This is a genomic window from Arthrobacter sp. TmT3-37 (assembly GCF_054510835.1).
On the sequence record NZ_JBTNDU010000013.1, the window covers coordinates 1 to 57040 of the forward strand.

Genomic DNA, 57040 nt, shown 5'->3' on the forward strand with positions numbered 1-57040 from the left:
TCCCTCCTCCCTCTTCCTCTCCCCCCCCCCCCCCCCCCCCCCCCCCCCCCGCCCGCGGGCCGCGCGCGAGCAGAGGCTCGACCCGGAACGGGATGAGCTCGCCCATGGCGAGGGACGTGTCGCAGCGCTCCACGCCGTCGCATGCGAGGATCTTGCCGTTGATGCGGAAGAGGTCCTCGGCGTCGACGGCGACCACCCGGACCAGGATGTCGGCCTGGCCCGTCAGGCCGAAGGCCTCGATGACCTCGGGTACGGCGGCGATGCTGTGAGTGATCGCCGCCAGCTTCTGCTGCTGCACGTGGACATGGATGAAGGCGGTCAACGGGTAGCCGAGCGAGACCGTGTTGATGCGCCGCTCGAAGGACAGGAAGACCGACTTCTTCTCGAGCTGCGCCATCCTCGCCTGCACCGTGTTCCTGGACAGTCCCAGCTTCTGCGCGAGGGCGACGACGGTGCGCCGGGGGTCCCTGGCGAGGGCCTGCAGCAGGCGCGTGTCGGTGAGGTCGAGGGGTTGCATAGTGCGCAACGCTAACACGGCGGTATGCCGCGGAATAGTGCACTCTGCTCAGTCGATGAGGAAACAGTTGTGCCACCTGTGCGCTGTGAGTAGGGTCACAATCACTCCGGGTAAAGGCGCCCGGAGCTCTTTCCCGGCGGCCCGATCGGCCGCAGGAGGGAGTGCCTGCGAGTGAAGGTTGCGTGCAATGACCCAGGACGGCGACCAGCGAGGACAGGGAATTCCCGGCGGCGACGACGCCGGGTCGGCGAGCGGGACGGTCTTCCCGGGCCCCGCCCGCGCAGGCGGGGACGACCTCGTCCAGCTCATCGACGCCTCCGGGGTCCGGCACCCGCACGGGCACTACGACGACCTCGTCGCCGACGTCGACGGCGCCGCCCTGCAGAAGCTCTACGAGGACATGGTGGTGGTGCGTCGCATCGACGCCGAGGCTACCGCGCTGCAGCGTCAGGGCGAGCTCGCACTCTGGCCCCCGCTGCTCGGCCAGGAGGCGGCCCAGATCGGTTCCGGCCGTGCCCTGCGCGCCGACGACTTCGTCTTCTCCAGCTACCGCGAGAACGCCGTGGCCTACTGCCGCGGCGTGGACCTCGCCGACATCCTGCGGGTCTGGCGCGGCAACGCCTCCTCCGGCTGGGACCCGTACACCATCAACATGGCCACCCCGCAGGTCATCATCGGGGCGCAGACGCTCCACGCCACCGGCTACGCGATGGGCATCATCAACGACGGCGCCGACGCCGTCGCGGTGACCTACTTCGGCGACGGCGCGACGAGCCAGGGCGACGTCAACGAGGCCATGGTCTTCGCTGCGAGCTACCAGGCCCCCGTGGTGTTCTTCTGCCAGAACAACCACTGGGCCATCTCCGAGCCGGTGGGGTTGCAGGCGCACGTGCCGATCGCACGCCGTGCTCCCGGCTTCGGCATCCCCTCGGTGCGCGTCGACGGCAACGACGTGCTCGCCTGCCTCGCCGTGACCCGCGAGGCCCTCGCCCGCGCACGCTCGGGCGGCGGGCCCACGTTCATCGAGGCCGTGACCTACCGGATGGGCCCCCACACGACGGCCGACGACCCCACCCGCTACCGCGACGCCAACGAGCTCGAGGACTGGGCGGCCCGTGACCCACTGGCCCGACTCGCCACCCTGCTCGACTCGCTCGGGCTGCTCGAGGCCGACTACTCCGACTCCGTGAAGGCGAAGGCCGACGCCGTCGCCGCGGAACTGCGCGAGGGATGCCTGTCGATGGCCGAACCGGTGCCGTCGGACGTCTTCCGGCACGTGTACAGCGCGCCGAACGCGGAGCTCGACCGCCAGCAGGACCACTACGAGCGCTACCTCGCCTCCTTCGCCCAGGCACCCCAGGAAGGACCCCGCTGATGTCCACCATGACTTTCGGCCGCGCGATCAACGCCGGCCTGCGCCGCGCCATGGACGAGGATCCCAAGGTGGTCCTGATCGGTGAGGACATCGGGAAGCTCGGCGGGGTCTTCCGCATCACCGACGGCCTGCAGAAGGACTTCGGGCCGCACCGCGTCCTCGACAGCCCGCTCGCGGAGGCGGGGATCATGGGCACGGCCGTCGGCATGGCCTACCGCGGGTACCGCCCGGTGGTGGAGATCCAGTTCGACGGCTTCATCTACCCGGCCTTCGACCAGATCGTTTGCCAGGTGGCCAAGCTGCACTACCGCACGCAGGGCGCCGTGAGGATGCCCATCACCATCCGGGTTCCCTTCGGCGGCGGCATCGGTTCCCCGGAGCACCACTCGGAGTCTCCCGAGGCCTACTTCACCCACACCTCGGGCCTGCGCGTCGTGAGCGTCTCGAACCCGCAGGACGCCTACACGATGATCCAGCAGGCGATCGCCAGCGACGATCCGGTGCTCTACTTCGAACCCAAGCGGCGCTACCACGTCAAGGGCGAGGTCGACGAGGCGGTCGACCCGACGGTCTCGGACATGGGTGCCGCCCGCGTGGTGACCGAGGGGACGGACGTCACCCTGGTGACCTACGGGCCGCTCGTGCCCACCGCCCGCGATGCCGCCATCGCGGCGGCCGACGACGGCCTCTCCCTCGAGGTGATCGACCTGCGCTCCCTCGCCCCGATCGATTTCGCGACGGTCGAGTCCTCCGTCCGGAAGACCGGCCGGCTCGTCGTCACGCACGAGGCCGCCCGGTCCGGCGGGCTCGGCGCGGAGATCGCCGCGAGCATCACGGAGCGCTGCTTCGACTACCTCGAGCACGCCCCCGTCCGCGTCACCGGATTCGACATCCCGTACCCGTACTCCAAGCTCGAGTTCCACCACCTGCCCGACCTCGACCGGATCCTGGACGGCGTGGACCGTGTGATGCGGCGGCCGAACTCGCTGAGCGGACTGGATGTCGAAGGAGCGGCACAGTGACCGCGACATCCACCACCGCGTCGTCCACTGCCGCCCCGGTCCTGGCCGTTCCGCCCACGACCCGGCCGGCCGGGACCACGACCGGCGGGACGACGTCCGCCCGGGTCCGGGAGTTCCGGCTGCCCGACCTCGGCGAGGGACTCACCGAGTCGGAGATCGTCCAGTGGCACGTCACCGTGGGTGACACGGTGGAGCTGAACCAGATCATCGCCGACGTCGAGACCGCCAAGGCGGTCGTCGAGCTGCCCTCGCCGTACGCCGGCGTCGTCGTGCACCTGCACGCGGCCGCGGGCAGCGTCGTCGACGTCGGAGCGCCGATCGTCTCCTTCGAGGTGCCCGAGACCGACGGCGCGAAGCCCGCGCAGGCGTCGGAGCCGACGGCTCCGTCAGTGCCACGGTCGACCCCGCCACCGTCGGACCCCGCGGACGTGCCCGACGACGTGCCTGCCCGGCGCGAACCGAACCTCGTGGGCTACGGGGCGGCTGTCGAGAAGGGCGGGCGCCCGCAGCGGCGGAGCCGCATCCTCCCGACCGCGGGTCCGGGGCCGACGCAGGTCCCCGCCGCATCGGCTCCGTCGGGCCCGGAGATCCCGTCGCGGCTCCGGCATGGCCCGATTGCGCCCGCAGCCGTGCCCGCGCCCGCAGCCGTGCCCGCGCCCGCAGCCGTGCCCGCGCCCGCAGCCGTGCCCGCGCCCGCCGCCGTGCCCGTGCCCGCCGCCGCGCCCGCGCCCGCGGCCGGGGAAGCACGACGGAGCGGGGACCGGCCCCGCTCCACGCCGCCGGTCCGCAAGCTCGCGCGTGACCTCGGCATCGCCCTCGACGCCCTGAGAGGCTCCGGGCCCGGCGGCCTCATCACGCGGGCCGACGTCCTGTCCGCGCTCGCAGGGACCACGGAGAGCCCTGCCGCAGCGGTGGGGACGCCGGCAACGCCGGCAGGCCCCCTGCCGGCGGCAGGCACGGCCCGCACGGCGAGGGCGGGGGAGACGCGGACCCTGATCCGGGGCATGCGGAAGCACACTGCGGCAGCGATGGTGGCCAGCGCCTTCACGGCGCCCCACGTGACCGAGTTCCTCACGATCGACGTCACGCCCACGATGGACCTGCTCGCGGACCTCAGGGCGAGCCGGGCCTTCGAGGCGACGAAGGTGACGCCGCTGACGATCGTGACGAAGGCCGTGTGCATCGCGATCGCGCGGAACCCCACCCTCAACTCGTCCTGGGACGAGGAGGCGCAGGAGATCGTCCAGTACGCGGACGTGAACCTCGGCATCGCGGCGGCGACCCCGCGTGGGCTGCTCGTGCCGAACATCAAGGCCGCGCAGGACCTGTCCCTGGCGGACCTCGCGAAGGCCCTCAATGCGCTGGCGGAGACCGCGCGCGCGGGGAAGACCCCGCCGGCCGATCTCGCGGGTGGGACCATCTCCATCACCAATATCGGTGTCTTCGGCATCGACGCCGGCACGCCGATCCTGAATCCCGGCGAGGCGGCGATCCTCGCCCTGGGCGCGGTCCGCAGCATGCCGTGGGAATACCAGGGCACGATCGCCCTGCGGTCCGTCCTGACCCTCAGCCTGTCCTTCGACCACCGGCTCGTCGACGGTGAGCAGGGCTCACGGTTCCTGGCCGATGTCGGGACCATCCTCCGCAACCCGGCGATGGTCCTGACGATGGTCTAGCGGCACCCGAGGACGCGGTCCGCCTGCGGCAGGGCTGCGTCTCCCGGGGAGTTACGCCAGTTCGAGGATGAGTTCGCGGACCACGGCGCCGCGGGACGGGGCGAAGCCCTGCGTCTCGCCGACCTGCTGGAAACCCCACCGTTCGAGGATGCGGATGGAGCTCACGTTGTCCGCCACGGCGCGGGCGCGGATGGGGCGCTGGGTCATCTCGTCGAGGAACTGCCCCACGGCGGCCGTCGTGATGCCCTGTCCCCAGCGGGAGCGGTCGATCCAGTAGCTGATCTCGGGCACGTCGCCGTCCCGGTAGGCGAGGATGCTGCCCACGACCTCGCCGTCGGACAGGATGGTGCGCACCGTGATCCTGCTGTCGTTCAGGATGTCCTGCCAGTGATGGTCGAAGACGCCGCGGTCCGACGGGTTCTTGGCCCCGAAGGCCGCCACGTGGTTGGCGCTGGGGTCCAGCTGGTGCGAGAAGAACTCGTCGAGGTCGGTGGCTTCAACGGGACGTAGCGTGATCACAGCGGTACTTTCAGTCGGTGGAGTGGCCGGGCGGGCGGCGCGGCCGGTACTTCTCGTGGCTTCAGCGTACTAGGCACCCCGGAGTGCCCGGAGGCGCGCACCCCCGCCGCCGTCACACGGTCAGGGCGGCCCATGCCATGTCCTGGAGCAGGTCCCGCAGATCGCCGAGCTCCCGGGTCGAGCGGGTGCCGTGCGCGGTGTGCGGCGTCGAGTTGATGAGTCCGAACACCGCATGGACCTTGCGCCGCAGCAGCGAGCGGTCCGCCGCCGGCAGGAGACCGGCCAGTTCGTCCACCCAGACCTGCACGTAGTTGCGCTGCAGGGCCCGCACGTTCCGTTCGTCGTCGTGCGGGAGGGAGCCGAGATCGCGATCCTGCACGCGGATCACGTTCGCATTGGCCAGCGCGAAGTCGACCTGGAACCGGATCAGGCCCCGCAGCGCCGCCTCGGGCGAGGACGCCCCCTCGGCGACGGTACGCCCGCCCTCCAGGAGGTCCTCGCTGACCCCGGTGAGGAGCGCGGAGAGGACCGAGGGCTTGCCGGTGAAGTGCCGGTAGACGGCGGGCCCGCTCACGCCGGCGGCAGCGCCGAGGTCCTCGATGGACACCCCGTTGTACCCGCGGTCCGCGAACAGCTGTGCCGCGGCGACGAGCAGGGCCGCGCGACGGGACGCCTTCGCGACGCTTCGACCCGTCACGCGGTCTTCGGTGGGCAGTGCCTCCATGCAGGTCCTTCGGGTCCGCCGGTGAGTGATGGACCCATTCTGATGGACATCCAGGTTAATGACCACTAACCTGAATCCGGTTAGCGTCTGCTAACTGAAGCATGCTCGAGGAAGTAGTCGATGGAGACTCTGACATCGCAGGTGGATCCGCTCTCGCCGGCGTTCACGGCGAACGCCGCGGCGCAGGCCGAACTCGTCGGCGACCTGCGGCGGCGCCTCGCGGCCGCGGCCCTCGGCGGGCCCGAGCGCTCCCGCGTGCGGCACGTCGCCCGCGGCAAGCTCCTCCCGCGGGAGCGCATCGACCAGCTCCTCGACGACGGCAGTCCGCTCCTCGAGATCGCGCCGCTGGCGGCGAACGGGATGTACGACGATGAGTGCCCGGGTGCGGGCGTGATCGCCGGCATCGGCCTCGTACACGGCCGCCACGTGCTGGTGATCTCGAACGACGCCACCGTCAAGGGCGGCACGTACTACCCGATGACCGTCAAGAAGCATCTCCGCGCGCAGGAGATCGCCCTCGAGAACAATCTGCCCTGCGTGTACCTCGTGGACTCCGGCGGCGCGTTCCTGCCCCGGCAGGACGACGTCTTCCCCGACCGCAACCACTTCGGCCGTATCTTCTACAACCAGGCCACCATGTCGGCCCGGAAGATCCCGCAGATCGCCGCCGTGCTGGGGAGCTGCACCGCCGGTGGCGCCTACGTCCCGGCCATGAGCGACGAGACCGTGATCGTGCGCAACCAGGGCACCATCTTCCTGGGCGGCCCGCCGCTGGTGAAGGCCGCCATCGGCGAGGTCGTCACGGCGGAGGAGCTCGGGGGCGGGGACGTCCACTCCCGCGTCTCCGGGGTCACCGACCATCTCGCGGAGAACGACCAGCACGCGCTGGAGATCGTGCGCGACATCATCGCGACGCTGCCCCCGGCCGCAAAGCCGCCCGTTCCCGCCGTCGTGCACGCCGCGGAGCCGCTGGAGCCGGTGGTGCCGCAGGACGAGCTGTACGGTGCCGTGCCGACGGACGTGAACGCGTCCTACGATGCCCGCGAGATCATCGCCCGGATCGTCGACGGCTCGCTCTTCCACGAGTTCAAACGCGAGTACGGCACCACCCTCGTCACGGGCTTCGCGACCATCTCCGGCCACCGCGTCGGGATCGTCGCCAACAACGGGGTGCTCTTCAGCGAGTCCGCCCTCAAGGGCGCCCATTTCATCGAGCTCTGCGACCAGCGCGGAGTCCCCCTGGTGTTCCTGCAGAACCTCTCCGGCTTCATGGTGGGCAAGGACTACGAGGCCGGCGGCATCGCGAAGAACGGGGCCAAGATGGTCACCGCCGTCGCGACCTGCCGCGTCCCCAAGCTGACGGTCGTCGTCGGCGGGTCCTTCGGGGCCGGCAACTACTCGATGTGCGGTCGCGCCTTCTCCCCGCGCTTCCTGTGGATGTGGCCGGCGGCCCGCATCTCCGTGATGGGCGGCAACCAGGCGTCGTCGGTCCTGGCGACCGTCAAGCGCGACCAGCTCGAGGCGCGCGGCGAGGACTGGTCATCGGAGGACGAGGAGGCGTTCCGCGCACCCATCCGCGACCAGTACGAAGCCCAGGGCAACCCCTACTACTCGACGGCGCGGCTCTGGGACGACGGCGTGATCGACCCCGCGGACACCCGCACCGTCCTCGGCCTCGCACTCGACGTCTGCGCCAACGCGCCCCTGCCCGACACCTCCTTCGGCCTCTTCCGGATGTGACCCGATGACCTCCAGCCCCCTCTCCAGCCCCGCCGGTGCCCGTTCCAGGACCGCCCGGTGGCCCTTCGACACCGTCCTCGTCGCGAACCGCGGCGAGATCGCGAGCCGGGTCCTCCGCTCCGTCCGCGCGCTCGGCCTCCGGTCGGTCGCCGTCTACAGCGACGCCGATGCCGGCGCCCGGCACGTCCTCGAAGCGGACTCCGCCGTCCGGATCGGCCCGGCCGCACCGTCCGAGAGCTACCTGTCCATCCCCGCCGTCATCGAGGCCTGCCGCCGCACGGGGGCGGGCGCTGTGCACCCCGGGTACGGGTTCCTCAGCGAGAACGCTGCCTTCGCCGACGCGCTGCGGGACGCCGGGATCGTCTTCATCGGGCCGTCCGTCCACGCCCTGGACGTCATGGGCGACAAGATCCGTTCGAAGAACCACGTTGCCGCCTCCGGTGTCCCCGTGGTCCCCGGCATCGCCGAACCGGGACTCTCCGACGACGACCTGCTGCGCGCAGCGGACGACGTCGGCTTCCCGCTGCTCATCAAGCCGTCCGCAGGCGGCGGCGGCAAGGGCATGCATGCCGTCCACCGGCCGGAGGACCTCTCCGAGGTCCTCGTCACGGCGCGTCGCGTCGCGGCCCGCGCGTTCGGCGACGACACGCTGTTCCTGGAACGCCTGATCGAGCGGCCCCGTCATATCGAGGTGCAGGTCCTGGCCGACAGCACCGGCACCGTGATCCATCTCGGCGAGCGCGAGTGCTCGCTGCAGCGCCGGCACCAGAAGGTCATCGAGGAGGCGCCGTCGGCCCTGCTCGACGAGGCCACGCGGCGACGGATCGGCGAGGCCGCGTGCGCCGCGGCCCGCAGCGTCGACTACGCGGGAGCCGGGACCGTCGAGTTCCTCGTCTCCGACGCCGCGCCCGACGAGTTCTTCTTCATGGAGATGAACACGCGCCTGCAGGTCGAGCATCCCGTCACGGAACTGGTGACCGGCATCGACCTCGTGGAGTGGCAGATCCGCATCGCCGCGGGTGAGGCGCTGCCGTTCACGCAGGACGACGTCGTGCTGACAGGTCATGCCGTCGAGGCCCGCGTGTACGCCGAGAACCCCGAGGCCGGGTTCCTCCCCTCCACCGGCCGCATCCTGGAGCTCGCCGAGCCCGCAGGGGAGGGCATCCGGGTGGACAGCTCGCTCCTGCCCGGCGGGACCGTCTCCTCGTCCTACGACCCGATGCTCGCCAAGGTCATCGCCTGGGGTGCCGATCGCGGTGAGGCCCTCGACCGGCTGGACGCGGCGCTCGCCGCCACCGTGGTGCTGGGGGTCCACACCAATATCGAATACCTCCGGCTGCTCGTGGGCGACGACGACGTGCGGGCCGCGCGGCTCGACACCACGATGATCGAACGCAAGCTCCCGGAGCTGGCCTTCCGCCATGTCGCCCCCGAGGACCTCGCACTCGCCGCCGTCCTGCTCCTCGAGGCCGAACCGGCTCCGGCCGGCGGCTCACCCTGGCACCGGGGCGACGGCTTCCGGCTCGGGACACCCCGACCACGCGTCGTGACCCTCGAGATGGACGGCGCCACCGCGACGGTCCGGCTGCAGCGCACGGGCGGGGGATGGACCGGAACGGTCGACGGCACCGACGGCACCGACGGCCCGGCTGCCGCGAGCTTCACGGTTCGCGTCGACGGCGGGGGAGTGACCATCGACGGCCTCCGCTCCCGCCGGCGCTACGCGGTCGACGGTGACACCGTCTGGCTGGGGGATGCCGGCTGGTCCGCCCGCGTGCGCCGTCCGAGCCGCCGCGAACTGCTCGACGCCGCCCTGTCCCGTATCACCCGGGAGGAGGGCGCGGCCGACCCGCTGGTCCGCAGCCCCATGCCGGGCACCGTGGTGTCGGTGTCCGTCGAGGACGGCGCGACCGTCGAGGCGGGCGATGTCCTCGTCGCCGTCGAGGCCATGAAGATGGAGCACCAGCTCACCGCCGCCCTGTCCGGCGTCGTCCGCCTCTCGCTGAAACCCGGCGACCTCGTGCGGGCACACCAGATCCTCGCCACCATCGAGTCCGCCCCCGAGGGCGGCCCGGCACCTATCCCCACGGAAGGGAACGCAGCATGAATTTCGAACTGAGCGAGGAGTACCAGGACCTCGTCGACACCGTCCGCGAGTTCGCCGACGAGGTCGTGGCCCCGGTCTCCGCCAAGCACGACGCCGAGCACAGCTTCCCCTACGAGGTGGTCAAGCAGATGGGGGACATGGGCCTGTTCGGCCTGCCGTTCCCCGAGGAGTACGGAGGCATGGGCGGCGACTACTTCGCGCTGTGCCTGGCACTGGAGCAGCTGGCCCGCGTGGACCAGTCGGTGGCCATCACCCTCGAGGCGGGGGTGTCCCTCGGCGCCATGCCCGTCTACCGCTTCGGCACCGAGGAGCAGAAGCAGCAGTGGCTGCCCTCCCTCGCGTCGGGTACCGCCCTCGGCGGGTTCGGCCTCACCGAGTCGGAGGCCGGCTCCGACGCCTCCGGGACGAAGACGACGGCGAAGCTCGAGGACGGCGCGAACGGATCGGAGTGGGTGATCAACGGCACCAAGGAGTTCATCACGAACTCGGGCACCGACATCACGTCGCTGGTGACCGTCACCGCCGTGACCGGTACCTCCGAGCGGCCGGACGGCACGGTGAAGAAGGAGATCTCCACCCTCCTCGTCCCCTCGGACACGCCGGGCTTCACGGCCGAGAAGGCCTACAACAAGGTGGGCTGGAACGCCTCCGACACCCATCCGCTCACCCTCCGTGACGTCCGGGTCCCGGAGGCGAACCTGTTGGGTACGCGCGGCCGCGGGTACGCCAACTTCCTGCAGATCCTCGACGAGGGGCGGATCGCCATCGCGGCGCTCGCGACCGGCGCGGCGCAGGGTTGCGTGGAACAGTCCATCAAGTACGCGGGCGAGCGCATGGCCTTCGGCAGCACCATCGGCGCCTACCAGTCCATCCAGTTCAAGATCGCCCGGATGCAGGTCCGGGCCCACACGGCGCGGCTGGCCTACTACGACGCGGCATCGCGCATGCTCGCGGGCAAGCCGTTCAAGACGCAGGCCTCGATCGCGAAGCTGGTGGCCGGCGAAGCCGCCATGGACAACGCGCGCGACGCGACACAGATCTTCGGCGGCTACGGTTTCATCAACGAGTTCGTGGTGTCCAGGCACTACCGTGACTCGAAGATCCTCGAGATCGGCGAGGGGACCACGGAGGTCCAGCTCATGCTGATCGCGAGGGAACTCGGCCTGTAGGCCCGCCGCAGGGCCAGGACGGACAGGCGCCGGAACAGCGAAGGAGAAGCAGTGATCAACAAAGTGGTTGGCAGTGCGGCGGAGGCCGTGGCGGACATCCCCGACGGAGCATCCCTCGCCGTCGGCGGGTTCGGCCTGTGCGGGATCCCGGTGACCCTGATCGACGCCCTGCACCGGCAGGGGACCTCGGAGCTCGAGACGGTGAGCAACAACTGCGGCGTGGACGACTGGGGGCTCGGCATCCTGCTGTCCGATCACCGGATCCGCCGGACCGTCAGCTCCTACGTCGGCGAGAACAAGGAGTTCGCGCGCCAGTACCTCTCGGGTGAGCTCGAGGTCGAGCTCACCCCGCAGGGCACCCTCGCCGAGAAGCTCCGGGCCGGCGGCGCGGGCATCCCGGCCTTCTTCACCACGGCGGGCGTCGGCACCCAGGTCAGCGAGGGCGGCTTGCCCCAGCGGTACGACGGCGACGGCAGCGTCGCCGTGGCGTCGAAGGCCAAGGAGGTGCGGTCCTTCGACGGCGTCGACTACGTGCTCGAGGAGTCGCTGCGGCCCGACTTCGCGCTGGTCCACGCCTGGAAGGGCGACCGCCACGGCAACCTCGTCTTCCACGCCACCGCGATGAACTTCAATCCGCTCTGTGCGCAGGCCGGCCGGATCACGATCGCCGAGGTCGAGGAACTCGTGGAACCCGGGGAGCTCGACCCGGCGCAGGTCCACACGCCCGGCATCTTCGTCCAGCGCGTGGTGGTGGCGCGCGACGTCGAGAAGCGCGTCGAGAAGCGGACCGTCTCGATCGGCGGCGCGCCCGACCCCGGCGCCGGCCTGAACGCACCCGAAGGAGCATGAGCATGGCACTCACCCGCAACGAACTCGCCGCCAGGGTGGCGCAGGAGCTGGAGAACGGGCAGTACGTCAACCTCGGCATCGGGATGCCCACGCTGATCCCGAACTACATCCCCGCCGGGGTCGAGGTGGTGCTGCACTCCGAGAACGGCATCCTCGGCGTCGGTCCCTATCCCGCCGAGGACGCCGTCGATCCGGACCTCATCAATGCCGGCAAGGAGACCGTCACCGCCAATCCGGGCGCTGCGTTCTTCGACTCGGCCGCGTCCTTCGGCATGATCCGCGGCGGCCATGTGGACGTCGCGGTCCTCGGTGCCATGGAGGTCGCGCAGAACGGCGACCTCGCGAACTGGATGGTGCCCGGCAAGATGGTCAAGGGCATGGGCGGCGCCATGGACCTCGTGTTCGGGGCGAAGCGCGTGATCGTCATGATGGAGCACGTGGACCGGGCAGGGCGGCCGAAGATCGTCGAAGCCTGTTCCCTGCCCCTGACGGGGAAGGGCTGCGTGACCCGGATCGTCACCGACCTCGCCGTGATCGACGTCGAACCCGACGGACTCGTGCTGCGCGAGACCGCTCCCGGCGTGAGCACGGACGACGTCGTCGCCGCCACCGGCGCCCCGCTGCGGATCGAGCTCGGGGAAGCGGCCGCGTGAGCGGCGACACGCCACCTGCCCGGTCCGTGATCGAGCAGCGCGGCCTCTACCTCGACGAGCTCGAGGTCGGGACGGTCTACGCCCACCGCCCCGGCCGGACGCTGACCGAGGCCGACAACGTCCTGTTCACGACGCTGACCATGAACACGCAGGCCCTGCACCTCGACGCGGCCTGGTCCGCGGGGCAGCCCTTCGGTGAGCGTCTCGTCAATTCGATGCTGACCCTCGCGACGCTCGTCGGACAGTCGGTGTCCCAGCTCACGCAGGGCACCATCGTGGCGCAGCTGGGGCTCACCGACGTCGCCTTCCCGAAGCCGCTGTTCCACGGCGACACCCTGTACACGGAGACCGAGATCACCGGTGTCCGCCCGTCGTCCTCGCGCCCCGGGCAGGGCATCGTGTCCATGGTCCACACCGGGCGCAACCAGCACGGCGATGTCGTCGCGTCGGCAACGCGCTCCGTCCTGATGTGGTCCTCGACGGCGCAGCGGGCAGTGACGCGATGAGCGGGATCGTCCTGGGACCGGCACTGCTCTTCTGCCCGGCGGACCGCCCGGAGCGGTACGGCAAGGCGGCCGACCGCTCCGACACCGTCATCCTCGACCTGGAGGACGCCGTGGCGCCCGGAGCCAAGGACGCGGCACGGACGGCACTCGCCGAGACCCCGCTCGCCCCGGAGCGCACCGTGGTGCGGCTCAACGCGGTGGGGACAGCCGACTTCGCACTCGACTGCGCCGCCGTCCGAGGCACCCCCTACCGCACCGTCATGCTCGCCAAGACGGAGTCGCCCGAGCACGTCGCCGCGGCCCGTGCGGCCCTGGGGGACGTCGAGGTCATCGCCCTGGTCGAGACGGCGCGGGGCGTGGTCCACGCGGCCGCCATCGCCGCGGCCGACGGCGTCACCGCCCTCATGTGGGGCGCCGAGGACCTCGTGGCATCCCTCGGCGGCACCTCGAGCCGCACCGCCGGCGGCACCTACCGGGCCGTGGCGCTCCAAGCGCGCTCGCAGGTGCTCCTCGCCGCAGGAGCCGCGGGAGTCGGCTGTATCGACGCCGTCTACGTGGATATCGCCGACCTCGGGGGCCTCGCCGCCGAGGCCGAGGATGCGGCCGCTTCCGGCTTCTCCGCGAAGGCCTGCATCCATCCCGGCCAGGTGGCCGCGGTCCGTACGGCCTTCGCTCCCGGCGACGCCGAGGTCGAGCGCGCCCGCGCGCTGCTCGCCGCCGCCGAGAGGGAACGGGGCGTCTTCGCCTACGAGGGGCGCATGGTGGACGAGCCGATCCTCCGGCATGCCCGCAGCGTCGTGGGCAGGGCGTCGGGTCGGTAGGGGCGGGCCTCGCCGGACGCCGCCGCGGTGTCGACGACAGGGGAGTCGGACGCGCGTACGGCAGTGCCGGTGCCGGCGAACAGCGCTGGCAGATGTCGTCGTCCCGCGAGGATCGAGGCCCGCTTGACCCGCTCCAGGCGCCGCTCTTTGCGGCTTCGCTTCTCAGAAGGGCGGTAGGAGCCCGGGGTCCGGGACCCGCTCCGCGCGCATCGCTGTCCCGAGGTCGTGCACGGTGCGGGCGATCGCCGACGAATCCGTCGTGGCGGGCGGTGGTTCGGGCGGCGTCGTGTAGGTGCGACCACCCGGCGACAACCAGCTCAGCCCGCTATCGGGATCGGGAGTCGGTGTCCATCCCGTCCGGTGCTTCAGCATGTGGTGTCGCCTGCAGACGGGATAGAGGTTGTCCGCACCGGTCGATCCTCCGTCTGCCCAGGACACCAGATGGTCCAGATCGCAGCGGCCGGCGGGACGGCCGCAGCCGTAGAAGCTGCAGGTCTTCTGGCGGAGCTGCACCCAGGTCCGCAGGTCCTCGCTCGGGCGGTACCGGGTCCGGTCCAGGCCGAGCACCGCACCCGTGTACGGGTGGGTGAGCAGGCGCATCCACGAGGTGGCGTCCCCGGCGAGCCGGCGGGCGGCGTCGGCAGGGATCGGACCATAACCTTCGAGTTCGGCAGGTTCGTCGGTGAGCCCCATCAGCGCGAACACCGGAACGGTCACGACGATCCTCGCTGCTGGGGAGCGCGTGCCCGAGGGCCCACCGGCGCCGAGCAGCATGTCGGCCAGGACGTCGGCGCGCAGTTGGGGCAGCGTCCGCGGCTCATCGCCGCTGCGCAGGGTCCGGGCCACCGCATCCACCGTGGTGTGCAGGGCCAGTGCCTGCTCCGCGGGGAGATAGGCGCTGAACCACGCCATCCCGTCACGGTCCGGTTCGAAGACGACGCACCGATCCGGTTCCGCCTTCACCCGGCGGGCGGTCAACGACCCGGGGTGGAGCTTCTCCCGCAGCCGACGGCACCGCGCCGTCAGCCTCGGCCGGTTCAGGTCTTCCGCCACCGTCAGGATCTCCGCCTCGAACGCCAGGACGGCCTCGTCGGGGAGTGTGCGGGACTGCTCGACGATGACCGACGCCCGCGAGGCACAGATCCCGCCCTTCTCCAGGGCCGCCAGGGTGGCCGTCAACGGTCCGGTCAGCGTGAGCGACTCCGAGACGAGCCGGGCGGCCGAGCCCTCGGACAGCTTGAGCAGGGCTGCGGTCTCCACAACCGTCTCCGTGAACGCGAGGGACGACGACCGGCCCGACCAGGTCCGGTGCCCGCGATCGCTGAACGTGTGGACCCTCGTGATCAACCGGGCCCGCTGGGCGGCCGCCCACGATGCGAGGCGTTCGGCCGCGCGCAGCAGCTCGAGCGTGTCATCGAGACGGGAGGGGGCCGCGATCATCGGCGCGTCCTGCAGGCGGGCCACCAGTCCGGACGGCGACGCCTCCTCGATGAGAGTTCGCCGATGACCGTCGGTTCCTTCGTCCTCGGTGCCGAGGTCTTCCAGCGGACCGAGGATCTCGTCGACCGCATCCGCGGGCCATCCCCAGGTCGCCTCGTCGTAGGCGTCCCCGAGATCGAGCGTCGACGCTCCGATGGACATGACTCATTCCATCACTCGGCACCGACATTCCGGCTGCTCGACACAGACCCGGAACAGGTGCCCCATGGTTGGTGCCGACCGGCCATCGAGGTACCGGCAGGGACCCGGCCGCCGGGTGGAAGCGGCGCGTCGTCGCGGTCCGGGATCCCTCCCCGCCGCCCGGTCGCATCCGGACGATCCCCGCCCACAGCGTCCGCGGACCCTGGCTGATGGACAGCTCCGGACTGCGGGATACTGGGGCCATGGATTTCAGCAACCCCACCCGGCAGTACCGGCGCGTCTCCATCCTCGGCTCCACGGGCTCCATCGGGACCCAGGCGCTCGAGGTGATCGCCGCGGCTCCCGACCGTTTCGGCGTCGCGGGCCTCAGCGCCGGCGGGCGGAACCTGGAACTCCTCGCCCGCCAGGCCGTGGCCGTCCGGGCTCCCGCCGTCGGCGTCGCGTCCGCGTCGGAGTCCGACCTCGAGCGCGCGATCGCGCAGGCCGCCGACGCCGCCGGTGTCCGGGGTTACGCACCGATGCTGTTCTCCGGCGACGACGCCGCGGCGAAGGTTGCTGCCTGGCCCGACGCCGACGTCGTCCTCAACGGCATCACCGGCTCGATCGGCCTCGAGCCCACCCTCGCCGCGCTCGCCGCCGGGCACCTGCTCGCCCTGGCCAACAAGGAGTCGCTGATCGCCGGGGGAGCGCTCGTGCGCGCGGCGGCCGCTCCCGGACAACTCGTCCCCGTGGACTCCGAGCACTCGGCCATCGCACAGGCCCTGCGCGGCGGCACGGCCGACGAGGTGGACCGACTGGTCCTGACGGCGTCGGGCGGCCCGTTCCGCGGCAGGACCCGCGCCCAGCTGCAGCACGTCACGCCCGCGGAGGCCGTCGCCCACCCCACGTGGGACATGGGACGCGTCATCAGCACGAACTCCGCCTCGATGGTCAACAAGGCCCTCGAGGTGATCGAGGCCCACCTCCTCTTCGACATCCCGCTCGAGCGGATCGACGTCGTCGTGCACCCGCAGTCCGTGATCCACTCGATGGTCCAGTTCGTCGACGGCTCCACGCTGGCGCAGGCGTCACCGCCGGACATGCGCCTCCCCATCGCCCTCGGCATCGGCTGGCCGTTCCGCGTGCCGGGATCAGCCCGCGCATGCGACTGGAGCCGGTCCGCCGAGTGGACCTTCGAACCGCTGGACGAGGAGGCCTTCCCGGCCATCGCCCTGGCGAAGCGTGCGGCCGCCGAGGGCGGCACGCGCATGGCCGTGTACAACGCCGCGAACGAGGAGGCCGTCGAGGCCTTTCACAGGGGAGCCATAGGTTTCCCTGAGATCGTGGACACCGTGTCCGCCGTCGTCGACGAGCAGCGTGCGCGGGAGGTCGCCGGCGGCGAGCCCACCCTCGACGCCGTCCTCGAGGCGGAGCGCTGGGCACGCACGAGTGCCCGGTCCCGTTGCGGCCTCGTGGAGTCGCCGGCGCCCGGAGGGGCGGCCGGTCCGGAAGGCCAGAAGGAAGAGCTGTGACCGTTCTCTTGTTCATCGTCGGAGTGCTCGTCGTCGTCATCGGCATCGCGGCGTCGATCGCCCTGCATGAAGTGGGGCACCTGGTGCCCGCGAAGCTGTTCCGCGTCCGCGTCACCCAGTACATGGTGGGCTTCGGTCCCACCATCTGGTCCAGGCGACGCGGGGAGACCGAGTACGGGCTGAAGGCAATCCCGGCCGGCGGCTACGTCTCGATGGTGGGCATGTTCCCTCCCGCGACCACGGAGGCCGGTGCGGTGCGCCAGTCCAGCACCGGCGTCTTCCAGCAGCTCACCAACGACGCCCGGCAGGCCGCGGCCGAGCAGTTGCAGCCGGGGGACGAGGACCGGGTCTTCTACAAGCTGCCCATCTGGAAACGGATCATCATCATGCTCGGCGGGCCGCTGATGAACCTCCTGATCGGGACCGTGCTCTTCGCCGTCCTCATCATGGGGTTCGGCAGTGCGCAGGCCACCACCACGCTGTCCGAGGTGTACCGGTGCGTGGTCCCCGCCAGTCAGCAGGCGGCCACGGGACAGACCGACTGTGCGCCCGAGGATCCCGCCGCCCCCGCCTTCGAGGCGGGACTCCAGCCGGGCGACCGCGTGGTCGCCTTCGACGGCCGGGAGGTCACCGACTGGGACGAGCTGTCGGGCTGGATCAGGGACGCGGCCGGCCGCGAGGTCGGCATCACCTACGTGCGCGACGGCGAGAGCGTCGAGTCCGTCATCACGCCCCTGCTGACGGAACGGCCGGTCGCCGCGGAGGACGGCACGGCGATGGTCGACGACGACGGCGAGGCCGTGACCCAGGAGGTGGGCTTCATCGGCGTCGGTTCGACGCAGGAACTCGTCCCGCAGCCCGCGACCGAGGTGCTCCCGGCTGTCGGGGACTCGCTGGCCCGGGTCGCCGGAGTGGTGCTGAACCTGCCGCAGCGCGTGGTGGAGGTGGGTCAGGCAGCGTTCTCGGACGCGCCGCGTGATCCCGAGGGGCCCATCAGCGTCGTCGGCGTCGGAAGGATCGCGGGCGAGATCTCGGCGATGGAGGAAGTGCCGGTCGAATCCCGCGCGGCGACGCTGATCGGGCTCGTCGCGGGCGTGAACCTCGCCCTGTTCGTGTTCAACCTGATCCCGCTCCTGCCGCTCGACGGCGGGCACGTCGCCGGAGCGCTGTGGGAGGGGCTGCGCCGGGGTGTCGCGCGGGTGTTCGGGCGTCCCGATCCGGGGCCGTTCGACATGGCCAGGCTCCTGCCCCTCACCTACGCGGTGGCGATCCTGCTGATGGGGATGGGTGTCCTGTTGATCTATGCCGATATCGTCAAACCGGTCGACCTGTTCGGCTGATCGGTTGTAATTCGAATTTCAACCCCATACGGTTGATGAATGTTCGTCCTGACCATCGATCAGACCGGAAGCCGAGCCACCACGGACCGGGTGCCGGAACTGCTCCACCTCCTGCAGCCCGTCCACGCCGTGCTGCCCTGGGAGCGATCGGTCGGGGACGAGGCGCAGGGGGTCATCGCGGGCGCGGACGATGTCGTCGAGGCCGTGATGCTCTGCCTGCGAGCCGGCGGCTGGTACGTGGGCATCGGGATCGGGACCGTCGAGCGTCCCTTCCCCGCCTCCCCACGGGAGGGCCGCGGCTCCGCGTTCGTCGCAGCGCGGAAGGCCGTGGACCGCGCGAAGAAGACGGGGGACCGCGCACCCCTCGCCGTCGAGGGCCCGGACGGGGCCGGCGAGGCGGAGGGCGTGCTCGCGCTCCTCGGCCGGCACGTGATGGGCCGCTCGGACGCCGAATGGCGGATCCTCGATCTCCTGCACCCGGGGGAGCGCGGCACGCAGACCGCCGTCGCGCGGACGCTCGGCATCAGTCCCCAGGCGGTGAGCAAGGCCGCCGCCCGTGCCGCGTGGCACGAGGAGCAGGCCGTCCGCCCCGCAGCCGCGCGGCTCCTGACCTGGGCCGACGGCCGCGTCGCCTGACGGCCCGGTCCGCGTCCCCGCATCCGTTGGGGGGTGCCGTGGGGTAGACATGGATCAAGGAAGAAGGAGGTCCGGTGGACGCACTCTGGATCGCGGTGGCACTGCTCGCGGCGGGTGGCCTCGGCCTGCCCGTGACCATGCTCGTCCTGCGGCTGGCCCGTTCCGTGGACACCGCGGAACGGCGCCGCGAGGAACCGCCCGAGCCCGCGGACCAGCCCCAGCTGGACCTCCCCGAGCCACCCGCGGAACCGCCGAGGGCACCCGTGGACGCCCTGCCGCCGGGAGTCCTCCGCGGCGGACTCGTCATCGGCGTCCTCGAGCGGCTCGCGGTCACCGTCGCCATCCTCGGTGGCCAGCCGGTCGCCATCGCCTACGTCGTCACGGTCAAGGCGCTCGGTCGCTATGCCGAGCTGAAGGAGACCCCCGCCGCGTCGGAGCGGTTCATCATCGGCACGCTGTCCTCCCTGCTCTGGGCGGCAGGGGTCGCGACGATCGTCAAGGTCTACCTCCTGGAAGTCCCGTAGGGTGAGGCCCATGAGTATCTTCGCCGTCGAGTACGTGTACAACCCCGACCACGACGACCTCCGGGCGGAGCACCGTCCGGAGCACCGGCAGTGGCTCGAGAGCCTCGTGCAGCAGGGCCGCGTCCTGGCCTCCGGACCGTTCGCCGATGGCAGCGGCGCCCTCCTCGTCTTCGCCGCCGAGACCGAGGCGGACCTCAACCAGCTCGTGAGCGAAGACCCCTTCGCCCGGGTCGGTGCCATCTCGGCCGTCAAGGCCACCGGGTGGAACCCGGTCATCGGAGCATTCCGCGACCTCGTGTGACCTGCATCGCCACACGCCGGGAGACCGCCGGGCCGGGTGGATAATGAAATCAAGAATCTCGAAGACGTGCGGTCACGGCCGCCAGCATGGAGGATGTTTTGACCTCGGTCAGCCTAGGAATGCCAGCAGCACCGCCCCCCGTCCTCGCACCCCGGCGCAAGACCCGCCAGATCAAGGTCGGATCGGTGGGCGTCGGATCCGATTCGCCGATCAGCATCCAGTCCATGACCACCACGCCGACCACGGACATCAACGCGACGCTGCAGCAGATCGCGGAGCTCACGGCGACCGGGTGCGACATCGTCCGTGTGGCCTGCCCGTCGGCCGATGACGCCGCAGCCCTGCCGATCATCGCGAAGAAGTCCCAGATCCCCGTCATCGCGGACATCCACTTCCAGCCGAAGTACGTCTTCGCCGCGATCGACGCCGGGTGCGCCGCAGTGCGCGTCAACCCCGGCAACATCCGGAAGTTCGACGACCAGGTGAAGCAGATCGCCGACGCGGCGAAGGCCGCCGGGACCTCGATCCGCATCGGCGTCAACGCCGGCTCACTGGATCCCCGCCTGATGCAGAAGTACGGCAAGGCCACACCCGAGGCGCTCGTCGAGTCCGCTGTCTGGGAAGCCTCCCTGTTCGAGGAACACGACTTCCACGACTTCAAGATCTCGGTCAAGCACAACGATCCCGTGATCATGGTGCGCGCCTACGAACTGCTCGCCGAGCGCGGCGACTGGCCCCTGCACCTCGGCGTGACCGAGGCGGGGCCCTCCTTCCAGGGCACCATCAAGTCGGCCACGGCCTTCGGGGCGCTCCTGTCCAAGGGCATCGGCGACACCATCCGCGTCTCCCTCTCGGCACCGCCGGTCGAGGAGATCAAGGTGGGCAACCAGATCCTGCAGTCGCTCAACCTGCGTCCCCGCAAGCTCGAGATCGTCTCCTGCCCGTCCTGCGGCAGGGCCCAGGTGGACGTCTACACCCTGGCCGAGGAGGTCACCGCCGGCCTCGAGGGCATGGAGGTCCCGCTGCGCGTGGCCGTCATGGGCTGCGTCGTCAACGGACCCGGCGAGGCCCGCGAGGCCGACCTGGGTGTGGCCTCCGGAAACGGCAAGGGCCAGATCTTCGTGAGGGGCGAAGTCATCAAGACTGTCCCCGAGGACCAGATCGTTGAGACACTCATCGAGGAAGCGATGCGGCTCGCAGAGGAGATGGGTGAGGCTGATGGCGAAACTGCTGGCTCGGGTGGCCCCATGGTTACCGTTAGCTAGGCCACAGCCCGACCCCGAGGGCCCCTGGTCGTTCCGCGTCCTCGGCGAGGCGGACACCCGGGATCTCTGGGCCCTCGTCGCCGCCGATCCGGTGGCCAACGTCTTCGTGGCCTCCCACCTCGAGTCCATGGGGACGGCCGCGCCGTCGTTCTCCGGCGGTGAGATCATCGGCATGTTCCGGCACGACGAGCTCCGCGCTGCGTGCTGGGCGGGCGTCAACCTCGTGCCCATCGGCGTGACGGACGAGACCGGCGCGATCTTCGGGGACCACCTCGGCCGGTCGGGCCGGACCTTCTCCTCGGTCTTCGGACTCTCCGAGGGCGTGATGGACCTGTGGTCCACGCTCGAGGACTACAGCGCCGAGCCCTTCGACATCCGCCCCACGCAGCCGCTCATGGCCATCGACACGGACCCGCTCATCGCGCCCGCCCCCGATCTCCGCTTCACGCGTCCCGACGAACTCGACCGGCTCCTGCCCGCCTGCGCCGCGATGTTCGAGGAGGAGGTGGGGTACTCGCCGTTCATCGGCGGGTCCGAGCACTACCGGCGCCGCGTGGCGTCCCTGATCAGCCGCAAGCACTCGCTCGCAGCGTTCGACGACGACGGCACGGTGGTCTTCAAGGCCGAACTGGGTACGGTGTCCTCGCAGGCCGTCCAGGTGCAGGGCGTCTGGGTGAACCCGGACCACCGCGGCAGGGGGCTCAGCGCCGCCTACATGGCCGCCGTCGTCGTCGCCGCCCGCTCCCTCGCGCCGACCGTCAGCCTCTACGTGAACTCCTACAACGCCCGGGCCATCGCCGCGTACAAGCGCGTGGGCTTCGAGCAGGTGGACACCTTCGCGACGATCCTCTTCTGAGCAGGACCCTGCCGGCGGTGATCCCGACCCGCCCGCCCGACCCGCTAGATTGGTAGCTGTTGTCTCCCGCCGGACGGCGGGGACGTGACTGGCAGTGCACGACCGAATACGAACGGACACCCGCGTGGTCTTACGACTCTCGACCCTTTTCCTGCGCACCCTGCGTGAAGATCCAGCCGACGCCGAAGTCGCGAGCCACCGCCTCCTGGTGCGGGCGGGCTACATCCGGCGTGCCGCCCCCGGGATCTACAGCTGGCTGCCGCTGGGCCTGAAGGTCCTCGCACGGGTCGAGGCGATCGTCCGCGAGGAGATGGAGGCGATCGGCGCGCAGGAGGTCCACTTCCCGGCGCTGCTGCCCAAGGAACCCTACGAGGCCACGAACCGCTGGACCGAGTACGGGGACGGCATCTTCCGCCTCAAGGACCGCAAGGACGCGGACTACCTGCTGGCACCGACGCACGAGGAGATGTTCACGCTGCTCGTGAAGGACCTGTACACCTCGTACAAGGACCTCCCCGTCAGCCTGTTCCAGATCCAAACCAAGTACCGCGACGAGGCGCGGCCGAGGGCAGGCCTCCTCCGTGGCCGCGAGTTCATCATGAAGGACTCCTACTCCTTCGACGTCGACGACGAGGGGCTGGAGGCGAGCTACCAGCTCCACCGCGCGGCGTACCTCAGGATCTTCGAGCGGCTCGGCCTGGACGTCGTGCCCGTCACGGCGACCGCCGGAGCCATGGGCGGTTCCAAGAGCGAGGAGTTCCTCCACCCGACCCCCATCGGCGAGGACACCTTCGTCCGGTCGGCCGGCGGGTACACCGCCAACGTCGAGGCGGTCACGACGGTCGTCCCCGACGCCATCGACTACACCGACGCGCCCGCAGCCGAGGTCAGGGACACCCCCGACACCCCGACGATCGACACGCTCGTGGACCACGCGAACGGCGCCGCACCCCGCGCGGACCGGGCCTGGACCGCGGCGGACACTTTGAAGAACGTCGTGCTGGCGGCCGTGCTGCCCACCGGCGAGCGCCGGATCCTGGTCGTCGGCGTGCCCGGCGACCGCACGGTGGACCTCAAGCGCATCGAGGCAACCATCGCCGGCCACCTCGAGACCGGCGGTGAGGTGGCCGTCGAGGCCGCCGGCGAGGAGGACCTCAGGAAGCACCCGGGCCTGGTCAAGGGCTACATCGGCCCCGGCCTGGCCCTGGATGCCGCCGTCCTCGGCGCCGATGCCGCCACGGGCCTGACGTACCTCGTGGATCCGCGGGTCGTTCCCGGCACCTCGTGGGTCACGGGGGCGAACGAGCACGGCCGGCACGTCTTCGGGCTCGTCGCGGGCCGCGACTTCAGCTGGGACGGCGTCATCGAGGCCGTCGAGGTGCGCGAGGGCGACGAGGCTCCCGACGGCTCCGGGCCGCTGATCGCGGCGCGCGGCATCGAGATGGGCCACATCTTCCAGCTCGGACGCAAGTACGCGGAGGCGCTCGGGCTGAAGGTCCTCGACCGGAACGGCAAGCTCGCCACGGTCACCATGGGCTCCTACGGCGTCGGGGTCACGCGTGCCATCGCGGCCCTCGCCGAGGCCAACCACGACGATCGCGGGATCATCTGGCCCCGCAACGTGGCTCCCGCCGACGTGCACATCGTCGCCACGGGCAAGGGCACCGAGGTGTTCGAGGCCGCCGAGAAGCTGGCCGCCGACCTCGAGTCCGCCGGCCTCACCGTGATCTACGACGACCGCCCCAAGGTCTCGCCGGGCGTGAAGTTCGGCGACGCCGAACTCATCGGCGTGCCCACGATCGTCGTCGTCGGCCGTGGCCTCGCCGACGGCGTGCTCGAGGTCAAGGACCGCCGCACGGGGGAGGCGCAGAACGTGGCCGTCGACGACGCCGCCGCGCTGCTGCTCGCGCTCACCGCCGCCTAGGCCGTGGCGGGCTCGGGACTCGAGGAACTGCACCTCGCAACCATCCTGCTGGTGCTCGTCGCCGGGTTCGCCGCGGGCTGGGTGGACGCCGTCGTCGGCGGTGGCGGGCTCCTGCAGCTGCCGGCGCTCCTGCTGGTTCCCGGGATCACGCCCGTGGAGGCCCTGGCCACCAACAAGTTGGGGTCGATCTTCGGGACGACGACGAGCGCGATCACCTACTACCGCCGGGCGCATCCCGACCTGCGGACGGCGCTCCCGATGGCCGCGATAGCCCTCGTCGGCAGCTTCGGCGGGGCGATCCTGGCGGCATCCCTGCCGTCGTCGGTCTTCAAGCCGATCATCGTGGTGGCACTCGTCGCGGTGGCGGTGTTCACGGCCCTCAAGCCGTCCGTCGGGACACTGACCGAGCTGCGGCACCAGGGTGCGCGGCACTACGGCACGGCCGGCGCGATCGGGCTGGTCATCGGCTTCTACGACGGGCTGATCGGCCCCGGGACCGGGTCCTTCCTGATCATCGCGATGGTCACGCTGCTGGGCTACAACTTCCTCGGCGCCAGCGCGAAGGCGAAGATCGTGAACATGGCCACCAACTTCGGCGCGCTCATGTTCTTCCTGCCCAACGGGTCCATCCTGTGGGGGTTGGGACTCCTGCTCGGCGCGGCGAACATGGCCGGCGGCTACACCGGGTCCCGCATGGCGATCAGCCAGGGCAGCAGGTTCATCCGGATCGTGTTCCTCGTCGTCGTCGGCGCCCTGATCATCAAGCTCGGCTCCGACGTGTGGGTGGAGAACATCCGTCCTCTGCTCGCCCGGGCATGACGCCGACGGGAGCGGTCACCGACCGGACGCCCTAGAGCGTCGGCAGCTCGCGGACCGGCGGCAGCCCGTCCAGGGTTCGGCCCAGGACGGAGCTCGCCACCCACAGCGATCGCTGCGCGTCGCCGGTCTGCCCGTGGCCGATGTAGGACAGCGCATTGCGGACCTCCCGGACCACGGTCCATCCGACGGCGAGTCCGGTGTCGAGTCCGGCGGCCGCGGACAGCGCGGCGCAGTGTGCACGGAGGTGCCCCGCGGGGTCTGCGGCATCGAGTTCCGGGAGCCGGTTCCACAGCATCGGCGCCACGGCGTACTCGGCATCGCCGATCACCGGCTTCGGGTCGATCGCCGTGACGTCCCGCAGCCGCGCCGGCGAGGACGGCAGGAGGTTGGCGTAGTGCAGATCCGAGTGCACCAGCACGTCGTTCTCCGACCGCCGTCCCACGATGCCCCGGGACTGGCACACCTCGAGCGCGGCCTCCATCAGCCAGCGCGGGAACGGCTCGTCCAGCTCGTGCCAGCTGGCGGGCAGGGTGTCCGTCCACTGCTCGGCATCGGATGCCAGATGCGGGAACGCGGCCCACGGTGCGCTGTCGCCGGCCCGTATCGACAGGCGGCGCAGGACGCGGCCCCACGGCTCGGCGGTCTCGTCGAGCGGGACGTCGTGGAGCGAGTGGTCGCCGTCGAGGCGTGCAAGGAGCAGCGCGTAGTCGGGCCGGGACGCCGCCAGCAGGCGCACGGCGCCGTCGCCGTCCCACAGGTCCAGCGCGTCCGGCTCCGAGCGTGCCTCGTCGTGGGGGATGGTGAGCTTCAGGACGGCGTCCACCGGCTCGTGGCCGCCCCGCTGCACCACGGGCACGACGACGGCGCACTGGCCGGACCAGGCGGGTCGTCCGGGCTGCAGGTCGAGGTCGAGGTCCCAGGCGTGGAGCCTGTCGGCCAGCAGCCCGTGCCATCCGCGCATCCACCGGGCGCCGCCATCGATGGTCCGGGCGCTCCGGACGAGTCGCGGCGGCAGGTCGGGCAGGACGTCCGAAGCGGGCCGACCGGAAGCACCGGTTCCCGTGCCGCCGGGGACACCGGTCGCATCGGGGCCAGGCCGTCCGGGTTGCCGGTCTCCTGCCGCCTCGTCGGGGTGCCTAGCCATCGGTCGGCCCTCCCGGAGCGGGAGTGCCGCCGGGTGCGGACGGCGCCCCGGGTGCCCCCGGCGCGTCCGGAGCCGGGTCGCCGGTGGTCCCGGCCGCTTCGGCCTGCAGGCCGGGCAGCGGTGCGAGGGGGGCGCCCGCCTCGGTGCTGCGTTGTACCGCGGCGTTCAGGGACGTGACGGCCCAGGCCCGTTCGGCGGTGCTGACCGTGGCGACGAGGCCCGCGTAGAACTCGGTGTGGTCCTGTTCGAGGTCGCGCAGGGCGGCGGCCGTATCGGCGCGGAAGGCCGGTCCGACGGCGTGGCCTGCCGGCGCCGGGGCCGCGGGTTCGCACAGTGCGGCGAGCCGCTCGGCGGCGGTGTCGGCGGCCGCCCGGTGGGTCGCCGAGAGGGCGAGTGCAGGAGCAGGATCGGGCAGCAGTGCGGCCGCGACCTCGTAGCCGTACCGGGCCTGCTCCTCCGCCCGGGTCGCGCCGAGCAGGGCCTGGCGGTCGGCATCCGGGCCCAGGGGAGTGCCGGCGCACTCCTCCGGCGTCGCCGGGCCCGCCGTGGTCGGGCCGGAAGCCCCATCCCCGGAAGCCGCGCCTTCGGAGGTCGCCGGTACGGACGCCGGCGTGCCGGACCGGGCGGGGTCGGCGGACGCGCCCTGCTCCGGGTCGAGGTCCTCGGCGGTCAGCGCCTCGGCCGCCGGCAACTCTGTCCCGACGCCGAGCACCCCGCCGAGGAGCACCGCCTGGCGCCACTGGTTGGCGCCCGCCGACGCGAGCACCCGGGCGGGGCCCGGCTCGGCATCGACCGCGTCCGACAGGCTGCGCAGCGAGCTGTCGCGCAGCATCGCCAGGAGGCGGACCGGATCTGCGGGAGCCGCAGTGGGCGAGGGCGCCGGCGCAGCAGCTGCCGACGCAGGGGGAGGTGGATCCGTCGGCGCGTCCGCACCGGCCGGAGCACGTGCGGGGGACCGCGGCAGGGACACGGCGGCAGCCTGCTCCTCGAGGTCCGACGCGATCGCCGACAGCCGCTCCGCAAGGGCGGGATCCGCCGCCGCTGCGGCACGCGCATCCGCTGCGAGACCGCGGTACCGCCCCTCGGCGTCGAGCTGGGCCTGTTCGGACGGCGAGTACACGCGCGCCGGCGGCTCGGCGGAGCCGAGGAGGAGCCAGGCGCCGACCGCCAGGAGCACCACGACGAACAGACCGACGAGCCACGCGGACCACCGGATGGCCGTGCCGGCGGCAGTGGCGAGGCGGCCTCCACGCTCCTGCTGCCCGCCCGCATGCGCCCGGTTGATCACAGTGTCCGATGATGCCACGGCGGTCCCGGTTTCTCCCTGCCATACACCCGGCGTCGCCGAATGTCGGTACTCTTGGAGGACAACATCATCGAGTGGGAGGCAGCCATGGCGGTCCGGTCCGGGAACGAAAACCATGCCTCGACCCGCAAGTCGGCCCTCGAGGCCGCACTGCAGGCCGAAGCGCTACGCCTGCGGACCAGGCTGCAGCCCGTCGTCGAACAGCACGACCTCTACCTCGAGGACGTCGACATCAAGGTCGCCGGTTCCCACCGCACCGTCCACGTGGTCGTGGACCTGCCCGAGGACGCCTCCGGGAGTGTCGGGCTCGATGTGATCTCGGCCATCTCGACCGACCTCTCCGCCGCCATGGACAGTGACCCCGAGGACGACGACCGTCCGTACAGCCTCGAGATCTCCTCGCCCGGCGTGTCCCGGCCCCTCACGGAACCACGGCACTGGCGCCGCAACGTGGGCCGCATGGTCGAGGTCAAACCGGTGAGCGGCGATGTCGTCCTCGGCCGGCTGCTGGACGTCACCGCCACCGGGATACGGCTGATCCCGCAGCTGCCCGTCAAGAAGGGCATGAAGCCGAAGCAGGGCGATCCACTCGCCCTCGAGTTTTCCAAGATCCGCAAGGGGACCGTCCAGGTCGAATTCGCGCATCCTGAGGATGAACACCACGAGAACAGCGATGGGGGCGATCCGGGCATCTCCGGCGCCGTGCACCACGCGTAAGGAGACCCACATGGACATTGATATGAGCGCGCTGAGGCTCCTCGAGCGCGAACGCGAGATCCCGCTGGACAAGCTGATCCCCACCATCGAGCAGGCCCTGCTCATCGCGTACCACCGCACGCCAGGCGCGCACGAGACGGCGCGCGCCGAGCTGGACCGCCGCAACGGACACGTCACCATCTGGGCCACGGAGAAGGACGACGACGGCGAGACCGTCGGCGAGTTCGACGACACGCCCGGGGGCTTCGGCCGGATCGCCGCGAGCACCGCGCGCCAGATCATCCTGCAGCGCCTGCGCGACGCCGAGGACGACAACATCCTCGGTGAGTTCCGCGGCAAGGAAGGCGAACTGGTCGCCGGCATGATCCAGCAGGGCACCAATCCGCACATGATCCAGGTCAACCTGGGATCGGTGGAGGCCGTCCTGCCGCCGCCGGAGCAGGTGCCGGGGGAGAAGTACCTGCACGGCACCCGCCTGCGGGCCTTCGTCGTCGACGTCCACCGCGGGATGAAGGGCCCCTCCATCACCCTGTCCCGCTCGCACCCGGGCCTCGTCCGGAAGCTCTTCGAGCTCGAGGTCCCCGAGATCGCGGACAAGACGGTCGAGATCGTGGCCCTCGCCCGCGAGGCCGGCCACCGCACCAAGATCGCCGTGAAGGCCAACGTGCCGGGCGTGAACGCGAAGGGTGCCTGCATCGGCGAGATGGGCACGCGCGTGCGGGCGGTGATGAACGAGCTGAACGACGAGAAGATCGACATCGTCGACTACAACGACGACGCCGCCTCGTTCATCGCCAGCTCCCTCTCGCCGTCGCGCGTCACCTCCGTGACCATCACGGACGAGGCCACGCGGTCCGCCCGCGTCGTGGTGCCGGACTACCAGCTCTCCCTCGCGATCGGCAAGGAGGGCCAGAACGCCCGGCTCGCCGCGAAGCTGACCGGCTGGCGGATCGACATCGTGTCCGACGCCGCACAGCCGGCCCCCGCCGCGAAGGCGTAGGCGGCCCGGTCCGCCGGCAGATCCGGAAGGGGTAGAATGGAAGGGACTGCTGTCGAGTCGCGCCCGGAAGACTCTGTTCGACGAGGAGAGTCCGGGCACCAGCCGGAGGACACCCATCCGACACGCACCTGCGTGGGATGCCGCCGACGGGACCGCCAGTCACACGTGATGCGGGTCGTCGCACGACCGATCGGCGGACAGGATGTCGCCGTTCTCGACGAGCGACGCCGGCTGTCCGGGCGGGGAGCTTGGCTGCACCCCGACACGGCATGCATGGAAACGGCCATCAAGCGGAAAGCCTTTCATCGGGCATTCCGCGGGCCGGTGGACACTGCCAGGCTGGCAGCGGACTTCCAGGCATACCTGGAGCGTCGAGACGAACGCTCCGATCCACCACCGTCCTCCCTGAAAGCGGGTCAGCACCCTCATGGAAACCCGATGAGTACCCAGCGATGAGTGCACAACGATGATCAATCCGTTGTGCTCTGCATTCGATCTGCCAGACGCCCTAGCGACTGGGATCAGCAGTAGGAAATAGACGGTTCGTGCCTGACTCGGTGCGGACCGAGACAGGAGAAATGTGGCCAAGGTCCGCGTACACGAGCTCGCGAAAGAGCTCGGTATAACCTCGAAAGACGCAGTTGCGAAACTGCAGGAACTGGGCGAATTCGTCCGTTCAGCCTCATCCACCATCGAGGCCCCCGTCGTGAAGAAGCTTCGCGGCGCATTCCCGGATGCGGGCAGCACCAAGACCGCTGCCCCCTCCGCCCCGTCACGCCCAGCGGCCCCCGCGCCGTCGGGCCCGAAGCCGGGCGCTGCCCAGGCCGCTCCCGAGGCTCCCGCCCCGGCCGCGCCCGCAGCCCCCTCGGCACCGTCGGTGCCGTCGACCCCTGCCGCTCCGGCCACTCCGGCCGCACCGCAGCCGTCGCCGTTCTCGAACGGTTCGGCTCCCGCGGAGACCCCCGCCCCGGCAGCACAGGACACCCCCGCACCCGCCCAGCAGGGCAGCCAGGGTGACGGCGCGACGCCGGGCGCACGTCCGGCCCCGCGGCCGGCCACCCCTCCGGCGGCTCCCTCCGCCGGAACCCGCCCGTCGGGCGCCCGTCCCGGCGGAGCGCCCCGTCCGGGCAACAACCCCTTCGCACCGTCGCAGGGCATGGGCTCGCGTCGCGGAGAGGCCGACCGAGGGGCCGACCGCACCTCGGAGCGTCCGCCCCGTCCGGGCAACAACCCGTTCGCACCGTCGCAGGGCATGCCCCGGCCCGGTCGTCGTGACGATGCACAGCAGCGTCCCGCCGCAGGTCCGGGCGGACCCCGCCCGGCTGCCGGTGCGGGCGGACCCCGTCCCGCTGCCGGTGCGGGTGGACCCCGTCCGGGCGCACCGCGTCCGGGGGCACCGCGTCCCGCCGGAGCCCCGGGCTCACGTCCCACTCCCGGCATGATGCCGAACCGCACCGAACGTCCTGCTGCCCCCGGCCGCGGAGCGCCGGGTGCGGGCGCCGGTCCGCGCCGCGGACCCGGTGGAGCACCTGCCAGCCCCAGCGGAGCACCCGCCGGCGGCGGGTTCGGCAAGGGCGGCCGCGGACGCGGCGGCACCGCCGGAGCCTTCGGCAAGGGCGGAGCCGGTCGCGGCAAGCAGCGCAAGTCGAAGCGTGCGAAGCGGCAGGAACTCGAGCAGATGTCGGCTCCCTCGCTGGGTGGCGTGAGCGTACCCCGCGGAGACGGCAACACGATCGTCCGGCTGCGCCGCGGTTCGTCCATCACGGACTTCGCCGACAAGATCGAGGCGAACCCCGCCGCACTGGTCACCGTGCTGTTCCACCTCGGTGAGATGGCCACGGCGACCCAGTCGCTGGACGAGGACACCTTCGAGGTGCTCGGCACGGAACTCGGTTACAAGATCCAGGTCGTCTCGCCCGAGGACGAGGAGCGCGAGCTCCTCAGCAGCTTCGACATCGACTTCGATGCGGAGCTGGAAGCCGAGGGTGACGAGCAGCTCGAGGCACGTCCGCCGGTCGTCACGGTCATGGGCCACGTCGACCACGGTAAGACGCGACTCCTCGACGCGGTGCGGAACACCAAGGTCGTCGAGGGCGAGCACGGCGGCATCACCCAGCACATCGGCGCCTACCAGATCCAGCACGTCCACGAGGACACCACGCGTGCCATCACCTTCATCGACACCCCCGGCCACGAGGCGTTCACCGCCATGCGTGCCCGTGGTGCGAAGGTCACGGACATCGCGGTGCTCGTCGTCGCAGCGGATGACGGCGTCATGCCGCAGACCGTGGAGGCGCTGAACCACGCCCAGGCGGCCAACGTGCCGATCGTGGTGGCCGTCAACAAGATGGACAAGGAAGGCGCGAACCCGGACAAGGTCAAGGGCCAGCTCACGGAGTACGGCCTGGTGCCCGAGGAGTACGGCGGCGACACGATGTTCGTGCACGTCTCGGCGCTCCAGGGCATGGGCATCGACGACCTCCTCGAGGCCGTCCTGCTCACCGCGGACGCCGCGCTGGACATGCGGGCCAACCCGAACAAGGACGCCCGCGGTATCGCGATCGAGGCCAACCTCGATCGCGGCCGCGGTGCGGTCGCCACGGTGCTCGTCCAGTCCGGAACGCTGCATGTCGGGGACACGATCGTGGCCGGTACGGCCCACGGCCGTGTGCGTGCGATGTTCGACGAGAACGGCGACGTCGTCACGACGGCCGGACCGTCGCGTCCGGTGCAGGTCCTGGGGCTGTCCAACGTGCCCCGTGCAGGTGACACGTTCTTCGTCACCGACGACGAGCGCACCGGACGCCAGATCGCCGAGAAGCGTGAAGCGGCGGACCGCAACGCGGCCCTCGCCAAGCGCCGCAAGCGCATCAGCCTCGAGGACTTCGACCAGGCCGTCGCCGAGGGCAAGGTCGACACCCTCAACCTCATCCTCAAGGGTGACGTCTCGGGTGCCGTCGAGGCCCTGGAGGACTCGCTGCTCAAGATCGACGTCGGAGAGGGCGTGCAGCTGCGCGTCATCCACCGCGGCGTCGGTGCGATCACGCAGAACGACGTCAACCTGGCCACGGTCGACAACGCGATCATCATCGGCTTCAACGTCAAGCCGGCCGAGCGCGTGGCGGACCTCGCCGAGCGTGAAGGCGTGGACATGCGCTTCTACTCGGTCATCTACGCCGCGATCGACGACATCGAGCTCGCCCTCAAGGGCATGCTCAAGCCGGAGTACGAGGAGGTGCAGCTCGGAACCGCAGAGGTCCGCGAGGTGTTCCGTTCCTCGAAGTTCGGCAACATCGCCGGTTCGATCGTCCGGTCGGGCATCATCCGACGCAATTCGAGGGCACGCGTCCTGCGCGACGGCAAGGTCATCGGGGACAACCTCTCCGTGGACTCGCTCAAGCGCTTCAAGGACGACGCCACCGAGGTCCGCACCGACTTCGAGTGCGGTATCGGCCTCGGGTCGTTCAACGACGTCAAGGAAGGCGACACCATCGAGACCTTCGAGATGCGGGAGAAGCCCCGCGTCTAGCACGTCGGTCGGCACAGGCGCCCCGGTTCTCCGGGGCGCCTGTGCTCGTCGCACACCCGGGACCCGCCCGCACGATGGGGACCCCCGATACCACCCGCTTTCGTAGGAGTAATAGCAATGGCAGATCCGGCCCGCGCCGCGCGGCTCGCGCAGCGCATCAAAGTCATCGTCGCCGAGGCGCTCCGGCGCCGCGTGAAGGACCCCCGGCTGGAAGCCGTGACCATCACGGACGCCCGTGTGACCAACGACCTCCAGCACGCCACCCTGTACTACACCGTGCTCGGCGACGCGGACGAGCAGCAGGCCACCCGGACGGCGCTCGAATCGGCCCGCGGCGTCCTGCGCTCAGAGGTCGGGAAGAACATCACCGCCCGGCTGACACCCACCCTCGAGTTCGTCCCCGACGAGGTGCCGGTCAACGCCAGCCACCTCGAGGAGCTGCTGCAGAAGGCCCGCGAGCGCGACGCCGAAGTGGCGGCGATAGCCCAGGGCGCCGACTTCGCGGGGGATGCGGATCCGTACCGCACCTCCGAGGACGACGGGGAGACGGGGCGCTAGTCCGTCCCACCGCAGCGCGAGAGGCAGCCGACCACCGGGTCGGCTGCCTCTCGCGTTCTCCGGCCCTGTCGGGCCCGTGTCAGGTCCGCTGCGGTGCCGGGAGGCGGGAGAGCCCTTCGACGAGTTCGTCCGTCCTGCCGCACAGGGCGATCCGCACCCAGCCCTCGCCCATGGCCCCGAACGCGGTGCCCGGTGCCAGCGCGACGCCCCGGTCCGCGAGGAACGCCCTGGTCCACGCCCGGACGTCGCCTCCCGTCGCGTGGGAGAGATCGGCCCACAGGTAGAAGGCGCCGCGGGCGTCGAGGTAGCCGATGCCGAGTGCGTCGAGGACCGCCGTCGCCGCGTCCCGATTGGCGCGGTAGTGCTCCAGGGCCGTGTGCACGTAGTCCTGCGGGCCGGTGAGGGCCGCGAGTCCGGCGTACTGGGACGGCGCGGACACGCAGGACACGGTGGCTTCCATGACGTTGTTCAGGAGCGGTTCCATCCCGGGCGGCGTGACGAGGGCGCCGATGCGCAGCCCGGTCAGGCCGTAGGTCTTGGACAGCGTGAGGGAGGTGATGACGCGTGCCTCGGTCGCCTCCGGTACGGCCTCGGGCCCGCCCGCGTCGAAACGCGCGGGGCTGATGTGCGGCACGTCGTAGGTGAACGCCTCGTAGCACTCGTCGGAGATGATCCACAGATCGTTCTCGTGGGCGAAGCGCACGAGGTCGCGTGTCAGGTCGGAGCCGAAGACCGAGCCGAGGGGGTTCGACGGCGAGTTGAGCATGAGCACCCTGGTGCGCGCCGACACGAGCCGCCGCAGGTCCTCGATCCGCGGCTGGAAGCCGTGGTGCGGTACCAGGGGATAGGGCACGGGGACCCCGCCCAGCAGGCCGACGGTCATGGTGAACGTCGGATACCCGGGATCGGGGAGGAGGACCTCGTCGCCGGCGCCGATGAGCGTGCTGAGTGCCAGATGCAGACCCTGCTGCGCGCCGGCGACGACGAAGACACGGGAAGGGTCGTCCTCGACGCCGGACCGTCGGGAGAAGTGCTCGGCGAACGCGCCCCGCACCGGAGCGATGCCGGCGTTGGGCGTGTAGTCGGTGTCGTCCCGGTCCAGTGCCGCCATCGCCGCCTCGAGGACGTGGCGGGCCACGGGGAAGGCCGGTTCGCCGATGCTGAGGACGATCGAATCGGGCGTCGCCCACGCCGCCTGCGTGATCTCGCGGATCTGGTTGACCGGGACGTTCACCACGTGGGCTGGAGCTGAGGGCATAGGCAGGATCGTATCGCGGGGTAGGGCCGGAGCGCGGCGGCGCCGGGAGGCCGCGCGGTGCCCCATATACTGGGAGGCGTGAATTCCGGGCAGGTCCACTCAGGGCTGATCATCGTGGACAAGCCTCAGGGCTGGACCAGTCACGACGTCGTGGGCCGGCTGCGGCGCCTCGCCGGGACCCGCAAGGTGGGCCACGCCGGGACGCTCGACCCGATGGCCACCGGAGTCCTCGTGATCGGCGTCAATCGCGCCACGCGCCTGCTGACCTTCATCGTGGGCACCTCCAAGACCTACACCGCGACCATCCGGCTGGGGCAGTCCACCGTCACCGACGACGCCGAGGGCGAGGTCACGGGCGGAAGCATCGCGGCGGCCGTCACCGAAGCGGAGATCAGGACCGCCGTGGCCGCCCTGACGGGCGAGATCCAGCAGGTCCCGAGCAGCGTCAGCGCCATCAAGGTCAAGGGCGAGAGGTCCTACGCCCGCGTGCGCTCCGGCGAGAACGTCGACCTCCCCGCACGTCCCGTGACCATCCACCGCTTCGACATCTCCGCGATCCGCAGGGTCAGCAGCGGACGCCTGCAGGACGTCGACGTCACGGTCGAATGCAGTTCCGGTACCTACATCCGTGCCCTCGCCCGCGACCTGGGCGAGGCCCTCGGCGTCGGCGGCCACCTCACGGCGCTCCGCCGGACCCGGGTCGGGCCCTACTCCATCGCCTCCGCCCGCACGCTCGACCAGCTCGCCGAGGATCTGGGCATCCTGTCGCTCGACGACGCCGGCCGGGCGCTGTTCCCCGTGCGGGAGCTCTCGGACGCCGAGGCCGCGGACGTCTCGCACGGCCGGAAGATCGCACCGAACGCGGAGCAGGACGCGCCCGTCGCCGCCTTCGCCCCGGACGGCACGCTCGTGGCCCTGCTGGAGAACCGCGGTGGCGCCGCGCGGACCGTCCTCGTGTTCGCTCCCGGCGGGAAGGAGTAGCCGTGGATCCCTTCTTCCTCGTGGGTGTCCTCGTCTGCTCGGTCTCCGCGGTCCTCTGTGTCGGAGCCTCCCTGCTGCGCCAGCCGCCGAACGACATCACCATCCTCTCGGTGGCGGCCGTCGAGCTGTTCCTCCTGGCCTACTCGGTGGGCGCCGGGATCCGCCAGGTCACGGGCGACCCCGTCCTGGGGGAGGCCTGGGAGTTCTGGGGCTACCTCCTCACGGCGCTCGTGGTGCCCGTGGGCGCGTTCTGGTGGTCCATCCTCGACCGGACGCGCTGGAGCAATCTCGTCCTGGCCGCCGCCGGGCTGACGGTCTTCGTCATGCTGTTCCGCATGGAGCAGATCTGGGACGGGGTGGCGGGCCTGTGACGGCTGGACACGACGACAACCTGCCCGCGAAGGGTGCCGGTGCGACGGACGCAGCCGACGACGCGAGGAGGACCAGCCGCGCCACCGGGCCGGGTCGCCTGCTCATCGCCGTGTACGGGGTCTTCGCCCTGGCGGCGACGGCCCGCGCCGCCTTCCAGATCGCCACCAAGTTCGGCGAGGCGCCGCTCGCCTATCTCCTCTCGGCCCTCGCGGCCGTCGTCTACATCGTCGCGACGGTGTCCCTCGCACGCCCCGGCGCAAGGGCCTTCCGCGTCTCCGTCGTGGCCGTCACCACCGAGCTCGTCGGCGTGGTCGCCGTCGGCCTCCTCAGCATCGTCGATGCCGAGGCCTTCCCGAGCGAGACCGTGTGGTCGGCGTTCGGCCGTGGCTACGGCTTCGTCCCGCTGATCCTCCCGATCCTCGGGCTGCTGTGGCTGCGCCGGAACGGGGCGGGTCGCACGGCCGACTGACTCCGCAGGGGCGCTCCTGCCCCTCCGGGCCCGCGGCGCGGTCCCACCGTGAGAGTATGGCGCTACAGCACCGATCCAGCCTGCCCCCAGGGAGCGTCATGACCAGCAACAACCCCGAGCACGACAACTCCTCGTCAGCCGGGGCCGGTCGGCCGTCGGTTCCCGACGCGCGCCGCCTCGACGGTACCGCCCGGACCGGCGGACGGTCCCCGGATGCGGAGGCTCCGGCGCCCCGGTCCAGGGCGGCAGCCCCCGGGAACAGCACCGCCGGTACGGGAGCCCCGACGTCCACGCCCTCCAGCGCCCCCAAGGCCAAGGGCAGGAAGTCCGGCACCCCCGGCACCTCAGGCGGGGACTGGAACGTCTTCCGGACCGTCGTGGTCCTGGTGGGCCTCGTCATCGCCGGATTCGGCGCCTACTACCTGATCCTCGGGACGGCCGGGCTGCCGGACACCGAAGCCGACCCGGTCAACCCGACGCTCGAGAACCAGTTCCGGTTCTTCTCGGCCATGATGGTCGGTGTCGGTGCCGCATTCATCACCATCGCCATCAAGTTCCAGTGGGCCAACATGCTCTGGCTGGTATGCCTCATGGTCTTCGTCGGCGGGATCGGACGGGTCCTGTCCTGGGCGTTCTCCGGCACCCCGAACTACGTCCTGATCATCCTGATGGTCGTCGAGCTGGCCTTCCCGCCGGCCCTGCTCGTCTGGCACAAGTACATCGCCAAGACGAGCGACCTCCGGAAGGAGTTCGCCCAGCGCGGCTGACCCGGCCGGCCCAGGGCGTGCCGGGCCGCTTCCCACGAGCGCCGGAAGCCGCCCGCCACCTGCAGGCCGATGCCGTACGCCCCGGTCCTTTCGGCCATAATGGGAGCGGCGACCGACCCGGACCCGGGTGGCGGGAATCGGCCGAACCACGAAGGAGATGCGTGTTCTACTGGAGAGACCTGGACAGCGTGCCACCGGATTTCGGGCCCGCCGTCCTGACGCTCGGGAACTTCGACGGCGTGCACCGGGGCCACCAGCGCGTCCTGCAGCAGGTCGTCGAGGCGGCGCGGGAGCGCAACGCATCCGCCGTCGTCGTCTCCTTCGATCCGCACCCCGCACAGGTGCACCGGCCCGATGCGGCACCCGAGCTGATCATGGGTCTCGCCGACCGGGTCGAGACCCTCGCCGAGACCGGCATCGACGCGCTGCTCATGATGCACTACACCCTCGACCTCGCCGCGAACTCACCGGAGGAGTTCGTCGAACGCGTGTTCGTCCGGGCACTGAAGGCCAAGGCCGTGGTGATCGGCCACGACGTGCGCTTCGGCAGGGGCAACAGCGGGGATCTCGGCACCATGCGCGAGCTCGGCCGGAAGCTGGGCTTCGAAGTCCTCGTCATCGACGACTTCGGCGCGAGCCTCCCGCTGGACGCGACGGACGCCGACGGCGACCGGCGGTGCTCGTCGACCTGGGTGCGCGAAGCGCTCGAGGCCGGGGACGTCGGCACCGCTACCCGCGTGCTCGGCCGCAACCACCGCATGCGCGGCGAGGTGGTGCACGGAGCGGCGCGCGGACGGGAACTCGGCTATCCGACGGCGAACCTCGCCGCCTCCTCCCAGGGCTTCATCCCGGCCGACGGCATCTACGCGGGCTGGCTCGTCGACGAGGCGGGCACGCGGTGGCCGGCGGCGATCTCCGTCGGGTCCAACCCCACCTTCGACGGCGTCGACCGGCAGGTCGAGGCACACGTCATCAACCGACCGCCCGAGCGCGTCCAGGACTTCGACCTCTACGGGCAGTCGATCGTCGTCGAGTTCGTGGAGCGGCTGCGGGGGCAGGTCGCCTACACGGGTCCGGAGGCGCTCATCGAGCAGATGAAGCTCGACGTCGACCGCGCGCGCGGGCTGCTTTCGACAGAACAACAGGCCAGACGCTAAACTCGATACAGATCCGGCTGCAGTCCGTGGTGGCTGGATTTTTCTGTGTCGTCGTGCAAGCGATGCTCAGCACCTGTACACGGTACAACTCTAGGAGTTACACGTGGCCCTTGACGCCGCCATCAAGCAGGAAATCATCAAGGAATACGCCCTGGCCGAAGGTGACACCGGTTCACCCGAGGTGCAGATCGCGATGCTTTCCCGTCGTATCCTCGACCTGACCGAGCACCTGAAGATGCACAAGCACGACCACCACACGCGTCGTGGCCTGCTTCTTCTCGTGGGTCGCCGCCGTCGCCTGCTGGACTACCTGCGGGACACCGACATCACGCGTTACCGGTCGCTCATCGAGCGCCTGGGTCTGCGTCGATAAGTAGCACCGGAAGGCGGCATCCTCTCCCCGGGAGAGGGAGCCGCCTTCCTCGTACGGGCCCGGCGGCGCAGCGCGCTTCCGCGACACCGAAGAGCAGAACCAGCAGTACCTGACACCATAGACATACCCACGCACAACAGGAGCCAACCGGCACCACGCATTCGCGGTCCTCGGTAGTGGTCTCCGGAACGTATCCGACGATGCGGCTTCCGTGGATCTCGATCGAAGACCGGGTGCTGTGGACCGTCCACGAGGGACGGGACCACGACGGGTGCCGATTGCCTCCGATACCTGAGAAACGGAGGTGACTCTCTTGGAGGGTCCCGAAATCCAGTTCGCCGAAGCAGTGATCGACAACGGTCGCTTCGGAACACGCACCGTCCGGTTCGAGACCGGACGCCTCGCCCAGCAGGCCGCCGGCTCCGCCATGGTCTACATCGACGAGGACACCGCCCTGCTCTCGGCCACCACGGCCGGCAAGCAGCCCCGCGAGGGCTTCGACTTCTTCCCCCTGACGGTCGACGTCGAGGAGCGCATGTACGCCGCGGGCCGCATCCCGGGCTCGTTCTTCCGCCGCGAGGGCCGTCCCTCCACGGAGGCCATCCTGGCCTGCCGCCTGATGGACCGCCCGCTCCGCCCCGCATTCGTGAAGGGCCTGCGCAACGAGGTCCAGGTCGTCGTGACCGTCCTCGCGATCAACCCCGACGTCCGCTACGACGTCGTCGCCATCAACGCCGCGTCCATGTCGACGCAGCTCTCCGGCCTGCCCTTCTCGGGTCCGATCGGCGGCGTGCGTGTCGCCCTCGTGTCCGACGGCAGCGGCACCGACCAGTGGATCGCCTTCCCGAAGCACTCCGAGCTCGAGAACTCGGTCTTCGACATGGTGGTCGCCGGCCGTATCGCCGGTGACGACGTCGCGATCATGATGGTCGAGGCCGAGGCCACCGACAACTCCTGGAACCTCATCAAGGAGAACGGCGCCACGGCCCCCACCGAGGAGATCGTCGCCGACGGCCTCGAGGCCGCGAAGCCCTTCATCCGCGCCCTGTGCGAGGCGCAGGCCGACCTCGTGGCACGTGCCGCGAAGCCCACCGTCGAGTTCCCGGTCTTCCTCGACTACCAGGACGACGTGTACGCGGCCGTCGAGTCCGCCGGAGCCGAGAAGCTCGCGCAGGTCTTCCAGATCGCCGACAAGCAGGAGCGCAACACGGCGACCGACGCCCTCAAGGCAGAGCTCATGGACGCCCTCGGCGGCTCCTTCGAGGGACGCGAGAAGGAGCTCTCCGCAGCCTTCCGCTCGCTCAACAAGGCCGTCGTCCGGCAGCGCATCCTCAAGGACCAGGTCCGCATCGACGGCCGTGGCCTGAGCGACATCCGCAAGCTCACCGCCGAGGTCGAGGTCCTGCCGCGCGTGCACGGCTCCGCCATCTTCGAGCGCGGCGAGACCCAGATCATGGGCGTCACCACGCTGAACATGCTCAAGATGGAGCAGCAGATCGACTCGCTGTCACCCGTCACGCGCAAGCGCTACATGCACAACTACAACTTCCCGCCCTACTCCACCGGTGAGACCGGCCGCGTCGGTTCCCCGAAGCGCCGCGAGATCGGCCACGGAGCGCTGGCGGAACGCGCCCTCGTGCCCGTCCTGCCGAGCCGCGAGGAGTTCCCCTACGCGATCCGCCAGGTCTCCGAGGCGCTGAGCTCCAACGGCTCCACGTCGATGGGTTCGGTCTGCGCCTCGACGCTGTCGCTGCTCAACGCCGGTGTGCCCCTCCGGGCGCCGGTCGCGGGCATCGCCATGGGCCTCGTGTCCGACGTCGTCGACGGTCAGACCCGCTACGCCGCGCTGACCGACATCCTCGGAGCCGAGGACGCCTTCGGCGACATGGACTTCAAGGTCGCGGGCACGTCGGAGTTCGTCACGGCGATCCAGCTCGACACCAAACTCGACGGCATCCCCGCCTCCGTGCTCGCTGCAGCGCTGAAGCAGGCCCGCGAGGCCCGCCTGCACATCCTCGGCGTCCTGCAGGCCGCGATCGACACCCCGGACGAGCTCTCCGAGTTCGCACCGCGGATCATCTCGGTCAAGATCCCCGTGGACAAGATCGGCGAGGTCATCGGCCCCAAGGGCAAGATGATCAACCAGATCCAGGAGGACACCGGAGCCGACATCTCGATCGAGGACGACGGCACCGTGCTGATCGGCGCCACGAACGGCGAGTCGGCCGAGGCGGCGCGCGCGGCGGTCAACGCCATCGCGAACCCGCAGGTCCCCGAGATCGGTGAGCGCTACCTGGGCACGATCGTCAAGACCACGACCTTCGGTGCCTTCGTCTCGCTGACGCCGGGCAAGGACGGCCTGCTGCACATCTCCGAGCTGCGCAAGCTCGCGGGCGGCAAGCGTGTCGACAACGTCGACGAGGTCGTGTCCGTGGGCCAGAAGGTCCAGGTCGAGATCACCAAGATCGACGACCGCGGCAAGCTGTCGCTCTCGCCCGTCGTGGCGGAGGACTCCTCCGAGGACGCCGGCATCGAGCTGCCCGACGCCGCCGAGGCCGACGACGCGTAGCCTGTCGTCCCGCTCGTCCTGAGCGGACCGCGGCCCCGGCGCCGACCGATCCATGTCGGTCGGCGCCGGGGCCTTTCCCGAATCCCCAGAAAGACCAGGATGCCCCTGTCCTCCGTAGTGTCCCTTCCGCTCCTGCCGACGCCCCTGCCCGTCGGGGACGGCCCCGACCCCACCTTCGTCGCGGGGGATCCGGGCGGTAACGTCGTCCGGCGCAGTGTGCTGCCCGGCGGGGTCCGCGTGCTCACCGAGGCGATGCCGGGCCAGCGATCGGCGACCATCGGGTTCTGGGTCGGCGTCGGTTCGCGGGACGAGGCCGAGGGCCAGCACGGCTCCACCCATTTCCTGGAGCATCTGCTGTTCAAGGGCACGGAGCGCCGCAGTGCCATGGACATCGCGTCGGCCTTCGACGAGGTCGGCGGCGAGTCCAACGCAGCGACCGCGAAGGAGAACACCTGCTACTACGCGCGGGTCCTCGACTCCGACCTGCCCATGGCCATCGACGTCATCGCGGACATGGTCACCTCGGCCGTCCTCGATCCGGACGAGCTCGAGCAGGAGCGGGACGTCATCCTCGAGGAGATCGCCATGGACAGCGACGACCCGGCCGACGTCGCCCACGAGAAGTTCGTCGAGCTGGTGCTGGGCGACCACCCGCTCGGCCGGCCCATCGGCGGTACCCCCGACGCCATCCGCGCGGTGCCCAGGGAGTCCGTCCTGGCGCACTACCGTCGCTACTACACGCCCGCCGAACTCGTGGTGACCGCCGCGGGCGGCCTGGACCACGAGACCGTCTGCCGCCTGGTGCAGGAGGCGCTGGAGACGGCCGGGTGGCAGCTCGAGGACGGCGCCCTGCCGGTCCCGCGCCGCTCCGCGACGGAGGTGCCGGTGCAGGGCGCCACCGGGGTGCACGTGATCCGCCGGGCGGTGGAGCAGTCCAACATCCTGATCGGATGCCCGTCGATCACGGCCACGGACGAGCGCAGGTTCGCTATGAGTGTCCTGAACGCCGTCCTCGGCGGAGGCATGTCCTCGAGGCTGTTCCAGGAGATCCGTGAGAAGCGCGGGCTCGTGTACTCGACGTACTCCTTCTCGGCCGCCTACGCCGACGCCGGCTACTTCGGTATGTACGCCGGGTGCTCGCCGGCCAAGACGGGGCAGGTCATCGACCTCCTCGGGTCGGAACTGGACCGCCTCGCAGCCGACGGCATCGACGCGGAGGAGTTGCGCAAGGCCGTGGGCCAGCTCTCGGGCGGACTGGTCATGGCTCTCGAGGACAGCAGTTCCCGCATGTCCCGGCTGGGCCGCTCGGAACTGGTGTCCGGGGAGTTCGTCGACATGGACGCGTCCCTCGACCGCATCCGGTCCGTGACGGCGGACGAGGTGGAGGCGCTGGCCCGTGAACTGGCCGCCGCCCCGCGCACGACGGTCGTCGTCGGGCCGTTCGACACGGAGGCGGACTTCGCGTCCTAGCCGCCGGCGAACGGCGGCAGGATGTCGAGCACGTCGTCATCCTGCAGGACGGCCGAGGGGTTCCGCAGTGCCACCTCGTTGAGGAGGAAGCTGCTCCTGTCGAGCACCTTCGCCAGCGACGGTTTGCCCGGCACGGCCGGGCGCTGCCGCAGATCGGTCAGCACGTCGTCGAGGCTCCGCCCACCGGGCAGGCGCTCCTGATCCACACCGGACGCAGCCCTGGCCGCCCCGAAATACCTCACCAGCACCTCAGCCACCGATGGCGCTCATCGAGCGGTCGGGCTGCACGAAGTCAGCCGCGCCGAGTCCGGTGTGGTCCATGCCGTGCGCCCTGGGCTTGAGCCACATGGCGTCACGCCAGCGCTGCGCGACGGCGTCGTCGCCGGCTTCCGAGCGCAGGAGGTCCCGGAGGTCGGTCTCCTCGCGGGAGAAGAGGCAGCTCATGACCTTGCCCTCCGCCGTCACGCGCGTCCGGCGGCAGTCCGCGCAGAAGGGCTCGGTGACGGACGCGATGATGCCGACCGTCCCGAGGACCACCCCCGGCGACTCCTTCGAGCGGACCTCCCACCGTTCGGCGGGGGCGCCGTCGCGGTTCCGGGGATCGGGTGTCAGGACGAAGCGCGTCTCGACGAGCTCCCGCATCTCGGCGGCCGTCACCATGCCCTCCTTCGTCCAGCCGTGGTCCGCGTCGAGGGGCATCTGCTCGATGAACCGCAGCTCGAAGCCGCGGGCCACGGCCCACTCCACGAGGTCGGGCGCCTCGTGGTCGTTGACGCCGCGCATCAGCACGGCGTTGATCTTGACGAGCCCCAGTCCTGCGGCGGCTGCGGCCTCGATACCCTTCAGCACGCGGTCGAGGAACGGCCGACGGGTCAGCTGCGCGAAGGTCTCCGGATGCAGCGAGTCCATGGAGACGTTGATCCGCGTGAGCCCTGCCTCCTTCAGCTGAGCGGCACGGCGATCGAGTCCCAGCGCATTGGTGGTCATCGAGATGGGGAGCTGGGGGTGGTCGGCGCGGATGTCCCGGATGATGTCGAGGAGGTCCGCACGGACGAGCGGCTCGCCGCCGGTGAGGCGCAGCTCCCGGATGCCGAGCCGGTCCACGCCGATACGGACCAGGCGCACGATCTCCCCGCGGGACAGGACCTGGTCCTTCTGCAGCCAGTTCAGGCCTTCCGCGGGCATGCAGTAGGTGCAGCGCAGGTTGCACTTGTCCGTCAGTGACAGGCGCATGTCGGTCGCCTGCCGACCGTGGGAGTCCAGGAGACCCCGGGCCACGGAATCGCGGGCGGAGCCCGGCATGCCCAATTGGATTCCCATGGAACGAGGGTACGCCCTCCGCCGTCCCCGGCCCTACCGGAAGCGTCGGACGGGCAGGGTCTTCCGCGCGGGTCCCGGGCCCTGTACGGCGGGCCCTCCGACGGAACACCGTGCGGAGGGAACACCCGGCTCGCCGTGGTCGTGTAGCAGGTGTCCCTGCGCGGTGAAGCGCCGTCACGCGCGATCGGCCCCGGCCCGCGGACGATCGGGGCACGGACGGAAGGCAGCGATGATGCGACGGCGGACCTGGGCAGCGGCCTGCGGAGTCCTCGCCGTCGGGCTGGGGGTGATCGGCGGCGAGCTGACCGCCGCGGCCCTGAGTCCCTCCGTCACCCCGGTCAGCGCCGTCGGCTCGGCCGTGATCGATGCACTGCCGGCGGGCGTGAAGGACTGGGCCATCACCCTGTTCGGCACCGCGGACAAGGCTGTGCTCCTCGGCACGATCGGCGTCCTGATCACGGGCATCGCCCTCGCCGTCGGCATCCTCGAGTACCGGCGCACGTACGCGGGCCGGGCGGTCGTCCTCGGGTTCGGGCTGATCGGCGTGGCCGTGGTGGCATCCCGGCCGCAATCCTCCACCGTGTCCTTCGCGGCACCGGTGGTCGCCGCGCTGATCGCACTCCTCGTCCTCGACGCCCTCGTACGGTCGCTGCGGTCCTGGACGCGGCACGCGGCCGACGGCGGAGCGGGTACGGCCCCGGCCCGACGCCGGTTCCTGCAGGGCGCGGGCGGAGCGGCCGTCGTCGCCGTGGCCGCGGGAGGCGCTGCGACGAACGTGCGCTGGTCGCAGTCCGACGTCGCACGGCAGCGCGCATCGATCCCGCTCCCGGATCCGGCGGAGGGGACGGTGCCTCCGGCCGAGGGCTCGTTCGTGCCGGACGGGGCCGACCTGGGGATCCGGGGCATCAGCGCCCTCGTCACACCCGCCGCCGACTTCTACCGCATCGACACCGCCCTCGTGGTACCCGTCGTCGACCCCGCCCGCTGGTCGCTGAGGGTCACGGGCCTCGTGGAGCGCGAGGTCGAGATCACCCTCGAGGAGCTGCTCGCGCTGCCCCTGGTCGAGCGGCACATCACTCTGGCCTGCGTGTCCAACCCGGTGGGCGGCGACCTGACGGGCACCGCGCGCTGGCTCGGCTGGCCGGTCGGCGAGCTCCTCGCCCGGGCCGGCGTGCGGCCGGGAGCGGACATGGTCCTGTCCCGCAGCGTGGACGGCTTCACGGCGGGCACCCCGCTCGAGGCCCTGACGGACGGACGGGACTCCCTGCTCGCCGTGGGCATGAACGGGGAACCGCTGCCGGTCGAGCACGGCTTCCCCGTCCGTCTCGTCGTCCCCGGCCTCTACGGTTTCGTGTCCGCGACGAAATGGGTGGAGGAGCTGACGGTGACCCGCTTCGCCGAAGACGCCGCGTACTGGTCCACGCGCGGCTGGTCCGAGCGCGGCCCCGTCAAGACTTCCTCCCGCATCGACGTGCCCCGCCCGAACGCGAGCATCCCGGCGGGGACGGTGGTCGTCGGGGGAGTCGCCTGGGCACAGCACAGGGGAGTGGCGGGCGTGGACGTGAGGGTCGACGGCGGCGCCTGGCAGTCCGCGACGCTCGCCCGGCCCATCTCCGCCGACACCTGGTGCCAGTACGCCGCCACCCTGGAGCTCGCGGCCGGTCCGCACACGGTCCAGGCCCGCGCGGTGGACCGCGACGGAGGCATCCAGTCGGAGGCGTCCGTCGATCCGGCACCCGACGGTGCCGAGGGGCTCCACACGGTAACGTTCACGGTGACCTAGGCTCCCGAGCTCCCCCCGACGACCCGCGGGGACCGGCCCGGAGGCGCGCGAGAGGCAGGCATGAGAAGAACCGTCGCCGAACACCGGGCCGCCGTCGCCGGCCTCCTGCGCGGGAGCAGCGGGTACGACGCCGGCCGGCTCGACGCCCTTCCCCTCGCCGAGGCCCTCGGGCGGGCGCTGGCCGCGGACGTGCGAGCGCCGGTAAGCCTTCCCCCGTTCGACAACTCGCAGATGGACGGGTACGCCGTCCACGCCGACGACCTCGCCGACCCGGGCCGGCTCGTCGTGGCGGAGGCCATCCCCGCCGGTTCCGTACCGCCCGTGCTGGAGGCCGGGACGGCCGCGCCGATCATGACGGGTGCCATGCTGCCCGCCGGTGCCGCCGCCGTCGTCCCGATCGAACGGGCCGAGCCGGCGCAGTTCTACTCCGCCGCGGACCGCGAAGGCGGGGAGGTGTCGGTGGTCCTGCCACGCGGGATCCCCGACGGGCAGTTCGTGCGCCGAGCGGGCAGCGACCTCGGCGAGGGGGACGTGGCGCTACGGGCGGGCAGCCTGCTCGGCGCAGCGCAGTTGGGGCTCCTCGCAGCCTGCGGGGTCGGCTCGGTGTCCGTCCGGCCGCGGTTCCGGGTGCTGCTCCTGTCCACGGGCGACGAGGTCGCCGAGCCCGGCACCACGCTCGCGCCGGGCACGATCTACGACGCCAACACGACGCTGCTCGAGGCGGCGCTCCGCGAGGCCGGCGCGGACGTGGCGCGCCACCGGCTCGTCGGCGACGACCCCGCGGTCCTGAGGGACGCCCTCGCCGCGATCCCGGCCGGCAGCACCAACCTCGTCCTCAGCACCGGCGGTATCAGCCAGGGAGCCTACGAGGTGGTGAAGCAGGCGCTGGCCGACAGCAGCGTGGAGTTCTCGTCGGTGGCCATGCAGCCCGGCGGACCCCAGGCACACGGCACCATCTCCGGCGTGCCGTTCCTCGGCTTCCCCGGCAACCCGGTCAGCGCCATCGTGTCCTTCGAGATGTTCCTCCGCCCGGCCCTCCGGCGGCTGACCGGCGTCCCGGCGCCGCGCCTGCGGCTGCAGGCCGTCCTCGCCGAGGACCTCGTGAGCCCCGAGGCCAAGCACCAGGTGCGGCGCGGACTCTACCGCGACGGCGCGGTGGTGCTGGTCGGCGGACCCGGGTCCCATCTCCTGCACGCCCTCGCGGCGTCGAACTGCCTCGTGCACGTCCCCGAGGGGGTCGCGTCCCTGCGGGCAGGGGACCGCGTCGAGGTCACCCTGCTCGGCCCCGTGCCCGACGAACCCTTCGCCACCGAGGATGTGCCGGCCCCGGATCACGCCGGGACTGGTTGAATGGGATCCGCAGAAAGGACCTCCCCATGAACCCACCCCTCCCCGCGGACGGGCTGTCCCACGTCCGGGCCGACGGCACCGCCCACATGGTCGACGTCTCCGGCAAGCAGGCGACGATCCGGCAGGCCGTCGCCGAGGCCACGCTCGAGACCACGCCCGACGTGGTCGCGCTCATCACGGACGGCGCGCTGCCGAAGGGCGACGCCCTCGCCGTCGCGCGGGTCGCAGGCATCATGGCCGCGAAGCAGACCTCGTCGCTGATCCCGCTGTGCCACCCCCTGCCCCTGTCCAAGGTCACCGTGGACTTCGTGCCCGACGGCGGGCACGTCCGGATCACCGCCCTCGTCAGGACCACGGCGCTCACGGGCGTCGAGATGGAGGCACTGACCGCGGTGTCCGTCGCTGCGCTGACGCTCTACGACATGATCAAGGCGGTCGACAAGCACGCCGTGATCAACGGGACGCGCGTGCTGTCCAAGTCCGGCGGCAAGAGTGGGGACTGGACCGCATGAGTGCCCTCCGCCTCGCCGCCGTCGTCGTCGCCTCCACCCGGGCGGCCGCCGGGACGTACGAGGACGAGTGCGGCCCCGCCATCGCGGACTGGCTGTACCGCCACGGGTTCGCCGTCGCCGACGCGGTGGTGGTTCCCGACGGCGACGCCGTGGGAACGGCCATCGGCAGGGCGCTGGAGGCCCGGCCCGCCGTGCTCATCACGAGCGGCGGCACGGGGCTGAGCGCCGACGACGCCACCCCGGAGCAGACCGTGCCGTACCTCACCCGGAGCCTTCCCGGGATCATGGAAGCCATCCGTCGTGCGGGCTCGGAGAAGGTCCCCACCGCCGTCCTCAGCCGCGGACTGGCCGGCACCGCGGGATCGACCTTCGTGATCAACCTGCCGGGATCACCCGGCGGTGTCCGCGACGGGCTCGCCGTGCTCTCGCCCCTCATCGACCACATCTGCTCCCAGCTGGAGGGCTCCCATGACCACCGGTGACGTCGTCCACGCAGCCGTGGCCGCGACCCCCATCACCCCCGAGGAGGCGTACGCGGGCGTCGACTCCCCGCTCTGCGGGGCCGTCGTCGGCTTCAGCGGCGTGGTGCGGAACCACGACGGCGGACGCGACGTGGCGTCCCTGGCCTACTCGGCGCATCCCAGCGCCGAGCGGATCATCCGCGAGGTCGCCGAGGAGATCGCAGCCCGTCACGACGGCATCCGGATCTGGGTCGCCCACCGCGTCGGGCCGCTGGCGATCGGCGACCAGGCGCTCGTCGCGGCCGTCGGGGCGGCGCACCGGGGTGAGGCCTTCCGGGCCTGCTCCGACCTCGTGGACCTGGTGAAGGAGCGGGTCCCCATCTGGAAGGAGCAGTTCTTCGCCGACGGGACCGTGGAATGGGTCGGGGCCGGGACGGAACAGTAGTGTTGACGGCATGACCGAACTTCTGCCCGTGGCCGTGCTGGGTGCGCGGGGGCGCATGGGCGCGGAGGCCGTCCGCGCCGTGGACGCCGCCGCCGACCTCGAACTCGTCGCAGCCCTCGGCAGCAGCGACCCGCTCGACACCCTCGTCTCCGCCGGTGCGCGCGTCGTCGTGGACCTGACCGTTCCGGAGGCCACGGCCGACAACGTCGCCTACGCCGTCGAGCACGGCATGCACGCCGTCGTCGGGACCACGGGCTGGACCGCCGAGCGCCTCGAGCGCCTCGAGGCCCTGCTCGCGGGCTCTGCCGGCACCGGCGTGCTGATCGCCCCGAACTTCGCACTGGGCTCCGTGCTCGCCACGGCCTTCGCAGCCACCGCGGCACGCTACTTCGAGTCGGTCGAGATCATCGAGCTGCACCACCCGGACAAGGCGGACGCCCCGTCCGGGACGGCGGTGCGGACGGCGCAGCTCGTCGCCCGGGCCCGGGCCGCCGCGAACGTCCCGGCCGGTCCGGACGCCACGCGGGACCAGCTCGACGGCGCCCGCGGGGCACGCGTCGACGGCGTGCCGGTCCATTCGGTGCGCCTGCGCGGGCTGACGGCGCACCAGGAGGTGCTGCTCGGGAGCCCGGGGGAGCAGCTCACCATCCGGCACGACTCCTTCGACCGGGCGTCGTTCATGCCCGGCGTCCTCCTCGGCATCCGCTCGGTGGCGCAGCATCCGGGCCTCACGGTCGGGCTGGACGGCTACCTGGACCTGCAGACCGGCGGGACCGGCCGATGAGGGCCGTCGGGTTCTACCGGGAGCACAGGGTCAAGCTCGGCGTCCTGCTCGTCACGGTGCTGCTCGTCTTCTGGCTCGTCGTCGCCTTCCAGCGCAGCATCCTGCTGCTGGGCGACCCGGAGCCCGTGTCCAAGGCGATCGGAGCGGGATACCTGCTCCTGCCCTGCATCGGCGCCTGGGCACTGATCCGCGAACTGCTCTTCGGCGCCCAGACGCAGCGCATGGCGCGGCAGCTCGACGACGAGGGCGGCCTGCCCGTGGACGACCTGCCGAGGACCCCGGCGGGCCGGATCGTGCGGGCCGCCGCGGACGAGGCGTTCCCCGCCTACCAGGCCGAGACGGAGGCTGATCCCGACAACTGGCGCAGCTGGTTCAGGCTCTCCTGCGCCTATGATGCCGCGGGCGACCGGAAGCGTGCCCGGCGGGCGATGCGCGACGCCGCGAAGCTGTACGCGCAGCACGGAGCAGGCTCCGCCCGATAGCAGCGGGCCCGCACGTCCGGCTACCGCCGGGCGGCGGCCGAGCCGTCCCGGGCGGCGTTCGCGGCGCCGGACGCCAGCAGCTCCAGCGGGCCGCGGGAGCGGATGCGGTGGAAGAGGATGCCGATCGCCACCGCAGCGATCACCTGCAGCCAGTAGAGCTGCGTCGGATCAGGCAGGGGGGCCAGCTGGTCCGCCCAGCTCATGACGCAGATGTGCAGGCTGTACAGGGTCAGGGTCATGGCCCCCGGCGCCGACAGCGGCAGGAGCGCGGAGGGGAAGCGCCGCGTCAGCAGCAGGCACGCCGCGACGACGGCCGCCGCGGACCCCGCGACGTGCACCAGGTCGAGGGTCGCGCCCGAGTGCGGTGCGCTGACCGCGAGCCACCACCAGGAGCCGGACTGCTCCACGCCGGCCAGCCCGACGTCGAGCATCGCCTCCAGCGGGTAGCGGCTCCCGTCCGGCGTCCCGAGGAGCGCCGCGAGGCCGCCGCCCGGCCCGAGGAGCTGGGCGCTGAGGAGCTTCGCCCCGACCGCTGCGGCGACGCCGGCGCCGAGGAGCCCCAGCTGGACCCCGAGCCGCGACAGGTCGAGTCGCCCGAGCGTCATGCCCACGAGGAGGAAGCCGAGCCACTGCAGCACCGGGTAGTAGCCCGTCAGGAAGATGTCGGCGGCCAGCGTCTGCGGCACGAGGAAGGAGTCGAACACGGGGTTGCCGCCGAGGGAGTCCGGTTCCACGCCGGCGGCCACCACGGGCCGCAGCAGGTAGGCCGCGACGGGAGCCAGCACCAGCCAGCCCGCGGCCCACGCGGCGAGCGGTCCGGCGCGGAGGCCGGTGAAGGGCAGCGCCGCCAGGAACAGCACGCCGTAGTGGAACAGGATGATGGCGATATTGGTCTCGACCCCGCCGAGCACGAGCCCGATCAGCGCGATGACCACGGCGCGCACCGCGATGCCCCGGCGGTCGGCCGACAGCGTGCGGTCGCGGTGCGGGGTGCTCCCACCCGTCAGGAGCGCGAGCCCGATGCCGGCGACGACGGCGAAGAGCCCCGAGGCGCGGCCCGAGAAGAGCAGGGCGGTCCAGGTGGCCTCGGTGGTGCCCGGTGTGTACAGGGGGAGGACGTGCGTGCTCATCATGCCGAAGAGCGCCACGCCCCGGGCCGCATCGATCCCGGTCAACCGCCGCGCGGGCTTCGTGTGCATCCCGCCATGGTCCCACAGCCGTCCCCGCCCCTCCTGAGGGCGCGCGTCCACAGGAGGGCCGGTCCTCCGAGGCGCGGGCGGAACGGGTAACGTTTCACCCATGGTTGAAACCCCCTCGCGCATCCTCCCGTTCGGCTCCCTCGTGACCGCGATGGTCACGCCGTTCACCGCCGACGGCTCCGTGGACTTCGATGCCACGGCAGCCCTCGCCACGAGACTGGTCGACGACGGCTCCGACGGGCTGGTCGTGTCCGGCACCACCGGTGAGACCTCCACGCTCGAGGACTCCGAGAAGGAGGACCTCTACCGCGTGGTCGTCGAGACCGTGGGGGACCGGGCGCGCGTGATCGCGGGCACGGGCACCAACCACACCTCGCACTCGGTGGAGATGGCGCGGCGCGCCGAGCGGGCGGGCGCGCACGGGCAGCTCGTCGTGACGCCGTACTACAACAAGCCCACCCAGGCCGGTGTGCTCGGCCACTTCTCCGCCGTCGCCGAGGCGAGCGACCTCCCGATCATGATCTACGACATCCCGGGCCGCTCCGGCATCCCCATCACCACGGAGACGATGCTCCGCCTCGCCGACCACCCCCGCATCCTGGCCCTGAAGGACGCGAAGGCCGACTTCGCCGCCGTGACCCGCGTCCTCGCCAACACCGACCTCGACGTCTACTCCGGCGACGACGGGCTCACCCTCCCGTGGATGGCCGCGGGTGCCGTCGGCGTCGTCAGTGTCAGCGCACACGTCGCGACCGCCGCCTTCCGCCGCCTGGTCGACGCCGCCGCCGCCGGGGACCTCGCCCAGGCGCGCCGCATCCACTTCGACCTCGACCCGGTGATCCGCGCTGTCATGACGCATCTCCCGGGTGCGGTGTCCGCGAAGCACATCCTGCACCTGCAGGGCGTGCTCCCGAACGCCGTCGTACGCCTGCCCCTCGTGGAAGCCGACCAGCGCGAGCTGGAGCCGGTGCTCGCCGACCTCGCGGAGGCGGGCTGGGACCTCGGGGCCCTCGCCCGCGAGGGCGTCCGGGCATGAGCGACGCGGCCGGCGTCGGCCCGGCGGCCCGCGCCCTGCCGCCGGCCCTCGAACCCGGCACGCTGCGCGTCGTGCCGCTGGGCGGACTCGGCGAGATCGGCCGCAACATGGCGGTCTTCGAGATCTCCGGCAAACTCCTGATCGTCGACTGCGGGGTGCTCTTCCCCGAGGAGACCCAGCCCGGTGTCGACCTGATCCTGCCCGACTTCTCCTACCTCGAGGACAGGCTCGACGACATCGTCGGCCTCGTCCTCACCCACGGCCACGAGGACCACATCGGCGCGGTCCCGTACCTGCTGCGCCTGAAGGCCGACATCCCCGTGATCGGTTCCCAGCTGACCCTCGCGCTGATCGAGGCGAAGCTGCAGGAGCACCGTGTCCGCCCGTACACCCTGACGGTGTCCGAGGGCCAGATCGAGCAGTTCGGCCCCTTCGAGTGCGAGTTCGTGGCGGTCAACCACTCCATCCCCGACGCCCTCGCCGTGTTCATCCGCACCGAGGCCGGGAACGTCCTGCACACGGGCGACTTCAAGATGGACCAGCTGCCGCTCGACGGACGCATCACCGACCTGCGCGCCTTCGCCCGCCTCGGCGAGGAGGGCGTGGACCTCTTCATGGTCGACTCGACGAACGCGGACGTTCCCGGGTTCACGACGGCGGAGCGCGAGATCGGCCCCGTCCTCGAGAACCTGTTCGGCCAGGTCCGCAAGCGCATCATCGTCGCGTCGTTCTCCTCGCACGTCCACCGCGTGCAGCAGGTGCTCGACGCCGCCTCGGCCCACGGGCGCTTCGTGTGCTTCGCGGGGCGGTCGATGGTACGGAACATGGCGATCGCGGCGAAACTCGGATACCTCAAGGTCCCGGACGGCATCCTCGTGGACATCAAGAACGTGGACGACCTCCCCTACGACCGCGTGGTCCTCATGTCCACCGGCTCGCAGGGCGAGCCCATGGCGGCGCTGTCCCGGATGGCCAACGGGGACCACCGCATCACGGTCGGCAAGGGCGACACCGTCATCCTGGCGTCCTCGCTCATCCCCGGCAACGAGAACGCCGTCTACCGCGTCATCAACGGGCTGCTGAAGCTCGGCGCCGACGTCATCCACAAGGGCAACGCGAAGGTCCACGTGTCCGGCCACGCCGCGGCCGGTGAGCTCCTCTACTGCTACAACATCCTGAGGCCGAAGAACGTCATGCCCGTGCACGGCGAGACCCGCCACCTCATCGCCAACGGCAAGCTCGCACAGCAGACGGGGGTCCCGGCGTCGAACGTCCTGCTCACCGAGGACGGCTCGGTGATCGACCTCGTGGACGGCAGGGCGCGCGTGGTGGGCGCCATCGAATGCGGCTACGTGTACGTGGACGGGTCCAGCGTCGGCGAGATCACGGACGCGGACCTCAAGGACCGCCGGATCCTCGGGGAGGAGGGCTTCATCTCGATCATCACGGTCGTCAACAGGACCACCGGGAAGATCGTCTCCGGCCCGGACATCCACGCGCGGGGATTCGCCGAGGACAGCTCCGTCTTCGACGAGATCAAGCCCCGGATCAGCGAGGCCCTCGAGGAGGCCGTGATGCACACCACGGAGCACACCACCTACCAGTTGCAGCAGGTGGTGCGCCGTGTCGTCGGTACCTGGGTCAACCGGCGCCTGCGCAGGCGTCCCATGATCATCCCGGTGGTGCTCGAGGCCTGAGCCCGCGGGGTCCGGAGGGTCCCGGACCCCGGTGCGTCGCGTGCACCGGGGTCCGGGAGGCCGGAAATCCGACGCTTCGGGGGGCCCGTCCGGTACCGTGAGGATCATGGCCACTCGAACGTCCCCAGCCCCGCGGGGCCAGCACCAGACCCGCAGCAAGGGTGCGTCCGCCGTTGCAGGACCACCCCGGAGCAAGGCGCCCGCGAAGGGCACCGGGCGGACCCCGGCCAGGACACGGCAGGGCCCCGCCGCCCCCGAGCCGCAGCCCGAGGACCGGCTCGCGTTCCCGCTGCGCGCCGTGCAGGCCGTCTGGATGGGCATGGCGCGCGTCGTCGGGTCCGGCGTCCGGACCTTCGGGCACGACGTGAACCCCGAGCGCGAACTCCGCCGGGACGGCTCCGGCTTCTTCCTCCTCGTCGTGGCCCTCGCGGTCGCAGCCGTCGAGTGGTGGGCCCTGGCCGGACCCGTCGCCGATGTCGTGCACGCCGCGGCCGGCGGGACGGTCGGCTGGATGGCCCTGCTGGTGCCCTTCATGCTCGGCATCGGTGCCGTCCGCCTGTTCCGGTACCCGGAGCGCCACCGGGCGAACAACCGGATCGCCATCGGACAGCTCGTCCTCCTCTTCGCGGGTGCCGGCATCGCGCACCTCGTCGGGGGCCGGCCGGGACTGGCCGACGGACTGGACGCCCTGTGGCGTGCCGGCGGAGTCGTCGGGTTCCTCGTCGCGGGCCCCCTCAGCACCGTCCTCACGGCCTGGCCGGTCGCCCTCCTGCTCGCCGTCGCGATCTTCCTGGGGCTCCTGATCGTCACGGCCACGCCCTTCCGCCACATCCCGGCCCGCCTGCGGACGCTGTACGAGCACCTCATGGGCCAGGACCCCGACGACGCAGCGCACCGCCGGGACGACGGCCACGACCAGAGCTACCTGTACGAGACGCACGGCGCCTCGGCGAAGCCCGGACCGAAGAAGCGCAAGCGCCTCTTCGGCAAGGACAGGGAGGACGCCCCCTTCGACGCCGAGCACGACGCCGACCCGGACGGCTACGTCGGTGACGAGGCGTTCGAGCGCGCGGTGATCGAGGACGAGGAGCGCCGGGCACGCGAGGCCGAGGCGGCGGTCCCGCCCGGTGTCCGCCGTCCGACCAAGCAGGAACTGGCCGCCGAGGAACTCAAGCGGTCCCAGGCCGCGCGCGTGCCGGCCCCCGAACCGGAGCGGGAGCCCGAGGGCGCCACGGAGGCGATCGACGTCGTGCCCGCGGCGCGGGCGATGATCGTCCCCTCCACGCCCGTGCAGCCCCAGGTCACTCCGACGCCCATCCCGCAGCGCACCGAGCAGCTGCAGCTCGCCGGCGACGTCACCTACACCCTGCCGCCGTCGGACTACCTGCCCGCCGGTACGCCGCCGAAGGAACGGTCCGAGGCGAACGACGCGGTCGTCGCGGCGCTGACGCACACCATGGACCAGTTCAACGTCGATGCCAAGGTCACGGGCTTCTCGCGTGGCCCCACGGTCACCCGCTACGAGATCGAGCTGGCCCCCGGCACCAAGGTGGAGCGGGTCACCGCCCTGTCGAAGAACATCTCGTACGCCGTGGCCAGTTCCGACGTGCGGATCCTCTCGCCGATCCCGGGCAAGTCGGCCATCGGCATCGAGATCCCCAACACGGACCGCGAGACCGTCTCCCTCGGGGACGTGCTGCGCTCCGGCAATGCCCGCAAGACCGACCACCCGATGGTGATGGGCGTGGGCAAGGACGTCGAGGGCGGGTTCGTCGTCGCCAACCTGGCCAAGATGCCGCACCTCCTCGTGGCCGGCGCCACGGGCGCCGGCAAGTCCTCGTTCGTGAACTCGATGATCACGTCCATCCTGATGCGCTCCACGCCCGACGAGGTGCGCATGGTGATGGTGGACCCCAAGCGCGTGGAACTCACCGCCTACGAGGGCGTGCCGCACCTCATCACGCCGATCATCACCAACCCCAAGAAGGCGGCGGAGGCGCTGCAGTGGGTGGTCCGCGAGATGGACACGCGCTACGACGACCTCGCGAACTACGGCTACAAGCACATCGACGACTTCAACAAGGCGGTCCGGAACGGCAAGGTCGTCCCGCCGGAGGGGTCCAAGCGGGTCGTGCGCCCCTATCCGTACCTGCTGGTCATCGTGGACGAGCTCGCCGACCTGATGATGGTCGCCCCGCGCGACGTCGAGGACTCGATCGTGAGGATCACGCAGCTCGCGCGCGCCGCCGGCATCCACCTCGTCCTCGCGACGCAGCGGCCATCGGTCGACGTCGTCACGGGCCTGATCAAGGCGAACGTGCCGTCGCGCATGGCCTTCGCGACGTCGTCGGTCACCGACTCCCGCGTGGTCCTCGACCAGCCCGGGGCGGAGAAGCTGATCGGCCAGGGCGACGCCCTCTTCCTGCCGATGGGAGCGTCCAAGCCGATGCGCGTGCAGGGCGCGTGGGTCACCGAATCGGAGATCCACCGCGTCGTCGAGCACGTGAAGGGCCAGCTCCAGGCGGTGTACCGGGAGGACGTCGCGGTCGACGCCCCGAAGAAGCAGATCGACGACGACATCGGGGACGACCTGGAGGTCCTGCTGCAGGCCACCGAACTGGTGGTCACCACGCAGTTCGGCTCCACCTCCATGCTCCAGCGCAAGCTGCGCGTCGGATTCGCCAAGGCAGGGCGGCTCATGGACCTGCTGGAGTCGCGCGGCGTCGTCGGCCCCTCCGAGGGCTCCAAAGCCCGCGACGTCCTCGTCAAACCGGACGACCTCGAACCGGTCCTCGCGGCCATGCGCGGGGACGAGCCGCCGGCCCCGTCCCGTGCCGTGGCCCCCGAACCGATCGACCTCGTCGCCGACGACCTCGCCTCCCGCGCGCAGGCCGTGGACTACTACGACGGCGCGGACGCCTCGGACGGCGGCGACGACGGTGACAACGACGCGTGGAACCTCACCGGCAGGTAGCCTGACATCGTGAGTACCTCCCCGAGCCCGGCGGTGCCGGTCCTGAACATCGCGAACGTCCTCACCGTCGTGCGCATCCTGCTCGTGCCGTTCTTCATCTGGTTCCTCCTGCTCGACGACGGACGGGCAGGGCTGTTCCGCTGGCTGGCGGTCGCGACGTTCGTCGTCGCCATCTACACGGACAAGCTCGACGGGGACCTCGCCCGCAGCCGCGGCCTGATCACCGACTTCGGGAAGATCGCCGACCCGATCGCGGACAAGCTGCTCATCGGATCCGCGCTGGTACTGCTCTCGGTGCTGGGCGAGCTGTGGTGGTGGGTCACCATCCTCATCCTCGTCCGCGAGATCGGCATCACGCTCCTGCGGTTCGCCGTCATCCGGTACGGCGTCATGCCGGCCTCCCGCGGCGGCAAGCTCAAGACCGTCGTGCAGACCGTCGCGATCCTGCTGTTCCTCATCCCCTTGCAGGCGGTCGCGGGGGACTGGGCCTGGTGGCTCGCCGCGGCCGTCATGGCCGCCGCCACGGTGATCACCGTGGTGACCGGCGTCGACTACATCGTCCAGGCGATCCGCCTGCGGGCGGGCGCCCGCCGGTGACGTCCGCAGGACCGGCGGCCGAGGTCGTCGCACTGGCGTCCGGGCTCGGCCTCACCATCGCCACGGCGGAGTCGCTGACGGCCGGGATGGTCGCCGCGTCCCTCGCCGCCGTCCCCGGTGCGTCGGCCGTCCTGCAGGGTGGCATAGTCGCCTATCAGGTCTCGGTCAAGCAGAACCTCCTGGGCGTGGAGGGCGAGCTCCTCGCCACCGCGGGGGCCGTCGATCCACGCGTCGC

At 71.2% G+C, this 57040-nt stretch carries 54 protein-coding genes (1 of these 54 cut by a window edge); 44 read left to right on the forward strand and 10 right to left on the reverse strand.

What is annotated here, in order from left to right; all coding sequences use genetic code 11:
* On the reverse strand, positions 1-517 hold a 517-nt coding region (locus ACX80U_RS14385), incomplete at its 3' end, for an Lrp/AsnC family transcriptional regulator (RefSeq protein WP_459268926.1).
* 187 nt (positions 518-704) lie between these two features.
* Here ACX80U_RS14385 and pdhA point away from each other — a divergent pair.
* The 3 genes from pdhA to ACX80U_RS14400 all read left to right on the forward strand — a co-directional run bounded on the left by pdhA (position 705) and on the right by ACX80U_RS14400 (position 4590).
* Complete coding sequence (pdhA, locus tag ACX80U_RS14390) at positions 705-1892, forward strand: pyruvate dehydrogenase (acetyl-transferring) E1 component subunit alpha (protein ID WP_459268927.1); 1188 nt, start codon at positions 705-707, stop codon at positions 1890-1892.
* Positions 1892-2914: an alpha-ketoacid dehydrogenase subunit beta gene (locus ACX80U_RS14395; RefSeq protein WP_459268928.1), complete on the forward strand. Its 1023-nt coding sequence runs from the start codon at positions 1892-1894 to the stop codon at positions 2912-2914. Before pdhA ends, ACX80U_RS14395 begins: the two co-directional genes overlap by 1 nt.
* Before the next feature lie 119 nt (positions 2915-3033).
* Complete coding sequence (locus tag ACX80U_RS14400) at positions 3034-4590, forward strand: dihydrolipoamide acetyltransferase family protein (RefSeq protein ID WP_459268990.1); 1557 nt, start codon at positions 3034-3036, stop codon at positions 4588-4590.
* 51 nt (positions 4591-4641) lie between these two features.
* Here the strand turns inward: ACX80U_RS14400 and ACX80U_RS14405 are convergent, their stop codons facing one another.
* Both ACX80U_RS14405 and ACX80U_RS14410 read right to left on the reverse strand, forming a co-directional pair.
* Positions 4642-5109 (reverse strand): GNAT family N-acetyltransferase, encoded by a 468-nt coding sequence (locus ACX80U_RS14405; RefSeq protein ID WP_459268929.1) that lies wholly within the window; start codon positions 5107-5109, stop codon positions 4642-4644.
* A gap of 112 nt (positions 5110-5221) precedes the next feature.
* On the reverse strand, positions 5222-5833 hold the full coding sequence (locus ACX80U_RS14410) for a TetR/AcrR family transcriptional regulator (protein WP_459268930.1): 612 nt from the start codon (positions 5831-5833) through the stop codon (positions 5222-5224).
* Positions 5834-5953: 120 nt separating this feature from the next.
* Between ACX80U_RS14410 and ACX80U_RS14415 the strand changes: the two genes are divergently transcribed.
* From ACX80U_RS14415 to ACX80U_RS14445, 7 genes are read left to right on the forward strand one after another with little or no spacing between them, the layout of a single operon-like run.
* On the forward strand, positions 5954-7573 hold the full coding sequence (locus tag ACX80U_RS14415; RefSeq protein WP_459268931.1) for a carboxyl transferase domain-containing protein: 1620 nt from the start codon (positions 5954-5956) through the stop codon (positions 7571-7573).
* Between the two features lie 4 nt (positions 7574-7577).
* A complete protein-coding gene (locus ACX80U_RS14420; protein WP_459268932.1) occupies positions 7578-9680 on the forward strand; it encodes an acetyl/propionyl/methylcrotonyl-CoA carboxylase subunit alpha in 2103 nt (700 codons plus the stop codon).
* A complete protein-coding gene (locus ACX80U_RS14425; RefSeq protein ID WP_133082183.1) occupies positions 9677-10849 on the forward strand; it encodes an acyl-CoA dehydrogenase family protein in 1173 nt (390 codons plus the stop codon). Before ACX80U_RS14420 ends, ACX80U_RS14425 begins: the two co-directional genes overlap by 4 nt.
* Positions 10850-10900: 51 nt before the next feature.
* Positions 10901-11698, forward strand: a complete 798-nt coding sequence (locus ACX80U_RS14430; RefSeq protein ID WP_133082184.1) for a 3-oxoacid CoA-transferase subunit A — start codon at positions 10901-10903, stop codon at positions 11696-11698.
* A gap of 2 nt (positions 11699-11700) precedes the next feature.
* Positions 11701-12351: a 3-oxoacid CoA-transferase subunit B gene (locus ACX80U_RS14435; protein WP_133082185.1), complete on the forward strand. Its 651-nt coding sequence runs from the start codon at positions 11701-11703 to the stop codon at positions 12349-12351.
* Complete coding sequence (locus ACX80U_RS14440) at positions 12348-12857, forward strand: MaoC family dehydratase (protein ID WP_459268933.1); 510 nt, start codon at positions 12348-12350, stop codon at positions 12855-12857. Before ACX80U_RS14435 ends, ACX80U_RS14440 begins: the two co-directional genes overlap by 4 nt.
* Positions 12854-13678 (forward strand): HpcH/HpaI aldolase/citrate lyase family protein, encoded by an 825-nt coding sequence (locus ACX80U_RS14445; RefSeq protein WP_459268991.1) that lies wholly within the window; start codon positions 12854-12856, stop codon positions 13676-13678. Before ACX80U_RS14440 ends, ACX80U_RS14445 begins: the two co-directional genes overlap by 4 nt.
* 162 nt (positions 13679-13840) lie before the next feature.
* Here ACX80U_RS14445 and ACX80U_RS14450 read toward each other — a convergent pair whose 3' ends face one another.
* Positions 13841-15319 (reverse strand): HNH endonuclease signature motif containing protein, encoded by a 1479-nt coding sequence (locus tag ACX80U_RS14450; RefSeq protein WP_459268934.1) that lies wholly within the window; start codon positions 15317-15319, stop codon positions 13841-13843.
* 242 nt (positions 15320-15561) lie between these two features.
* Here ACX80U_RS14450 and dxr point away from each other — a divergent pair, with 242 nt between their 5' ends.
* The 9 genes from dxr (at position 15562) to ACX80U_RS14495 (ending at position 24495) form a co-directional block, all read left to right on the forward strand.
* Complete coding sequence (dxr, locus tag ACX80U_RS14455; protein WP_459268935.1) at positions 15562-16830, forward strand: 1-deoxy-D-xylulose-5-phosphate reductoisomerase; 1269 nt, start codon at positions 15562-15564, stop codon at positions 16828-16830.
* On the forward strand, positions 16827-18170 hold the full coding sequence (locus ACX80U_RS14460; protein WP_459268936.1) for a M50 family metallopeptidase: 1344 nt from the start codon (positions 16827-16829) through the stop codon (positions 18168-18170). The genes dxr and ACX80U_RS14460 overlap by 4 nt, the downstream gene beginning before the upstream one ends.
* A 39-nt stretch (positions 18171-18209) precedes the next feature.
* Complete coding sequence (locus ACX80U_RS14465; protein ID WP_459268937.1) at positions 18210-18806, forward strand: MarR family transcriptional regulator; 597 nt, start codon at positions 18210-18212, stop codon at positions 18804-18806.
* Between the two features lie 74 nt (positions 18807-18880).
* Positions 18881-19330 (forward strand): hypothetical protein, encoded by a 450-nt coding sequence (locus ACX80U_RS14470; protein WP_459268938.1) that lies wholly within the window; start codon positions 18881-18883, stop codon positions 19328-19330.
* 10 nt (positions 19331-19340) lie between these two features.
* Positions 19341-19631, forward strand: a complete 291-nt coding sequence (locus tag ACX80U_RS14475; RefSeq protein ID WP_133082192.1) for a YciI family protein — start codon at positions 19341-19343, stop codon at positions 19629-19631.
* A 98-nt stretch (positions 19632-19729) separates the two neighbouring features.
* Positions 19730-20896, forward strand: a complete 1167-nt coding sequence (gene ispG / locus ACX80U_RS14480; RefSeq protein ID WP_133082193.1) for a flavodoxin-dependent (E)-4-hydroxy-3-methylbut-2-enyl-diphosphate synthase — start codon at positions 19730-19732, stop codon at positions 20894-20896.
* On the forward strand, positions 20850-21752 hold the full coding sequence (locus tag ACX80U_RS14485) for a GNAT family N-acetyltransferase (protein WP_459268939.1): 903 nt from the start codon (positions 20850-20852) through the stop codon (positions 21750-21752). Before ispG ends, ACX80U_RS14485 begins: the two co-directional genes overlap by 47 nt.
* A gap of 124 nt (positions 21753-21876) precedes the next feature.
* Positions 21877-23676, forward strand: a complete 1800-nt coding sequence (locus ACX80U_RS14490) for a proline--tRNA ligase (RefSeq protein ID WP_459268940.1) — start codon at positions 21877-21879, stop codon at positions 23674-23676.
* Positions 23677-23679: 3 nt separating this feature from the next.
* Complete coding sequence (locus ACX80U_RS14495; protein ID WP_459268941.1) at positions 23680-24495, forward strand: sulfite exporter TauE/SafE family protein; 816 nt, start codon at positions 23680-23682, stop codon at positions 24493-24495.
* Between the two features lie 31 nt (positions 24496-24526).
* Here the strand turns inward: ACX80U_RS14495 and ACX80U_RS14500 are convergent, their stop codons facing one another.
* Positions 24527-25639, reverse strand: a complete 1113-nt coding sequence (locus ACX80U_RS14500) for an aminoglycoside phosphotransferase family protein (protein ID WP_459268942.1) — start codon at positions 25637-25639, stop codon at positions 24527-24529.
* Positions 25632-26945, reverse strand: a complete 1314-nt coding sequence (locus tag ACX80U_RS14505; RefSeq protein WP_459268943.1) for a DUF4439 domain-containing protein — start codon at positions 26943-26945, stop codon at positions 25632-25634. The genes ACX80U_RS14500 and ACX80U_RS14505 overlap by 8 nt, the downstream gene beginning before the upstream one ends.
* A gap of 42 nt (positions 26946-26987) precedes the next feature.
* Between ACX80U_RS14505 and ACX80U_RS14510 the strand changes: the two genes are divergently transcribed.
* The 5 genes from ACX80U_RS14510 (at position 26988) to rbfA (ending at position 32749) form a co-directional block, all read left to right on the forward strand.
* A complete protein-coding gene (locus ACX80U_RS14510) occupies positions 26988-27662 on the forward strand; it encodes a ribosome maturation factor RimP (RefSeq protein ID WP_459268944.1) in 675 nt (224 codons plus the stop codon).
* Positions 27663-27672: 10 nt separating this feature from the next.
* Complete coding sequence (gene nusA, locus ACX80U_RS14515; protein WP_133082199.1) at positions 27673-28662, forward strand: transcription termination factor NusA; 990 nt, start codon at positions 27673-27675, stop codon at positions 28660-28662.
* A gap of 168 nt (positions 28663-28830) precedes the next feature.
* The gene (locus ACX80U_RS14520) at positions 28831-29118 is read left to right on the forward strand and encodes a YlxR family protein (protein WP_432206129.1); all 288 of its coding nucleotides are present in this window, start codon (positions 28831-28833) and stop codon (positions 29116-29118) included.
* 124 nt (positions 29119-29242) lie between these two features.
* Positions 29243-32191, forward strand: coding sequence for a translation initiation factor IF-2 (gene infB / locus ACX80U_RS14525; protein ID WP_459268945.1), 2949 nt, complete (start codon positions 29243-29245; stop codon positions 32189-32191).
* A gap of 117 nt (positions 32192-32308) precedes the next feature.
* Positions 32309-32749 (forward strand): 30S ribosome-binding factor RbfA, encoded by a 441-nt coding sequence (gene rbfA, locus ACX80U_RS14530; RefSeq protein ID WP_133082202.1) that lies wholly within the window; start codon positions 32309-32311, stop codon positions 32747-32749.
* A 79-nt stretch (positions 32750-32828) separates the two neighbouring features.
* Here the strand turns inward: rbfA and ACX80U_RS14535 are convergent, their stop codons facing one another.
* A complete protein-coding gene (locus ACX80U_RS14535) occupies positions 32829-34007 on the reverse strand; it encodes a pyridoxal phosphate-dependent aminotransferase (protein ID WP_459268946.1) in 1179 nt (392 codons plus the stop codon).
* Positions 34008-34085: 78 nt separating this feature from the next.
* Here ACX80U_RS14535 and truB point away from each other — a divergent pair, with 78 nt between their 5' ends.
* The 8 genes from truB to ACX80U_RS14575 all read left to right on the forward strand — a co-directional run bounded on the left by truB (position 34086) and on the right by ACX80U_RS14575 (position 42165).
* Positions 34086-34988: a tRNA pseudouridine(55) synthase TruB gene (gene truB / locus ACX80U_RS14540; RefSeq protein WP_459268947.1), complete on the forward strand. Its 903-nt coding sequence runs from the start codon at positions 34086-34088 to the stop codon at positions 34986-34988.
* 2 nt (positions 34989-34990) lie between these two features.
* Positions 34991-35359 carry a hypothetical protein gene (locus tag ACX80U_RS14545; protein ID WP_133082204.1) on the forward strand — a complete coding sequence of 123 codons (369 nt, stop codon included), beginning with the start codon at positions 34991-34993 and terminating at the stop codon, positions 35357-35359.
* Positions 35360-35379: 20 nt separating this feature from the next.
* A complete protein-coding gene (locus ACX80U_RS14550; protein WP_459268992.1) occupies positions 35380-35829 on the forward strand; it encodes a hypothetical protein in 450 nt (149 codons plus the stop codon).
* Between the two features lie 98 nt (positions 35830-35927).
* Entirely contained in the window at positions 35928-36596 is a 669-nt protein-coding gene (locus ACX80U_RS14555) for a DUF4345 domain-containing protein (protein ID WP_459268948.1), read from the forward strand.
* 161 nt (positions 36597-36757) lie between these two features.
* Positions 36758-37753 (forward strand): bifunctional riboflavin kinase/FAD synthetase, encoded by a 996-nt coding sequence (locus tag ACX80U_RS14560; protein WP_133082206.1) that lies wholly within the window; start codon positions 36758-36760, stop codon positions 37751-37753.
* Between the two features lie 103 nt (positions 37754-37856).
* On the forward strand, positions 37857-38126 hold the full coding sequence (rpsO, locus tag ACX80U_RS14565; RefSeq protein ID WP_087072138.1) for a 30S ribosomal protein S15: 270 nt from the start codon (positions 37857-37859) through the stop codon (positions 38124-38126).
* 313 nt (positions 38127-38439) lie between these two features.
* A complete protein-coding gene (locus tag ACX80U_RS14570; RefSeq protein WP_459268949.1) occupies positions 38440-40695 on the forward strand; it encodes a polyribonucleotide nucleotidyltransferase in 2256 nt (751 codons plus the stop codon).
* 99 nt (positions 40696-40794) lie between these two features.
* Positions 40795-42165, forward strand: a complete 1371-nt coding sequence (locus ACX80U_RS14575; RefSeq protein WP_459268950.1) for a M16 family metallopeptidase — start codon at positions 40795-40797, stop codon at positions 42163-42165.
* Here the strand turns inward: ACX80U_RS14575 and ACX80U_RS14580 are convergent.
* Positions 42162-42413 carry a MoaD/ThiS family protein gene (locus ACX80U_RS14580; protein WP_133082296.1) on the reverse strand — a complete coding sequence of 84 codons (252 nt, stop codon included), beginning with the start codon at positions 42411-42413 and terminating at the stop codon, positions 42162-42164. The genes ACX80U_RS14575 and ACX80U_RS14580 overlap by 4 nt on opposite strands.
* Position 42414: 1 nt before the next feature.
* Positions 42415-43485 carry a GTP 3',8-cyclase MoaA gene (moaA, locus tag ACX80U_RS14585; RefSeq protein ID WP_133082209.1) on the reverse strand — a complete coding sequence of 357 codons (1071 nt, stop codon included), beginning with the start codon at positions 43483-43485 and terminating at the stop codon, positions 42415-42417.
* Positions 43486-43717: 232 nt separating this feature from the next.
* On the opposite strand from moaA, the gene ACX80U_RS14590 reads away from it, so the two are divergent.
* From ACX80U_RS14590 to ACX80U_RS14620, 7 genes are read left to right on the forward strand one after another with little or no spacing between them, the layout of a single operon-like run.
* Positions 43718-45268 carry a molybdopterin-dependent oxidoreductase gene (locus ACX80U_RS14590; RefSeq protein WP_459268951.1) on the forward strand — a complete coding sequence of 517 codons (1551 nt, stop codon included), beginning with the start codon at positions 43718-43720 and terminating at the stop codon, positions 45266-45268.
* A 60-nt stretch (positions 45269-45328) separates the two neighbouring features.
* Positions 45329-46618 carry a molybdopterin molybdotransferase MoeA gene (locus ACX80U_RS14595; protein ID WP_459268952.1) on the forward strand — a complete coding sequence of 430 codons (1290 nt, stop codon included), beginning with the start codon at positions 45329-45331 and terminating at the stop codon, positions 46616-46618.
* Positions 46619-46644: 26 nt separating this feature from the next.
* Complete coding sequence (gene moaC, locus ACX80U_RS14600; RefSeq protein ID WP_459268953.1) at positions 46645-47130, forward strand: cyclic pyranopterin monophosphate synthase MoaC; 486 nt, start codon at positions 46645-46647, stop codon at positions 47128-47130.
* A complete protein-coding gene (locus ACX80U_RS14605) occupies positions 47127-47612 on the forward strand; it encodes a MogA/MoaB family molybdenum cofactor biosynthesis protein (protein WP_459268954.1) in 486 nt (161 codons plus the stop codon). Before moaC ends, ACX80U_RS14605 begins: the two co-directional genes overlap by 4 nt.
* On the forward strand, positions 47599-48036 hold the full coding sequence (locus ACX80U_RS14610; protein ID WP_208740001.1) for a molybdenum cofactor biosynthesis protein MoaE: 438 nt from the start codon (positions 47599-47601) through the stop codon (positions 48034-48036). The genes ACX80U_RS14605 and ACX80U_RS14610 overlap by 14 nt, the downstream gene beginning before the upstream one ends.
* Before the next feature lie 10 nt (positions 48037-48046).
* The gene (gene dapB, locus ACX80U_RS14615; RefSeq protein ID WP_133082215.1) at positions 48047-48820 is read left to right on the forward strand and encodes a 4-hydroxy-tetrahydrodipicolinate reductase; all 774 of its coding nucleotides are present in this window, start codon (positions 48047-48049) and stop codon (positions 48818-48820) included.
* Positions 48817-49302 carry a hypothetical protein gene (locus tag ACX80U_RS14620; RefSeq protein WP_459268955.1) on the forward strand — a complete coding sequence of 162 codons (486 nt, stop codon included), beginning with the start codon at positions 48817-48819 and terminating at the stop codon, positions 49300-49302. Before dapB ends, ACX80U_RS14620 begins: the two co-directional genes overlap by 4 nt.
* A gap of 20 nt (positions 49303-49322) precedes the next feature.
* Here the strand turns inward: ACX80U_RS14620 and ACX80U_RS14625 are convergent, their stop codons facing one another.
* Complete coding sequence (locus ACX80U_RS14625) at positions 49323-50501, reverse strand: heparan-alpha-glucosaminide N-acetyltransferase domain-containing protein (protein ID WP_459268956.1); 1179 nt, start codon at positions 50499-50501, stop codon at positions 49323-49325.
* 100 nt (positions 50502-50601) lie between these two features.
* Here ACX80U_RS14625 and dapA point away from each other — a divergent pair, with 100 nt between their 5' ends.
* From dapA to ACX80U_RS14650, 5 genes are all read left to right on the forward strand, one after another.
* Positions 50602-51537 (forward strand): 4-hydroxy-tetrahydrodipicolinate synthase, encoded by a 936-nt coding sequence (dapA, locus tag ACX80U_RS14630; protein WP_208740809.1) that lies wholly within the window; start codon positions 50602-50604, stop codon positions 51535-51537.
* Entirely contained in the window at positions 51534-53234 is a 1701-nt protein-coding gene (locus ACX80U_RS14635; protein WP_459268957.1) for a ribonuclease J, read from the forward strand. The genes dapA and ACX80U_RS14635 overlap by 4 nt, the downstream gene beginning before the upstream one ends.
* A gap of 106 nt (positions 53235-53340) precedes the next feature.
* The gene (locus ACX80U_RS14640; protein WP_459268958.1) at positions 53341-56208 is read left to right on the forward strand and encodes an FtsK/SpoIIIE family DNA translocase; all 2868 of its coding nucleotides are present in this window, start codon (positions 53341-53343) and stop codon (positions 56206-56208) included.
* 6 nt (positions 56209-56214) lie between these two features.
* The gene (pgsA, locus tag ACX80U_RS14645) at positions 56215-56805 is read left to right on the forward strand and encodes a CDP-diacylglycerol--glycerol-3-phosphate 3-phosphatidyltransferase (RefSeq protein ID WP_432206150.1); all 591 of its coding nucleotides are present in this window, start codon (positions 56215-56217) and stop codon (positions 56803-56805) included.
* Positions 56802-57040, forward strand: partial view of a nicotinamide-nucleotide amidohydrolase family protein gene (locus ACX80U_RS14650; RefSeq protein WP_133082222.1) — the beginning only. It continues 259 nt past the right edge of the window; the window shows 239 of its 498 coding nt (coding positions 1-239); it begins with the start codon at positions 56802-56804; the stop codon falls past the right edge of the window. Before pgsA ends, ACX80U_RS14650 begins: the two co-directional genes overlap by 4 nt.

Excerpts from the sequence above, each read along its gene's own strand:
- pdhA (WP_459268927.1), top strand. The coding sequence starts at position 705 with ATGACCCAGGACGGCGACCAGCGAGGACAGGGAATTCCCGGCGGCGAC.
- ACX80U_RS14395 (WP_459268928.1), top strand. The coding sequence starts at position 1,892 with ATGTCCACCATGACTTTCGGCCGCGCGATCAACGCCGGCCTGCGCCGC.
- ACX80U_RS14410 (WP_459268930.1), bottom strand. The coding sequence starts at position 5,833 with ATGGAGGCACTGCCCACCGAAGACCGCGTGACGGGTCGAAGCGTCGCG.
- ACX80U_RS14415 (WP_459268931.1), top strand. The coding sequence starts at position 5,954 with ATGGAGACTCTGACATCGCAGGTGGATCCGCTCTCGCCGGCGTTCACG.
- ACX80U_RS14420 (WP_459268932.1), top strand. The coding sequence starts at position 7,578 with ATGACCTCCAGCCCCCTCTCCAGCCCCGCCGGTGCCCGTTCCAGGACC.
- ACX80U_RS14425 (WP_133082183.1), top strand. The coding sequence starts at position 9,677 with ATGAATTTCGAACTGAGCGAGGAGTACCAGGACCTCGTCGACACCGTC.
- ACX80U_RS14435 (WP_133082185.1), top strand. The coding sequence starts at position 11,701 with ATGGCACTCACCCGCAACGAACTCGCCGCCAGGGTGGCGCAGGAGCTG.
- ACX80U_RS14445 (WP_459268991.1), top strand. The coding sequence starts at position 12,854 with ATGAGCGGGATCGTCCTGGGACCGGCACTGCTCTTCTGCCCGGCGGAC.
- ACX80U_RS14450 (WP_459268934.1), bottom strand. The coding sequence starts at position 15,319 with ATGTCCATCGGAGCGTCGACGCTCGATCTCGGGGACGCCTACGACGAG.
- dxr (WP_459268935.1), top strand. The coding sequence starts at position 15,562 with ATGGATTTCAGCAACCCCACCCGGCAGTACCGGCGCGTCTCCATCCTC.
- ACX80U_RS14465 (WP_459268937.1), top strand. The coding sequence starts at position 18,210 with ATGTTCGTCCTGACCATCGATCAGACCGGAAGCCGAGCCACCACGGAC.
- ACX80U_RS14475 (WP_133082192.1), top strand. The coding sequence starts at position 19,341 with ATGAGTATCTTCGCCGTCGAGTACGTGTACAACCCCGACCACGACGAC.
- ACX80U_RS14485 (WP_459268939.1), top strand. The coding sequence starts at position 20,850 with ATGGCGAAACTGCTGGCTCGGGTGGCCCCATGGTTACCGTTAGCTAGG.
- ACX80U_RS14500 (WP_459268942.1), bottom strand. The coding sequence starts at position 25,639 with ATGGCTAGGCACCCCGACGAGGCGGCAGGAGACCGGCAACCCGGACGG.
- ACX80U_RS14510 (WP_459268944.1), top strand. The coding sequence starts at position 26,988 with ATGTCGGTACTCTTGGAGGACAACATCATCGAGTGGGAGGCAGCCATG.
- nusA (WP_133082199.1), top strand. The coding sequence starts at position 27,673 with ATGGACATTGATATGAGCGCGCTGAGGCTCCTCGAGCGCGAACGCGAG.
- ACX80U_RS14520 (WP_432206129.1), top strand. The coding sequence starts at position 28,831 with ATGCGGGTCGTCGCACGACCGATCGGCGGACAGGATGTCGCCGTTCTC.
- rbfA (WP_133082202.1), top strand. The coding sequence starts at position 32,309 with ATGGCAGATCCGGCCCGCGCCGCGCGGCTCGCGCAGCGCATCAAAGTC.
- ACX80U_RS14535 (WP_459268946.1), bottom strand. The coding sequence starts at position 34,007 with ATGCCCTCAGCTCCAGCCCACGTGGTGAACGTCCCGGTCAACCAGATC.
- ACX80U_RS14555 (WP_459268948.1), top strand. The coding sequence starts at position 35,928 with ATGACCAGCAACAACCCCGAGCACGACAACTCCTCGTCAGCCGGGGCC.
- ACX80U_RS14575 (WP_459268950.1), top strand. The coding sequence starts at position 40,795 with ATGCCCCTGTCCTCCGTAGTGTCCCTTCCGCTCCTGCCGACGCCCCTG.
- moaA (WP_133082209.1), bottom strand. The coding sequence starts at position 43,485 with ATGGGAATCCAATTGGGCATGCCGGGCTCCGCCCGCGATTCCGTGGCC.
- ACX80U_RS14590 (WP_459268951.1), top strand. The coding sequence starts at position 43,718 with ATGCGACGGCGGACCTGGGCAGCGGCCTGCGGAGTCCTCGCCGTCGGG.
- ACX80U_RS14595 (WP_459268952.1), top strand. The coding sequence starts at position 45,329 with ATGAGAAGAACCGTCGCCGAACACCGGGCCGCCGTCGCCGGCCTCCTG.
- moaC (WP_459268953.1), top strand. The coding sequence starts at position 46,645 with ATGAACCCACCCCTCCCCGCGGACGGGCTGTCCCACGTCCGGGCCGAC.
- ACX80U_RS14605 (WP_459268954.1), top strand. The coding sequence starts at position 47,127 with ATGAGTGCCCTCCGCCTCGCCGCCGTCGTCGTCGCCTCCACCCGGGCG.
- ACX80U_RS14610 (WP_208740001.1), top strand. The coding sequence starts at position 47,599 with ATGACCACCGGTGACGTCGTCCACGCAGCCGTGGCCGCGACCCCCATC.
- dapB (WP_133082215.1), top strand. The coding sequence starts at position 48,047 with ATGACCGAACTTCTGCCCGTGGCCGTGCTGGGTGCGCGGGGGCGCATG.
- ACX80U_RS14620 (WP_459268955.1), top strand. The coding sequence starts at position 48,817 with ATGAGGGCCGTCGGGTTCTACCGGGAGCACAGGGTCAAGCTCGGCGTC.
- ACX80U_RS14625 (WP_459268956.1), bottom strand. The coding sequence starts at position 50,501 with ATGCACACGAAGCCCGCGCGGCGGTTGACCGGGATCGATGCGGCCCGG.
- dapA (WP_208740809.1), top strand. The coding sequence starts at position 50,602 with ATGGTTGAAACCCCCTCGCGCATCCTCCCGTTCGGCTCCCTCGTGACC.
- ACX80U_RS14635 (WP_459268957.1), top strand. The coding sequence starts at position 51,534 with ATGAGCGACGCGGCCGGCGTCGGCCCGGCGGCCCGCGCCCTGCCGCCG.
- ACX80U_RS14640 (WP_459268958.1), top strand. The coding sequence starts at position 53,341 with ATGGCCACTCGAACGTCCCCAGCCCCGCGGGGCCAGCACCAGACCCGC.